Here is a 56532-nt window from a genome sequence, read left to right as displayed (position 1 = left end):
GCCGCCCGTCGCGAGCCGCTCGTGCGCGCGGACCGCCTGGTCCTGAGGATAGGCCCGGGCGTGGCGGTCGAGGTTCTCGGCCGCGACGACGTCGATGCCCACGCCGCCGAGCTTCGAGGTGGTTCCGGTGAAGTACTCGTCGATGAAGTCCTGCGAGAGGCCGACGGCTTCGAAGGCCTGGGCGCCGGCGTACGAGGCGATCGTCGAGACGCCCATCTTCGACATGATCTTGAGCACGCCCTTGCCGAGCGCCTTGATCACGTTGTGGACGGCCTGCTCGGGCGAGACCCCGGCGATGACGCCGGAGCGGACGAGGTCCTCGCAGGTCTCCATCGCGAGGTACGGGTTCACGGCGGAGGCGCCGTAGCCGACGAGCAGCGCCACGTGGTGCACCTCGCGCACGTCGCCGGCCTCGACCACGAGGCCCACCTTCATGCGGTTCTCCGACCGGATCAGGTGGTGGTGCACCGCCGACAGCATCAACAGCGACGGGATCGGTGCGAGGTCCTTGTTGGAGTCGCGGTCGGAGAGCACGATGAACTTCGCCCCCTCCTCGATCGCCTCGTCGACCTCGGCGCACATCGCCCGGAGCCGGTCGCGCATCGCGTCGGGACCCTCGTCGAACCGGTAGAGCCCGCGGATCGTGACGGTCGTGCGCCGACCCGGCATCGGGTCGATGTGCACGATCTTCGCGAGCTCGTCGTTGTCGATGACCGGGAAGTCGAGCGTGACCTGGCGGGCGTGCTCGGGCCCGGCGGCCAGCAGGTTGCGCTCGGGGCCGATCTGCGTGCCGAGCGACGTCACGACGGCTTCGCGGATCGAGTCGAGCGGCGGGTTCGTGACCTGTGCGAACTGCTGGGTGAAGTAGTCGAAGAGGAGCCGCGGGCGCTTCGAGAGCACGGCGATCGGGGTGTCCGACCCCATCGCGCCGAGCGGCTCCGCCCCGGTCTTCGCCATCGGCGTGAGCAGGATCTTCACTTCTTCTTCGGTGTAGCCGAAGGTGCGCTGACGACGGTTGACCGAGGCGGGCGGGTGCACGATGTGCTCCCGCTCGGGCAGTTCGGCGAGGCGGATGCGGCCGTCCTCGAGCCACTCGCCCCACGGCGCGGCCTTCTCGAGGTCGGACTTGATCTCGTCGTCCTCGATGAGGCGACCCCGCTCGGTGTCGACGAGGAACATCCGGCCCGGCTGCAGTCGCCCCTTGCGGACGATCCGCGACTGCTCGAGGTCGAGCACGCCGATCTCGCTCGCGAGCACGACGAGGCCGTCGTCGGTGACGACGTACCGGCCCGGGCGGAGGCCGTTGCGGTCGAGCGTGGCGCCGACGAGCGAGCCGTCGGTGAACACGATCGCCGCGGGGCCGTCCCACGGCTCCATCAGCATCGAGTGGTACTCGTAGAAGGCGCGCCGTTCGGGGCTGAGCTCGGCCTGGTTCTCCCAGGCCTCGGGCACCATCATCATGATCGCGTGCGGCAGGCTGCGCCCCGCGAGCGTGAGCAGCTCGACCACCTCGTCGAACGAGGCCGAGTCGCTCGCACCGGGCGTCACGATCGGCAGGATCGGGCCGAGGTCGCCGAGCACCTCGGATTCGAGCTGCGACTGCCGGGCGCGCATCCAGTTGCGGTTGCCCTGGATGGTGTTGATCTCGCCGTTGTGCGCGATCATGCGGAACGGCTGGGCGAGCGGCCACGACGGGAAGGTGTTCGTGGAGTACCGCGAGTGCACGAGCGCGAGCTTCGACGTGAACCGCTCGTCGGAGAGGTCGGGGTAGAACGGCTCGAGCTGCAGGGTCGTGACCATGCCCTTGTAGACCATCGTGCGGCAGGAGAGCGACGCGAAGTAGAGTTCGAGCTCGCGTTCGGCCCGCTTGCGGAAGCGGAACGCCAACCGGTCGAGCGCGATGCCCGCCAGTCGGGCGCCCGCCGAGGTGGTCGCCGCCGAGCGGACGAAGAGCTGCTGCACCGCGGGCATCGCAGCCCGCGCGAGGGTGCCGAGCTCGTCGGGCCGGACGGGGACCTCGCGCCAGCCGAGCACCTCGAGGCCCTCGGACGCGGCGAGCTCGGCGAGCTGCTGCTTCACGCGGCTGCGCGTGGTCGGGTCGACCGGCAGGAACGCGTTGCCGACCGCATAGGCGCCCGCCTCGGGCAGCGGGAACGGGCTGACCGCCCGCAGGAACTCGTCGGGGATCTGCGTGATGATGCCCGCACCGTCGCCGGTGCCGGCGTCGGAGCCGACCGCGCCGCGGTGTTCGAGGTGCCGCAGCGCGTCGAGCGCCGCGGTGATGATGTCGTGCCCCGCGGTACCGCGGAGCGTGGCGACCATCGCGAGGCCGCACGCGTCTTTCTCGGCGGCGGGGTCGTACATGCCCTGGGCGGGTGGAACAGTTCCGAACCGCGAGAAGGGAGGGGTGAGCGACACAGGGACCGTCCTCATCAACTAGGTGGAAGCGGGGACGTCATCGGCCCTACACGGGGATGCACGACGCATGGTGCGGCGTCGCTGAGGAGAACGGGGTGGGGCGGCCTGTCTACGAGGTGGTACGGCTCGGGCTTGTGGCCGCCGTCTCGCCCTTGGGGTCGTTCTCGCCCTCGACACCGTCGTCGAGAGAGTCTGAGTCGGACTCGATTTCGTCTGAGTCTACCTCAGCGTCAGGGCCCTTCCATTCACGTCCGGGAACGTACGGGCTGGGCTCGTCGCCGGTGTGGCGACGTCGCTGCACGAGGTACAGCACGACGCCGAGCACGATGGCGGCGAACGAGGTCCAGACGTTGACGCGGATGCCGAGGAACATCTCGCTCGGGTCGACGCGGATGGACTCGAAGAACGAACGGCCGAGGCCGTACCAGATGAGGTAGATCGCGAACGCCTTGCCCCAGCGCAGGTTGATCCGGCGTTCGAGCATGACGATCACGGCCGCACCGAGGAGGTTCCAGACGAGCTCGTAGAGGAACGTCGGGTGGAACAGCGTGCCCTCGGCGATGCCCTGCGGCCAGGCCGGGTTGTCGAACTCGATCTCGAGGCCCCACGGGAGGTCGGTCGGGGCGCCGTAGAGCTCGTGGTTGAACCAGTTGCCGAGACGGCCGACGGCCTGCGCGACGAGGAGCCCGGGTGCCAGCGCGTCGGCGAACGACCAGAAACGGAGCCCCGTGAATCGGCAGCCGATGATGACACCGATCGCCCCACCGATGAGGGCCCCGTAGATGGCGTTGCCGCCCTCCCAGATCGCGATGACCTTCCACGGCTCCTGACCGGCGAAGTAGTCGGCCGGATGCGTGAACACGTGGTACAGGCGAGCACCGATGATGCCGAGCGGCACGGCCCAGAGGGCGACGTCGAGCACGACGCCCGGCTCGGCCCCGCGCTTCGTGAGGCGACGCGACGTGATGATCACCGCGAGGATGATGCCGGCGAGGATGCACAGCGCGTACGTCTGGATCGCGATGACGCCCCACGGCATGGGGATCTCGATGGTGCGCCAGACGTAGTCGGGGCTCGGGATGCTGATCGGGGCGATCACTCGGGGTGCTGCCTTTCCTCGGAAGCGACGTCGGCCGGGTGGGCCTCAGTCAGCGTACTTCAACTCGCGACGGTGCCGCGTGCGAGCTCGGCCGCGAGGTCGCCGGCCCCCCGCACCCCGCCGTCGGCGAGGGCCTTCACGATCGCGGAGCCCACGATCGCCCCCTCCGCGTACTCGAGCACCTCGGCCACCTGCGCGGCCGTCGAGATGCCGACGCCGACGCAGCTCGCCGGCGCACCGGCCGCCTGCAGCCGCTCGACGACCCCGCGCGCCGCGCGGTCGACGTCGGCGCGGGCGCCGGTGATGCCCATGGTCGAGACCGCGTACACGAAGCCGCGGCTCGCCTCGACGACCTTCGCGATGCGCGCGTCGCTCGAGGTCGGCGCGGCGAGGAACACCCGGTCGAGCCCGGTCCGCTCTGATGCGGCGATCCAGTCGGCGCCCTCGTCGGGGATGAGATCGGGCGTGATGAGCCCCGCTCCCCCGGCGGCGGCGAGGTCGTCGGCGAACCGATCGACGCCGTACTGCACCACGGGATTCCAGTACGTCATGACGAGCACGGGAGCGTCGACGCGCTCGGTGATTCGCCGAACGGCCTCGAAGCCGTCCCCGAGGCGGAAACCGTTCGCGAGCGCCTGCTGGGTAGCCGCCTGGATCACCGGGCCGTCCATCACCGGGTCGGAGTACGGCAGGCCGAGTTCGAGCGCGTCGACCCCGTTCTCGACGAGGGCGACCGCCGCCTCGACGCTCTCGTCGAGCGTCGGGAATCCGACCGGCAGGTACCCGATCAGGGCGCCGGATGCCTCGGCGTTGCGCCGGGCGATGACCGGGCCGACCGTGTTGCGGGCGCTCATTCGGCGGCCTCCTCGTCGTACAGCTCGAAGTAGCGGGCCGCGGTGTCCATGTCCTTGTCGCCGCGACCGGAGAGGTTGACGAGGATGGTCGCGCCGTCGCCGAGTTCGCGACCGAGTTCGAGCGCGCCCGCGAGCGCGTGCGACGACTCGATCGCGGGGATGATGCCCTCGGTGCGCGTGAGCAGGCGGAGCGCCTGCATGGCGGCGTCATCGGTGACGGGACGGTACTCGGCACGCCCGATCGCGGCCAGCCAGGAGTGCTCGGGGCCGACGCCGGGGTAATCGAGACCCGCCGAGATCGAGTGCGACTCGATCGTCTGGCCGTCCTCGTCCTGCAGGAGGTAGCTGCGCGCACCGTGCAGCACGCCGGGCCGGCCCATCGTGATGGTCGCTGCGTGACGCTCGGTGTCGACGCCCTCGCCGCCGGCCTCGAATCCGTACAGCCCGACGCCCTCGTCGTCGAGGAACGCGTGGAAGATGCCGATCGCGTTCGAGCCGCCCCCGACGCACGCCGCGACCGCGGTCGGCAGCGAGCCGGTGAGGTCGATCACCTGCTGGCGCGCCTCTTCGCCGATGATCTTCTGGAAGTCACGCACCATCTCGGGGAAGGGGTGCGGGCCCGCGACCGTGCCGAAGATGTAGTTGGTCGTCTCGACGTTCGTGACCCAGTCGCGCATGGCCTCGTTGATCGCATCCTTCAGCGTGCGCGAACCGGCCTTCACCGCCACGACCTCGGCGCCGAGGAGGCGCATGCGCGCCACGTTCAGCGCCTGTCGCTCGGTGTCGACCTCGCCCATGTAGATGGTGCACTCGAGCCCGAAGAGCGCGGCCGCGGTCGCCGTCGCGACGCCGTGCTGGCCGGCACCGGTCTCGGCGATGACCCGCTGCTTGCCGATGCGCTTGGTGAGCAGCGCCTGACCGAGCACGTTGTTGATCTTGTGCGAGCCCGTGTGGTTGAGGTCCTCGCGCTTCAGGATGATTCGCGCACCGCCCGCGTGCTGCGCGAATCGCGGCACCTCGGTGATGATCGACGGGCGCCCCGTGTAGCTGCGCCCGAGCTCGGCGAGCTCGGCGCCGAACGCGGGATCGAGCTTGGCGAGGTCGTAGGCCTCGCCGAGCTCGTCGAGGGCGGCGACGAGGGACTCGGGCACGAAGCGCCCACCGAAGTCGCCGAAGTACGGACCGGTCTGCGCTCTGAGCGCCATGTCACACCGCCAGGAAAGCTGAGAGGTTGGCAATCGGGTCGCCCGTGACGAGCGCCTCGCCGACGAGCACGACGTCGGCGCCCGACGAGCGGTAGTGCGCGACGTCGGCGGGCGAGAGCACCGCCGACTCGGCGACGCGGATCGCGTCGGTCGGGAATCGGTCGGCGATCCGGCCGAACAGGTCTCGGTCGAGCTCGAACGTCGTGAGGTCGCGGGCGTTCACGCCGATGAGCCGGGCGCCGAGCGCGGCGGCCCGTTCGAGCTCGTCGGCCGAATGGGTCTCGACGAGGGGCGTCATGCCGAGCTCGACGATGAGGTCGAACAGCTCGCGCAGCGTCGCGTCGTCGAGCGCCGCGACGATGAGCAGCACGAGGTCTGCGCCGGCGGCGCGGGCCTCGAACACCTGGTACGGCGTGGCGATGAAGTCCTTGCGCAGCACCGGCAGCGCGACGGCGGCGCGCACGGCTTCGAGGTCGGCGAGCGAGCCGCCGAACTTGCGACCCTCGGTGAGCACGCTGATCGCGCTCGCGCCGCCGAGCTCGTAGCTCCGGGCGAGGGCGGCCGGGTCGGCGATCGCTGCGAGCGAGCCGCGCGACGGGCTCGACCGCTTGATCTCCGCGATGACCTTGACATGCGAGGCCGGACGCAACGCCTCGAGCGCGTCGAGGGCCGCGGGGCGCGCGAGCGCGACGGCCTCGACGTCCGCGAGCGGCCGCGTCTCGCGGCGCGCGAGTGCGTCGGCGACCGCGTTCGCCGTCAGCTCGGCGAGCACCTAGTGCGCCTTTTCAGCGACCTTCGAGCCGCCGACGCCGTAGCCGGCACGGGCGAGCGCCCAGCCGACGATGAGGCCGACGACCAGGAGCCCCGCCGAAGCCCAGACGAGCCACTGCGCGTCGAAGAAGAACGCGACCGTGCCGATCGTGAACGCGATGAGCATGATGGTGACGGCGGTCCATGCCGCGGGCGAGTGTCCGTGGCCGGGATCTGCGGTCTCAATGCTCATGATGCTCCTTCGTGCGGGGGGTTCGCCCGCCAGTCTAGCGGGTCGGTTCGGGGCCGGTCGCGCCATCGGCGCCGGTCGTGTCGTCGGTGGGGGCCGGGTCGTCGGTCGGATCGTCGCCTCGGCTGAGCTCGTCCCAGTCGTCGATGGCGCGCTCGGACGCAGCACGGCCGCCGTGCGCCGCATCGGCCGGCTCGAGGCCGCTGCGGTAGCGCCGCGACGACCCCGGCCAGCGCGTGCCGGTGGCGAGCACGAGCACGCCCGCGGCCACGACGAGCACGCCGCCGACGATCGCGACGGTCGGCCAGAGCGTCGCGACGGCGGCGCCCACGAGGTCGGCGGTCGGCCCGTCGCCGGCGACACCCGTCGCCTCCGTGACGGACGCCGAGACGGCGCCCACGGGGTCGGCCAGCGCGAGCGAGGCGGCGAGCACGAGGCATCCGCCCAGGACGACCTCGAGCACGCCGAGCACGACCCTGATCGCAGGACCCGCGAGGGCGAGCGCCGCGGCCAGGGCGAGACCGGCGAGGCCGAGCGCGGCGAGCGCCGGCGACGCGACGCTGCCGGGCACCGCGATGACCTCGGCGTCCACGTGCGCGCCGGCGCCGCTCGCGAGCACGAGGCCGAACCAGGTCTGGCTCCAGGCCAGCAGGGCGAGGCCCGAACCGACGATGGAGGCGATGATGGCGGGGAGCTTCATGCGGGCTCGGTTCACGGCTCGACCCTCCGCATCGCGTTGGCGACGGCGACGGCGCGCAGCGGGGCGGCCGCCTTGTTCCGCGACTCCTCGAACTCGCTCGCGGGATCGGAGTCGGCCACGAGGCCCGCGCCCGCCTGCACCCGGGCCACGCCGCCCGAGATGGTCGCCGTGCGGATGGCGATCGCCAGGTCGGCGTCGCCGCCGAACCCGAAGTACCCGACCACTCCCCCGTAGAGTCCGCGCTGCGCCGGCTCGAGCTCGTCGATGATCTCGAGCGCGCGCGGCTTCGGGGCGCCGGAGAGCGTACCCGCCGGGAACGTCGCCCGGAACACCTCGATCGCGTTGGTTCCGGGTTCGAGGTCGCCCTCGACCGACGACACGAGGTGCATGATGTGGCTGAACCGCTCGACGCGCATGAACTCGGTCACCTCGACCGTGCCCGCGGCGCAGACCTTCGCGAGGTCGTTGCGGGCGAGGTCGACGAGCATGAGGTGCTCGGCCTGCTCCTTCGGGTCGGCCACGAGCGCGGCCTCGAGGTCGGCGTCCTCTTCGGGCGTGGCGCCGCGCGGCTTCGAACCGGCGATCGGGTGGGTGAAGACGCGTCCGTGCTGCACCTTGACGAGCGCCTCGGGCGACGACCCGACGATCCAGTACGGCTCGCCGGCCCCGTCCTCGAGGTGGAGGAAGTACATGTACGGGCTCGGGTTGAGGCTGCGCAGCACCCGGTAGACGTCGAGGGCGGGCGCGGTCGCCTCGTGCTCGAACCGCTGCGAGATCACGACCTGGAAGACGTCGCCGTCGCGGATGAAGTCCTTCGAGCGGTCGACCGCGGCGAGGAAGTCGGCCTCCGCGGTGCGGTGCGTCGGCGTCGCGGCCCGTGCGAGGTCGATCTCGGCCAGCCACGCCTCGGCCGGCGCGGCGAGGCCGCGCTGCATGCGGTCGAGACGCTCCTGCGCGTCGCGCCAGAGCTCGTCGGCGCCGGCACCGGTGTCGTTCAGCGCCGAGGCGATGAGCTGCACCGTGCCGGTGCGGTGGTCGATCACGACGAGCTCGGCGACGAACGCGAACGCCTGCCCCGGGATGGACGACTCGGCGGGCGGGCGGTCGGGCAGGTGCTCGATCTGCCGCACGGCCTCCCAGCCGATGAACCCGACGAGGCCGCCGGTGAGCGGCGGCGCCCCCGGCACGTCCTCCGTGCGCCAGCGCTCGAACAGCGCCTCGAGCGCGGCGAGCGGCGGCAGGTCGGATGCCTCGCCGAGCGCCCGCTCGGCCGACAGGCCGTGGTCGTGCCACTCGACGCGGTCGTCGTGCTCGGTGATGACGCCGTACGACGAGACGCCGACGAACGAGTAGCGCGACCAGATGCCGCCCTGCTCGGCAGATTCGAGGAGGAACGTGCCGGGGCGGCCCTCGGCGAGCTTGCGATAGATGCCGACCGGGGTCTCGCCGTCGGCGAAGAGCTCGCGCACGACGGGCACGACACGGCGCCCGGTGAGCAGGCCGGTGAACTCCTCGAAGGTCGTCGTGGCGGTCATCGTATCTCCTCGTCGCAGGCGTCGGTCGGCGGTCCGGTTCGTCAGTCGACGGGCGCCGATGTGTCGGGCAGTCGACCCTGCACGACCTCGATCGGGTCCCCGTCGAAGCAGGTCCGGGTGCCGGTGTGGCATGCCGCGCCGACCTGCTCGACCTTCACGAGCAGGGTGTCGGCGTCGCAGTCGAGCGCGGCGGAGCGCACGTACTGCGCGTGGCCGGAGGTGTCGCCCTTGCGCCAGTACTCCTGGCGTGAGCGCGACCAGAAGGTGACGCGCCCCTCCGTCAGGGTGCGCCGGAGCGCCTCGCGGTCCATCCAGCCGAGCATGAGCATCTCGCCCGTGTCCCACTGCTGGATGACCGCAGGGAGGAGGCCCTGATCGTTGAAGACGGCGCGGTCGAGTGCCTGCGCTGCCGTGGACGGCGTTCCGCTCATCGCACGATCCTTCCGTCGGCCTCGAGCGCGGCCTTCACCTCGCCGATCGTGAGCTCGCCGTTGTGGAACACGGACGCCGCGAGCACGGCGTCGGCGCCCGCGCCGATCGCGGGCGGGAAGTCGGCGACACGGCCCGCGCCGCCGGAGGCGATGACCGGCACCGTCGACAGCTCGTGCATGGCCGCGGTGAGCTCGAGGTCGAAGCCCTGCTTCGTCCCGTCGGCGTCGATCGAGTTGACGAGGAGCTCGCCGGCCCCCAGCTCGATCGCGCGCCGGGCCCACTCGAGCGCGTCCAGGTCGGTCTCGGTGCGACCGCCGTGCGTGGTCACGACGAAGCCCGATTCGGTCCGGTCGGAGCGCTTGACGTCGAGCGAGAGCACGCACACCTGCGCGCCGAATCGGTCGGCGATCTCGGCGATGAGGGGCGGGCGCGCGATCGCGGCGCTGTTGACGCCGATCTTGTCGGCGCCGTGGCCGAGCAGCCGCGCGACGTCGTCGGTCGACCGCACGCCGCCGCCCACGGTCAGCGGGATGAACACCTGCTCGGCGACCCGCTGCACCATCTCGTACGTCGTCGACCGCTCGTCGACCGTCGCGGTGACATCGAGGAACGTGAGCTCGTCGGCCCCCTGCTCGGCGTAGCGGGCCGCGAGCTCGACGGGGTCGCCGGCATCGCGCAGGTTCTGGAAGTTGACGCCCTTGACGACGCGGCCGGCGGCCACGTCGAGGCACGGGATGACGCGGACGGCGAGGCTCATGCGCGCACCCTCACAACCGCGCCGCGTGGATGGCGCCCACGAGGATCGCGCGCGCGCCGAGCGCGTACAGCTCGTCCATGACGTGGTTCATGTCGACGCGCGGGATCATGACGCGCACGGCCACCCAGTCGGGGTCGTGCAGCGGCGAGACCGTCGGCGACTCGAAGCCGGGGGCGACGGCGGTCGCCTGCTCGAGGTGCTCCACCGGCACGTCGTAGTCGAGCAGCACGTACTGGCGGGCGACGAGCACGCCCTGGAGGCGCCGGAGCAGCGTCGCCGCTCCCGGCTTCTCGACGCCCGAGCCGATGAGCACGGCCTCGGATTCGAGGATGACGGGGCCGAAGATCTCGAGCCCGGCCTGACGCAGGGTGGCACCGGTCGACACGACGTCGGCGACGGCATCGGCCACGCCGAGCCGTACGGCCGACTCGACCGCGCCGTCGAGCTTCACGAGCTTCGACGGGGTGACCCCCTGCCCGGCGAGGAAGGCGCCCACGAGACCGGGGTAGCTCGTCGCGACGCGGACGCCCTCGAGGTCGGCGAGCTCCGAGAAGCGGCCGGCCGGGCCGGCGAAACGGAACGTCGAGTCGCCGAATCCGAGCGGGGCGATCTCCGAGGCATCCGACCCGGAATCGAGCAGGAGGTCGCGACCCGTGATGCCGACGTCGAGCGCACCCGAGCCGACGTAGGTCGCGATGTCGCGCGGGCGGAGGTAGAAGAACTCGACCCCGTTGCGCGGGTCGGCGGTGTGGAGGTCGCGCTGGTCGCGGCGACCGGTGTAGCCGGCCTCCCACAGCATCTGCGCGGCGGTGTCTGCGAGCGAACCCTTGTTGGGCACGGCGATTCTGAGCATGTCTGGGCTTTCGTGTCGACGGAACTGATCGGGCATCGGAGCGCGATCAGAGATGTCGGTACACGTCGGCCGGCGAGAGCCCCTTCGCGAGCATGAGCACCTGCAGGTGGTAGAGCAGCTGCGAGATCTCCTCAGCGGTCTCGGCGTCGCTCTGGTACTCGGCGGCCATCCAGACCTCGGCGGCCTCCTCGACGATCTTCTTGCCGATGGCGTGCACGCCGGCGTCGAGCTGGCGCACGGTGCCGGAACCCTCGGGGCGGGTGCGGGCCTTGTCGCTCAGCTCGACGAAGAGTTCGTCGAAGGTCTTCACGCCCCCAAGACTACCGGTGGCGGCGAGGGGTCAGTGCGCGTGCGTCGCCGCAGCGGCCCGGAGCGCCGCGATCTGCTCCTCGGGCACGCCCCTGAAGACGGCGGATCCCGCGACGAATGTGTCGGCGCCGGCCTCGGCCGCGATGCCGATCGTGTCGACCGTGACGCCGCCGTCGACCTGCAGCCACACGTCGAGCCCCCGCGCCCGCACCGCGTCCGCCACACGCCGCAGCTTCGGCATGGTCTCGGGCATGAACGACTGGCCGCCGAAGCCCGGCTCGACCGTCATGACGAGCACCTGGTCGAACTCGTGGAGCAGCTCGAGGAACGGCTCGGCATCGGTGCCGGGCTTCAGCGCGATGCCCGCACGAGCGCCGATCTCGCGGAGCCGACGCGCCGTGGCGACGGGGTCGGTCGCGGCTTCGACATGGAACGTCACACTCGCCGCGCCGAGCTCCGCGTAGCCGGGCGCCCAGCGGTCGGGGTCGTCGATCATGAGGTGCACGTCGAGCGGGATCGGGCTCGTCGCCTGGATGCGCTCGACCATCTGCGGCCCGAACGTGAGGTTCGGCACGAAGTGGTTGTCCATGACGTCGACGTGCACGAGGTCGGCCGTCGAGATGCGCCCGAGCTCGTGCTCGATGTTCGCGAAGTCGGCGGCGAGGATGCTCGGGTTGATGCGCGTCGTCATGCGCAGAAGCCTAGCCAGCGACGGGGATGCCTCGCGCCGCGGCCGGCCGATGGCACGGCCTCCGCGGTGCGACGTCGCTCAGGCGGGGCGGCGCACGAGCGCGATGAACATCGCGTCGGTCCCGTGGCGGTGCGGCCAGAGCTGCACGGTCTCGGGTTCGCCCGCGAGGTCGATCCGCTCGCGCGCGACCGACTGCACGACCGCGCGCGTGTCGAGCTGCTCGATCCCGGGGTGGCGTTGGAGGGCCGCGCGCAGGGTTCCGCGCGTCTCGGCCGTGTGCGGGGAGCACGTGACGTACGCGAGGATGCCGCCGGGCGCGAGCAGGTCGACCGCATGGTCCAGCAGCTCGCCCTGCAGCCTCGTGAGCTCGGGGACGTCGGCGGGCTGCTTGCGCCAACGGGCCTCCGGCCGGCGGCGGAGCGCGCCGAGACCGGTGCACGGTGCATCGAGGAGGATGCGGTCGAAGCCGCCGTCGGCACGCAGCGTCGCCGCGTCGGCCGCGCGACCGTCGCCGACGGCCACGTGCACGTCGAGGGGCACGCCCGCGATGGCCCGGCGCACGAGCTCGGCCCGAGCCGGCACGAGCTCGTTCGCCGCGAGCACCGCATCGGCGGCGAGCGCCTCGGCGGCGAGGATCGCGGTCTTGCCCCCGGGACCGGCGCAGAGGTCGAGCCAGCGCTCCCCCGGTCGCACCGGCAGTGCCCGGGTCAGGGCGAGTGCGGCGAGCTGCGAGCCTTCGTCCTGCACGCGCACGCGGCCCTCGTGGGCCGCCACGAGCGCGAGCGGTCGGTCGGCGGTGAACCCGATCGGCGAGAAGCGGTTCGGCGAGCCGAGATCCTCGGGCGCCTCGTCGCCGAGGCCCGGGAGCGCGACGAGGTTCACCCTGGGCGCCGCGTTGTCGGCGCCGAGCAGGGCCTCGAGCTCATCGGCGCGTCCCTCGGCGTCGAGCGCCGAGCGGAACGCGCGAACGACCCATTCGGGGTGCGAGGCGAGCACGGCCGTCCGCGTGTCGCCGTCGTATTCGGCCCCGACGGCCTCGCGCCATTCGTCGGCGCTCGTGCGGGAGATCGTGCGGAGCACGCCGTTGACGAACCCGCTCGCCGTCGGCGCGACCCGTTTCGCGATGACGACCTGCTCGTTGACGGCGGCGTGGGTGGGGACCCGGGTGGAGAGCAACTGGTGCACGCCGAGACGAAGGATGTCGAGCACGGGCGGATCGATGCGTTCGACCGGTCGGCCCGCGGCGATCTCGATCACCGCGTCGTAGAAGCCGCGCATGCGCAGGGTGCCGTACGTGAGCTCGGTCGCGAGTGCCGCATCGGCCTCGCCGAGCTTCGACCGTTCGATGCGATTCGGCAGCAGGAGGTTGGCGTACGCCTCGTCGTCGCGGACCGCCTCGAGCACCTCGAAGGCGACGATTCGCGGCGGCGAGACGCGGACCTGCTTCGCCGGGCGCGGCTCGCGGGGCCCGCGGGACCCGCCCTGTCGACGGCCGGGTCTGCGTGCGGGGCGTTCGTCGTTCACCCGTCAACTGTACGCGGCGGTCGCGTCGAGGCGGCCTCGATGCGCCCGCTACCCGAGTGCGCGGACCTCGGGTGCGAGCCCCCGGCCCCAGTCGGCGGCGGACATGGCGGCCTTGCCCGCCGGCTGCACGCGCACGAGCTCGACCGGGTCTCCGGCGGTGCCGACCAGCACCCGTCGCCGTTCGGGACGCAGTTCGCCCGGGGCGAGTGCGGCGTCCGTCGACGTGGCATCGGCCGGCCGCGCCTCGAGCACCTTGAGCCGCTCACCGCCGACGGTCGTCCAAGCGCCCGGCTCGGGCGTCACGCCCCGAAAGCGCGCGAGGACCTCATGGGCGTCGCACGACCAGTCGAGCCGCCCGTCGTCGATCGCGAGCTTCGGTGCGAAGCTCGGCTCCCCCACCTGCGGCGCCGCCACGGCCGTGCCGTCCGCGATCGCGTCAACGACGCCGGCCAGCAGTTCGGCGCCCTCCTCGGCGAGCAGGTCGAGCGCGGCGCCCGCGGTCAGGGTGTCGTCGGCCGGCCGACGGTGCGTCGCGAACACGTCGCCGGCGTCGAGCTCCGGGACGAGCTGGAAGACGGATGCCGCGAGCTCGCCGTCGCCCGCGATGATCGAGTGCTGCACGGGGGCCGCGCCGCGCCATGCGGGCAGGGCCGAGAAGTGGAGGTTGATCCAACCGAACCTCGGAGCCGAGAGGAGCGGCTCGCGCACGAGTCCGCCGTACGCGACGATCACGCCGAGGTCGGGCCGCAGCGCCTCGATCTCAGCGGTCGCCGCGTCGTCGAGCCGCGCGGCCTTCACGACCGGGAGCCCGAGTCGCTCGGCGACCGCCGCGACCGGCGACGGGGTGAGCACGCGCTTGCGCCCGAGTGGAGCGTCGGGCCGGGTGACGACCCCGACGAGCTCGTGCCGGCCCGCCGCGAGGCGTTCGAGGCTCGGTACGGCGGGGGCGGGCGTTCCGGCGAAGACGAGGCGCAGGGAGTTCACCAGCCCATTCTTCCGGATCGGCCGTGCTGCGCGCCGTCCACGGCACGTCGCGGCGTCGGTGACGGGTCGCGCCGACGTCGGTCCGGGCTGGACCGGAACGACCCGCATCGGGCCTACGGCACGTCGGGATCGTCGAACCGCACCCGCAGTACCCGCGGGCGGCGCGGCGGCCGGCCCCCGACCGGCCGGCGGCGCTCGGTGGCGACCGTGATCATCTCCGCGCGGAGCGCCTTCGCGACCGCGGAGCCGGTGCCGTAGTCGAATCGCAGGATCGCGCGCTCCAGCTCGTCGTCGACGGGCACCGGACCGAGCACGTCCGCACCGGGCGCGGACGCCTTCGCGGCGTCGATCGCGCGTGCGACCCCCGCGTGCGGCGCCGTCACGCTCGCGACGCGGACGGCGGGAGGGAACCGGAGCGCCCGCCGCGCGGCGAGCTCGGTTCCGGCCCACTCGAGCTGGCGCCACCCCGCGAGCGCCTGGGCGAGCGCCCCCGCGACGCCGACGAGGAAGACCGGCGCTCCAGGCGCCGCGAGTGCGGCGGCGTTCGACCACCAGCGCAGGCAATCCTCTGCGACCCGCAGGGACTCGCGCAGCAGCATCCGCTCGCCGTCGAGCAGGAGCACCGCGCGATAGCCGCCGTCGGCGATCGGCTCAGCACCCCGCGTGGCGACCACGAGCGCCGGTTCCGCGCCCACCCGCAGCACCGGGCGCTCTCCGTCGGAGAGCACGACCTTCGCGCGCGGGAAGGCGCGGCCGAGCTCATCCGCGGTGCGGCTCGCGCCGACCGTCGCGGCACGCAACTTCGTCGACTCGCAGACGGGGCATTGCCACGACGCGGCGCTCGTTCCGCAGAGCCCGCAGCGCGGGGCGCCGCCCGAACGCGGCACGGCGAGTCCGCCGCCGCAGGCGGCGCAGCGGGCCGGCTCCCGGCAGCGGTCGCACACGAGCATCGGCGTGTGCCCGGGACGCGCCACCTGCACGAGCACGGGTCCCTCGCGCACCGCCTCCTGCGCCTGGCGCCACGCGGTCGACGGGATTCGTGCCGACCCCGGCTCGGGACTCGACTGCTGCTCGGTCAGGATGACGCGGGGCCTCGCGTGCCGATGCGGAGCCACCTGCCGAACCCAGCCGATCTCCACGAGCCGCTCGACCTCCACGCTCCGGGTGTGTCCGGCGAAGACGAGCGCCGCGCCCGATTGCTCCTGGCGGATGAGTGCGGCGTCGCGCGGGTGAACCCCGGGCGAGAGGGGCTCGTGCTGCAGGGCATCGCCGTCGTCCCACATCGCGATGAGTCCGAGCCGTGCCGCCGGCGCGTACACGGTCGAGCGGTTGCCGATGACGATGCGTGCGGCGTCGCCGGTCGCGTCGAGAAACGCCCGGTAGCGCGCGCCGCCCGACTGCCTGGCGTCGGTACGGAGCACGCGCTTCGGGTCGACGACGGCCGCGAGGGCGGCCTCGAGCTGCTCCTGGTCGCGGTAGTCGGGCACGATGACGAGGCTCGATCGGTCGGCGGACAGCGTGAGGGCGGCCGCCTGCGCGAGCGTCACCGCCCACGCGCCGACCCACTCGCCCCCGGGCAGACGCACGGGCCTCGGGTCGGCCGCGAGCGACATGCGCTCCCCGGCCGCGATGCCCGCCTCCACGACGCCGGGCTCGAACCCGTCGACCGCGGCGGGGGCGGGCAGGTCGCCGGCGTCGGGCTCGGCGTCACGCCACGCGCGCTCGACCCGCACGTAGCGACTCGGGATCGCCAGGCGCAGGATGTCGCTCGCATTGCCGGCGGCACGATCGGCCGAGGCGCGGGCGAGCGCCCACACCTCGGGCGTCAGGAGCGGCACCTCCGACACGACGTCGTCGAGCTCCGCCAGGCGCCCCTCGTACTCGCTCGCCGCGACGCGTTCGACGAGCCATCCGTCGGCGATGCGCCCGCCGGACCGCAACGGCACCCGCACCCGCGTACCGGGACGTGCGGCTTCGTCGAGGCGGTCGGGCACGCGGTAGTCGAAGAGCTGGTCGAGCTGCGGCAGCGGCGAGTCGACGAGCACCCTGGCGACCGGGCCGCCCGTCACCTCAGAGTCCGGCGGCCGTGCGGAGGTCGGCGACGCGGTCGAGCCGCTCCCACGTGAAGTCGGGCAGCTCGCGGCCGAAGTGGCCGTAGGCGGCGGTCTGCGCGTAGATCGGACGGAGCAGGTCGAGGTCGCGGATGATCGCCGCGGGCCGCAGGTCGAACACCTCGCGGATGGCGGCGATGATCTGCTCGTCGGGCAGCACGCCCGTGCCGAACGTCTCGACGTACAGCCCGACGGGCGACGCCTTGCCGATCGCGTAGGCGACCTGCAGCTCGAGCCGCTCGGCCAGTCCGGCCGCGACGGCGTTCTTCGCGACCCAGCGCATGGCGTAGGCCGCCGAGCGGTCGACTTTCGACGGGTCCTTGCCGCTGAAGGCGCCGCCGCCGTGCCGGCTCGCGCCGCCGTAGGTGTCGATGATGATCTTGCGCCCCGTGAGGCCGGCGTCACCCTGGGGGCCGCCGATCTCGAAACGACCGGTCGGATTGATGAGCACCGCCAGTTCGGGGCGGGCCAGCTCGACGGTGTCGAGCACCGGTCGGATGACGAGCTCTTCGACCTCGGCCCGGAGCTGCTCGTTCGAGACCGCGGGCGAGTGCTGCGTGGAGAGCACCACCGTCTCGATCGTCTTCGGCGTCGGCCCGTCGTAGCCGACCGTCACCTGGGTCTTGCCGTCGGGGCGCAGGTAGTCGAGCTCGCCCGCCTTGCGCACGTGCGCGAGGCGCTCGGCGAGGCGGTGCGCGAGCCAGATCGGCACCGGCATGAGCTCGGGCGTCTCGCGCGTCGCGTAGCCGAACATGATGCCCTGGTCGCCCGCACCCTGCCGGTCGAGCAGGTCGTCGCTCGCGCGCTCGCGCGCCTCGAAGGCGTGGTCGACGCCCTGGGCGATGTCGGGCGACTGGCCGCCGATCGACACCGAGACGCCGCACGAGCGGCCGTCGAACCAGACGTCTGAGGAGTCGTAGCCGATCGAGGTCACCCGCTCGCGCACGATCGCGGGGATCTCGACGTAGCCCGACGTCGTGACCTCGCCGGCGACGTGGACGAGCCCGGTCGTGACGAGCGTCTCGACCGCGACCCGGCTGTGCGGGTCGACCGCGAGCAGGGCGTCGAGGATGGAGTCGGAGACCTGGTCGCAGATCTTGTCGGGATGCCCCTCGGTCACGGACTCTGAGGTGAACAGGCGGAGGGCGCTCATGCGGGGTCGGCTTCTTTCGTGCGTTCGGTGGTGCTCGTCAGCTTCGAGACAACCACGTCGAGGATGCCATCGGCCACCGACGCCTTCGTTCCGTGAAGCCGTGTGACGACCGCGTCGTCGCGGTCGAGGACCACGACCCGGTTCTCGTCGGCGGCGAAGCCCTCGCTCCAGCCGACCCGGTTGACGACCAGCAGGTCGGCGCCCTTGGCGCGGCGCTTCGCCCGCCCGAGCTCGAGCAGTCGCTCGTCGTCGGGCTCCGTCTCGGCGGCGAACCCGACGAGCAGCGTGCCGTCGTGCGGCGTCGCGCCGAGGCCGGCGAGGATGTCGGGGTTGCGGACGAGCTCGAGCGTCAGGCCGTCGTTCGAGGCATCCTTCTTGATCTTCGACTCGCTCACGTTCGCCGGACGGTAGTCGGCGACCGCGGCGGCCATCACGACCGCGTCGGCGCCCCGCGCCGCGTCGGTCACCGCCGCCTGCAGCTCGAGCGCGCTCGACACCTGGCGGATGTCGCAGCCGCCGGGTTCGGCGATCTCGAGGTTCGCGGCGACGAGCGTCACCTGCGCACCCCTCGCACGCGCCGCCTCCGCGATCGCGACGCCCTGCTTGCCGCTCGAGCGGTTGCCGAGGAAGCGGACGGGGTCGAGCGGTTCGCGCGTGCCGCCCGCGGTCACGACGATGCGCCGGCCCGCGAGGTCGCGGCTCGGTGAAGCAGCCGCGCGCTCGAGCGCCGCGGCCACGATCACGTCGGGCTCCTCCATGCGGCCGGGGCCGCTGTCGGCGCCCGTGAGCTGGCCGACGCCGGGGCCGACGACCGTGACGCCGCGCGCGACGAGCGTCGCGATGTTCGCCTGCGTCGCCGGGTGCCGCCACATCTCGGTGTGCATCGCCGGGGCGATGACGACGGGCGCCTCGCTCGCGAGGACCGTGTTGCCGAGCAGGTCGTCGGCGAGCCCGGTGGCGAGCTTCGCGATCGTGTTCGCCGTCGCCGGCGCGATCACGATGAGATCGGCGGCCTGGCCGATCGCCACGTGGCGCACCTCGGCGACCCCCTCGTAGAGGTCGGTGTGCACCGGGTTGCGGGAGATCGCCTCGAGCGTCGGACGACCCACGAAGCGGAGCGCTCCCTCGGTCGGCACGACGTGTACGTCGTGCCCGGCGAGCACGAGGGCCCGCACGACGCCGACGGCCTTGTAGGCCGCGATGCCGCCGGTGATGCCGACGACGATGTTGAGGGTCATGCGGCCCTCTGGATCACTCGCCGAGGGGGCGGAGCCGGAGCTTGTCCTCGTTGATCTCGTGCATGGCGACCGAGAGCGGCTTGTCGTCGATCGACGAGTCGACGAGCGGGCCGACGTTGTCGAACAGGCTGCCCTCGTGCAGGTCGGCGTAGTAGTCGTTGATCTGACGCGCGCGCTTCGACGCGAAGATCACCAGCTGGTACTTCGAGTCGACCTTCGACAGCAGGTCGTCGATGGGCGGGTCGATGATGCCGGACTGCTTCTCAGCCATGGAATGACTCCTTGATCGTGGGATGCGCTCGTGGCGCTCGAAAGCTCGAGGCGAGGGAGGCCGAACCGGAACGGCTCAGCGTCGGCCCTTGCGAGGTCGCATCAAGTCTACGACCTTCTGGGCGGCCTCGCCGACGTCGTGGTTCACGACCTGGTGGTCGAACTCGTCCACCGCGGCCAGCTCGACCTTCGCGGTCTCGAGCCGTCGCTGCTGCTCGGCGGCCGTCTCGGTGCCGCGTCCGACGAGCCGACGGACGAGTTCGTCCCAGCTCGGCGGCAGCAGGAACACGAGCGTGGCGTCGGGCATCGCACGACGCACCGAACGCGCACCCTGGATGTCGATCTCGAGCAGCACGCTCCGGCCGGCGGCGATCGCCTCCTCCACCGGGCGCCGCGGCGTGCCGTACCGGTACGCGTTGTGCACCGTCGCCCACTCGAGCAGTTCGCCCGCCTCGATCATGCGGTCGAACTCGGCGTCGTCGACGAAGTAGTAGCTCTCCCCCTCGACCTCACCGGGTCGCGGGTCGCGCGTGGTCGCCGACACCGAGAGCCGAACCTCGGGGTGGTGCTGGCGGATGTACCCGGCGACGGTGCCCTTGCCCACCGCGGTCGGGCCGGCGAGCACCACGAGCCGGTCGCCCGTGCCGCCGTGCGCGGCGACCCACTCGGCGATGAACTCGCGCAGCCGTCGGCGCTGGAGGCGGCCCAGGCCGCCGAGCCGCTTCGACGTCGAGATCTCGAGCTCCTGCATGATGCGGGCCGACTTCGTCGCGCCGATCGCCGGGATCGACGTCAGGAACTCGGTCACCCGGAGACGTCCCTCGACGCCCTCGGGGTCCTCGTACGCGACGCGGAGCACGTCGAGCGGGCTTCGCCGCGAAGCGGCGACGTCCGCCTTGACGCCCGCGCGCGCCCGGCGGGCCGCGACCGCGGCTCGCGAGGCGGCGACCCGGTCGACCTCGGGGGGGTTGGTCGCCGTCACGGGGCGATCAGACATCGATGGCTCCGATCTCGTCGATGCGGCGGGCGACGGCGTCGGCGAGGCCGTCGGGCCCGGCCGAGAGCAGCGATCGCGACTCGCTCACGATGACGCCCGCCGACAGCGAACCGAAGATCGCGCGCAGGTCGCGCACCTCCCCGCCCTGGTGGCCGAAACCGGGTGCGAGCACCGGAAGGCCGGGACGCGGGGCGTCGCCGTGCACGTCGATGCCCGACGCCGCCAGGTCGACGGTCGCGCCGAGCACCAGGCCGATCGAGGCGAACTCGCGGTCGGCGGCGTCGGGCCGGCCCTGGTTCCAGCTCGTCACCCCGGAGGCGATCGCCCCGGCGACGGTCGAGCCCTCGCGGCTCGACTGGGTCAGCACGGCCCGCTGGATGGCGGCGGCCTCGGGGTTCGACGTCGCGGCGAGCACGAAGAGGCCCTTGCCCCAGCGCTCGGCCGCCGTCATCACGGACTCGATCGAGCCGAGCCCCTGGTAGGCGCTGATCGTCATGGCGTCGGCCTCGAGCGAGGAACCGGGCCGCAGCCACGCCTCGCCGTACGCGTCGACGCTCGTGCCGATGTCGCCCCGCTTGACGTCGGCGATCACCACGAGGCCGGCGTCCCGCGCCTCCGCGAGCACGCGCTCGAGTGCGGCGTAGCCCGCGGCACCGTGCCGTTCGAAGAAGGCGACCTGGGGCTTCACGATGCCGGCGCGCCCGGCCGCGGCATCCACCGTGCGCAGCCCGAACTCGCGCACGCCCGCCGCGCTGTCGTCGTAACCCCACGCCGACAGCAGCGACGCGTGCGGGTCGATGCCCACGCAGAGCCGCCCGTAGGCGGCGAAGACGGCTCCGAGCCGCTCGCCGAACGGGATGACCACGTCGGTCACGCGGTCACCTCCCGCTTCCGGGCGTAGTCCTGCAGGCTCGTGACCTCGAAGCCGCCGTCCTTCGCATCGAGCGACGCGACGGCCGCCGACAGCTCGGCGATGGTCGTGAAGAGGGGGATGTCCGCGGCGACGGCCGCCGCACGGATCTCGTAGCCGTCGGCGCGCGAGCTGCGCCCGCTCGGCGTGTTCACGACGACGTCGACCTCACCGCGGTGGATGAGCTCGACCACGCTCATCGCGTCCGCGGCGGGCTTGTCGTGGAACTTCAGCACTTCGCGCGCGCGGATGCCGTTGCGCTGGAGCACCTCGGCGGTGCCCTCGGTCGCGGCGATCTCGTAACCGAGCTGCTGGAGGCGCAGCACCGGCAGGATGATGGCGCGCTTGTCGCGGTCGGAGACCGAGACGAAGACCGTGCCCGAGTCGGGCATGCCGCCGTACGCGGCGAGCTGGCTCTTCGCGAAGGCGCGGGGGAAGTCGCGGTCGATGCCCATGACCTCACCGGTCGAGCGCATCTCGGGGCCGAGCACCGAGTCGACCATGATCCCCTCGCGGGTGCGGAAGCGGTGGAACGGCAGCACCGCCTCCTTGACGGCCACTGGGGCGTCGAGCGGGATGCGCGAGCCGTCGGCGGCCGGCAGCAGCCCCTCGGCGACGAGCTCCGCGATCGTCGCACCGACCATGATGCGACTCGCCGCCTTCGCGAGCGGGATGCCGAGCGCCTTCGACACGAACGGCACCGTACGGCTCGCGCGCGGGTTCGCCTCGAGCACGTAGAGCACCCCTGCGCCGATCGCGAACTGCACGTTGAGCAGGCCCTTCACGCTGATGCCCTCGGCGATCGCGCGCGTCGCCTCGCGCACCCGGTCGACCTCGGCGCGGCCGAGGGTCACGGGCGGAAGGGTGCAGCTCGAGTCGCCCGAGTGGATGCCGGCCTCCTCGATGTGCTCCATGACGCCGCCGATGTAGAGGTCGGTGCCGTCGTAGAGCGCGTCGACGTCGATCTCGATCGCGTCGTCGAGGAAGCGGTCGACGAGGAGCGGGTGGCTCGGGCCCACGATGCCCTGGCCCTCGATGCGCGCGAAGTAGTCGGCGAGCGAGGCGGAGTCGTAGACGATCTCCATGCCGCGGCCGCCGAGCACGTAGCTCGGGCGGACGAGCACGGGGTAGCCGATGCCCTCCGCGACGTGCTGCGCGCCGGCGAGGTCGATGGCGGTGCCGTTGCGCGGGGCGAGGAGGCCGGCGCCCTCGAGGATGCCGGCGAAGAGCCCGCGCTCCTCCGCGAGGTCGATCGCCTCGGGGGTGGTTCCGAGGATCGGCACGCCGGCCGCTTCGAGGCCCTTCGCGAGGCCGAGCGCGGTCTGGCCGCCGAGCTGCACGACGACGCCGACCAGCTCGCCCGTCTGCGACTCGGCGTGGATGACCTCGAGCACGTCCTCGAGCGTGAGCGGCTCGAAGTAGAGCCGGTCGCTCGTGTCGTAGTCGGTCGAGACGGTCTCGGGGTTGCAGTTGATCATGATCGTCTCGAAGCCAGCGGCCGAGAGCGCGAACGAGGCGTGCACGCACGAGTAGTCGAACTCGACGCCCTGGCCGATGCGGTTCGGGCCCGAGCCGAGGATGACGACCTTGCGCCGGTCGCTCGGCTCGACCTCCGTCTCGACGTCGTAGCTCGAGTAGTGGTAGGGCGTGAGCGCCGGGAACTCCCCCGCGCAGGTGTCGACGGTCTTGTACACCGGGCGGATGCCGAGGATGTGGCGCACCTCGCGGGCGTCCGCCTCGCTGCCGAAGCCGCGGAGCTCGGCGATCTGCGCGTCGGAGAAGCCGTGGTCCTTCGCGAGCAGCAGGGTGTCGTGGTCGAGCGCCTCGGCGGCCGCGACGTGGGCCGCGACCTCGTTGACGAGCACGATCTGGTCCAGGAACCACGGGTCGATCTTCGTCGCCTCGAAGGCCTGCTCGATCGTGGCGCCCTTGCGGAGCGCCTGCTGGACGAGCACGATCCGGCCGTCGGTCGGCACCTTCGCCTGCTCGAGCAGCTCATCGACCGAGCGCTCCTCCTCGCCCCAGTGGAACGAGGAGCCGCGCTTCTCGAGCGAGCGCAGCGCCTTCTGCAGGGCGGTCGAGAAGTTGCGGCCGATCGCCATCGCCTCGCCGACCGACTTCATGGTCGTCGTGAGCGTCGGGTCGGCGGCGGGGAACTTCTCGAAGGCGAACCGCGGCACCTTGACGACGACGTAGTCGAGCGTCGGCTCGAAGCTCGCCGGGGTCACGCGAGTGATGTCGTTCGGGATCTCGTCGAGGCGGTAGCCGATCGCGAGCTTCGCCGCGATCTTCGCGATCGGGAAGCCCGTCGCCTTCGATGCGAGCGCGCTGGACCGCGAGACGCGCGGGTTCATCTCGATGACGATGACCCGGCCGTTGTCGGGGTCGACCGCGAACTGGATGTTGCAGCCGCCGGTGTCGACGCCCACGGCGCGGATGATGTCGATGCCGATGTCGCGGAGCTTCTGGTACTCGCGGTCGGTGAGCGTGAGCGCCGGCGCGACGGTGATCGAGTCGCCCGTGTGCACGCCGACGGGGTCGACGTTCTCGATCGAGCAGACCACGACCGTGTTGTCGTGGGTGTCGCGCATGAGCTCGAGCTCGTACTCCTTCCAGCCGAGGATCGACTCCTCGAGGAGCACCTCGGTGGTGGGCGAGTCGTGCAGGCCCTGCGTGACGATGCGCACGAGGTCGTCCTCGGTGTAGGCGAAGCCCGAGCCGAGTCCGCCCATCGTGAACGACGGGCGGACGACGAGCGGGTAGCCGAGGTCCTCGGCGAAGGCCTTGGCCTCGTCGAGCGTCTTCGCGACGTGCGAGCGGGCGACGTCGGCGCCCGCCTCGATCACGAGGTCCTTGAACAGCTGGCGGTCCTCGCCCTTGCGGATGGCGTCGACCTTCGCGCCGATGAGCTCGACACCGTGCTTCTCGAGGATGCCGGCGTCGTGCAGCGCGATCGCCGCGTTGAGGGCGGTCTGGCCGCCGAGGGTCGGAAGCACCGCGTCGGGGCGCTCCTTGATGATGATCTGCTCGATGATCTCGGGCGTGATCGGCTCGATGTACGTCGCGTCGGCGAAGTCGGGGTCGGTCATGATCGTCGCGGGGTTCGGGTTCACGAGGATGACCCGCACCCCCTCAGCGCGGAGCACGCGGCACGCCTGGGTGCCGGAGTAGTCGAACTCGGCGGCCTGGCCGATGACGATCGGCCCTGAGCCGATGACGAGGACGGAGTTGATGTCGACGCGCTTGGGCATTAGTTGCCGTTCTCCTTGCTCGCGATGACCATGTCGCGGAACCGGTCGAAGAGGTAGTTGGCGTCGTGCGGGCCGGCGGCCGACTCGGGGTGGTATTGCACGCTGAACGCGGGGATGTCGAGGCAGTTGAGCCCCTCGACCACGTTGTCGTTGAGGCCGACGTGGCTGACCTCGACGCGCCCGAAGCCCTCGGTCGACTGGCTCACCGCGTCGATCGGGGCGTCGACGGCGAAGCCGTGGTTGTGCGCGGTGATCTCGACGCGGCCCGTGGCGCGGTCGAGGACGGGCTGGTTGATGCCGCGGTGCCCGAACGTCAGCTTGTAGGTGCCGAAGCCCAGCGCGCGGCCGAGCAGCTGGTTGCCGAAGCAGATGCCGAAGTAGGGCACCCCGGCCCGCAGCACGGTGCGGAGGATTTCGACGTGCTGGTCGGACGCCGACGGGTCGCCGGGGCCGTTCGAGTAGAACAGCGCGTCGGGTCGCATCGCGAGGATCGCGTCGGCGGTCGTCGTCTGGGGCAGCACGTGAACGTCGAATCCCCGCTCCGCGAGGTAGTGGAGGGTCGACGTCTTCACGCCGAGGTCGAGGACGGCGACGGAGCCGGCGCGCTCGCCCTCGGCGGGCAGCGTGTACGGCTCGGAGGTCGAGACCGTGCCCGACAGGTTCTGGCCCGACATCTGCGCGCCCGACTGCACGACCGCGAGCTGCTCGCCCGCGCTGAGCGCGGCGTCGTCGCCCGAGAAGATCCCGGCGCGCATGGCGCCGGCCGAGCGCAGGTGGCGCGTGAGCGCTCGGGTGTCGATGCCCGAGATGCCGACGACGCCCGAGGAGACGAGGTCGTCGTCGAGGCTCCGCTGCGAGCGGAAGTTCGACACCACGCGGGAGGGGTCGCGCACGACGAATCCCGCGACCCAGATACGGTTCGACTCCTCGTCGTCGTCGTTCATGCCGGTGTTGCCGATGTGCGGCGCCGTCATCAGGACGATCTGGCCGGCGTAGGACGGGTCGGTCAGCGTCTCCTGGTAGCCCGTCATGCCGGTGGCGAAGACCGCCTCGCCGACCGTGCGCCCGCGGGCGCCGTAGGCACGGCCCTCGTAACGGGTGCCGTCCTCGAGGACGAGCACGGCGGGCTCGATCGTGCGGCCGTGCGTCGCCGGCTCGGCGGTCGTGGCAACGGATTCGGTCGCGTTGTCGGGGGTCTCAGTCTCAGTCATCCGAGGCCTCGCTCTCGTGTTCCGGCCGCGGCGCCTCGGGCGCGGCGGCGATGTCTTCGATGGCCCGGATGATCCGGGCCTGGTCGCCCGGGTACCGGGCGCGGAGGTAGCTGTCGACCCGAGGCGGCTCGGCCTCGGGGTCGTCGAGTGCGGCGATCCAGCTCACCGCGATGAGCCCCTCGGGTTCGACCCCGCGATCGATCGCGTACGTCGCCGTCGCCGCGCCGACCAGCCGATCGGCGGGGATGAAGCTCACCGGTTCGCCGGCGATGCGGAGGACCACGCCCTCGGGCACGATCTCGACCCGGCCGGAGCCCCGGAAGGCGAGACCGGGCACCGCGAGCCGCTCGAGCGGCTCTCCGGCGGGGGTCGTGGCCACGTACAGCACCTCGGCCTCGAGCACCGCGGCGCCGAGGGCGACGGGCAGCGCGTGCGCCGACAGGGCGGCGTCGCGCTGCGTCCGGCGGCGCCACGATCGCAGCACCAGCCAGGCGACGACCGCGATGACGGCGACGGCGACGATCGCGCCGATCGCCTTATCCATGCGCGCCCCCGGTCGCCTGCGCCGCGAGCCCGGCGATCTCTTCGGCCGGTCGCACGCGGCCGTCGAGATACGTGGCGTAACCCGCGTGGAACGTCGCCACCACCCGACCGGGCAGCGTGCGCCCGAGGTAGGGCGAGTTCACGCTGCGGCCGGCGAGCCGGTCGAGGTCGAACACGCCACTCGCCTGCGGGTCGTACAGCGTGAGCTCGGGGGCCGCGCCCGCGGCGATCGCCTCGCCGTGCCCGCGGAGCCTGCCGATACGGGCGGGCGCGTGCGACAGCACCCGCGCGACGTCGGCCCAGCCGATGAGCCCCGTCTCGACCATGGCCGCGTGCACGACCGGGAGCGCCGACTCGAGTCCGACCATGCCGTTCGCCGCGGCATCCCACTCGCTCTCCTTCGCCTCCGCTGGGTGCGGGGCGTGGTCGGTCGCGACGATGTCGATCGTGCCGTCGGCGAGGGCCTCGCGGAGCGCGAGCGTGTCCTCTGCGCGACGCAGCGGCGGGTTGACCTTGAACCGCGGGTCGTAGCCGGCGACGAGGTCGTCGGTGAGCAGCAGGTGGTGCGGCGTGACCTCGGCGGTGACGTCGATTCCGCGGGCCTTCGCCCAGCGGATGACCTCCACCGACCCCGCGGTCGACACGTGGCACACGTGCAGCCGGCTGCCCACGTGCTCGGCGAGCAGCACGTCGCGCGCGATGATCGACTCCTCGGCGACGGCGGGCCAGCCGGTGAGCCCGAGCTCGGCCGAGAGCGGGCCCTCGTTCATCTGGGCGCCCTCGGTGAGCCGCGGCTCCTGCGCGTGCTGCGCGATGACGCCGTCGAACGCCTTCACGTACTCGAGCGCCCGGCGCATGAGCAGCGGGTCGGAGACGCAGAAGCCGTCGTCGCTGAAGACGCGCACGTTCGCGCGCGACCGCGCCATCGCGCCGAGCTCGGCGAGCTCGGAGCCCTTGAGGCCGACGGTCACGGCGCCGATCGGCTGCACGGTCGCGTAGCCCGCCGCACGGCCGAGGCTCGCCTCCTGCTCGACGACGCCCGCGGTGTCGGCCACCGGGAACGTGTTCGCCATCGCGAAGACGGCGGTGAACCCGCCCGCGGCGGCGGCCTGGGTGCCGGTGAGCACCGTCTCGCTCTGCTCGTAGCCGGGCTCGCGCAGGTGCGTGTGAAGGTCGACGAGACCGGGCAGTGCCACGAGGCCGTCGGCGTCGTGGACCGTCGCGCCCGAGGCATCCGCGATCGTGCCGACCTCGGCGATGATGCCGTCGGCCAGGAGGATGTCGGCGCGTTCGCCGCTCGGCAGCGTCGCTCCGGTGATGAGGTGGCGCTCGCCCATCAGGCCTCACCCCGTTCGCCCGACAGCAGCAGATAGAGGGCGGCCATTCTCACTGATACTCCGTTCGCGACCTGTTCTCGCACCGTCGACCGCGGCGAGTCCGCCGCACGGGCCGAGATCTCGAGCCCGCGGTTCATGGGGCCGGGGTGCATCACCATCGTAGTCGGCGGCAGCGCGTCGAACCTGGCGTCGTCGAGACCCCAGGTGCGGGTGTACTCGCGACTGTTCGGGAAGAACGCCGCGTGCATGCGCTCGGCCTGGATGCGGAGCATCATGACGACGTCGGGCGAGTTCGCGAGCGCCGCGTCGAGGTCGTAGCCGACGGCGGCCGGCCACGACCCCGTCGCGACCGGCACGAGCGTCGGCGGGGCGACGAGCTCGACCTCGGCCCCGAGGGTGTCCAGCAGCCAGACGTTCGAGCGGGCGACGCGGGAGTGCAGGATGTCGCCGACGATGACGACGCGCACGCCGTCGAGCCCGCGTCCGCGGGAGGCTGCGCCGTGGATGCGCCGACGCATCGTGAACGCGTCGAGCAGCGCCTGGGTCGGGTGCTCGTGCGTGCCGTCGCCGGCGTTCACGACGCCCGCGTCGATCCAGCCGCTCGTCGCGAGCGTCTGCGGGGCGCCCGACGCGTGGTGCCGGATGACGACGCCGTCGGCGCCCATCGCCTGGAGGGTCTGCGCCGTGTCCTTGAGGCTCTCGCCCTTCGAGACGCTCGAGCCCTTCGCGCTGAAGTTGATGACGTCGGCGCTCAGCCGCTTCGCGGCGGCCTCGAACGAGATGCGGGTACGGGTCGAGTCCTCGAAGAAGAGGTTCACGACCGTCTTGCCGCGCAGGGTCGGGAGCTTCTTGACCTCGCGCTCCTGCACGGCGGCCATGTCCTCGGCGATGTCGAGGAGGGCGATCGCGTCGTCGCGCGTCAGGTCGCGCGTGCCGAGCAGGTGCTTCACTCGTCGCCTCCCTCGATCGTGACGGCGTCGTCGCCGTCGATCTCGACGAGGCGGACGTTGATGCGCTCGCGAGTCGAGCTCGGCAGGTTCTTGCCCACGAAGTCCGCGCGGATCGGGAACTCGCGGTGGCCGCGGTCGACGAGCACCGCGAGGCGCACGGCGCGCGCGCGGCCGAGATCGGCGAGCGCATCGAACGCGGCGCGGATGGTGCGCCCGGAGTAGAGCACGTCGTCCACGAGCACGACCGTCTTCCCGTCGATGCCGCCGGGCGGCAGCTCGGTCGGCGACGGCGTGCGCGTTCGCGTGCGGCCCAGGTCGTCGCGGTACATCGTGACGTCGAGCGAGCCCGAGAGCACCGACGGCGACGGCGAGTCGGGCTCGATGCGGGCGATGGTCTCGGCGATGCGACGGGCGAGGATCACGCCGCGCGTCGGGATGCCGAGGAGGACGAGATCGCCGCTTCCGCGATTGGATTCGAGGATCTCGTGCGAGATACGGGTCAACGCCCGCTGGATGTCAGCCTGACTGAGCACGGCACGTGCCATCAACCGACTCCCTTCTCCGCCTCTCAGGACGGCCTTAAAGGTTGCCAACTCGCGCCAGTCTACCGTGCCGTCCGTGGATGACCCGCATCGGCGGGGTGCCGTGGCGTCGTCGCGGGCGCTATGGTTCGGGCATGCGACGGCATCCCTCGAGACCCTGGTGCGTGGTCGCCGCCCTCGCGGCGGCGGCCTGGGCGTTCATCCTCCTCCCGCCCCAGCAGGCCGTGTGGTCGGGGGCGGACTCCCCCGACTGGCTGGCGGCGATCGACGCGCTGCCGGTGTACGACGGATTGCGGGGGTGGCTCACCGCGATCGGCGCCGGCGACTTCTACCTCGTGTTCGGGGCGGCTTCGGCGTTGTCGTTCCTGCTCGTCTGGCTCGCGACCGGCCCGACCCTCGCGGCGCTCGGCTGGACGGGCCGGGTGCTCGGCTGGCTCGTGCTGGCTGCGGCGCCGATCACGGCCATCTCGTACGCGAACCACCCTGCGGATGCCCCGTGGCATGCGCTGTGGGGAGCCGAGATCTTCGCGCTCCTCGCGATCGGGGTGTGGGGCATCGTCGTCGCCCTCGCGACCGGCGGCCGAGCCCCGCAGTGGGAGCGGTTGCTCCTCGCCGCGCTCCTGCCGATCATCATCGGCTCGACCGTGCTGTTCACCTACTGGCCGCACGGCAGCCTCGTCGGGCTCGGCCTCGCAGCCGCGGCCCTCGCGGCCTGGGGCGAACGGGCGGACGACGGAACGGCCCCCGCGCTGGGCAGGGGCCGTTCGGCGTCGGATGCGGGCGGACGGTAGCGCCGGGGCGGTCACCGGCGACGGATCGGGCGGGTGAGGGCGCCGGCCGCGACGACCATCGCGGCCGCGACGAGCACGACGTCCTTCAGGATGTACTGCGCCGTGAGCGTCGGTCCCGCGACGCTGAAGAGCTCGCCGCCGAAGAACACGAGCGGCGAGAAGATGCCGACGAAGGTCGCCGCCAGCGCGAGCAGGCCGATGCGCAGGAGCCACCCGGTGATGAACGTCAGCCCGACGAACACCTCGAGCGCGGCGGTGAGGGCCATCGCCGCGTAGCCGTCCACGATGCCGAACGACAGTGCGTTCCACGTTCGCACGACGAGGTCGTCAACGGGGCTCGCACCGGGGATGAACTTGAGTGCGCCGAACACCGCGAACACGACGCCGAGCGAGACGCGGAGGGCCGGGGCGCCGGTGCGGGCGAAGAACCGCTGCAGCACGGCCTGGGCCGCATCGGCACGGTCGAGCACGTGGTCGAGGCCGGCTGACGGAGCGGTGCGTCCGGTGCCGAGGGTGGTGGATGACATTTCGGGGCCTTTCGATTCGATGAGTGGAGTACGCCGAGGGGCGACGGTTCCCCATCGAATCGCGGCGAGCAGGGCGAGTCGCCCGGAGCACCGCTGAATCCGGTTCGGGGCGAACCCCGAGCCGTTCCTCGGGGCACCGTGCGCGCTCCCCCCGTTCACGGGCCACGGCTCCGGCGCCCACGGTGATCGAATCGGGCATGGTCGACGTGATGATCGCGGTGACGCCGTTCCACGGGCACGCCGCCCCGATGGCCGCGGTCGCGGGCGCGTTCGTCGAGGCCGGCCACCGGACCCGCGTGTACACCGGTGCCGCCTGCGTCGCCGGCCCGCTGCCGCACGCGGCGCTGCTGCCGCACTGCGACGCGATGATCACCAACGGCGGCTGGGGCGGCATCCTCGCCGCGCTCGCCGCCGACGTGCCGCTCGTCGTCGCGGGCGGCGACCTCGACAAACCCGGGGCTGCCGCCCGCGTCACGTGGGCGGGTGCCGGCATCGACGTGCGCACCGGGCGCCCGTCGTCACGAGTGGTCGGACGAGTGCTCCGCCGGCTGATGCAGGACCCGGCCTACCGTGCGAACGCGCGGGCCGTCGGACGTGCGCTCCGGGCGTACGACGGACGCCGAGAGGTCGTCGACCACGCGATGCGGATGCTTCGTGGCCGACGCGACGCTCCGGCGTGAGCCGGGATCAGGCCTTCGCGTGCGAGACCGCGGCGAGCAGGCCGTTGACGAACCCGGCCGAGTCGTCGGTCGAGAGCACCGTCGCCGCCTCGACGGCCTCGGCGATCGCGACCGGGTCGGGCACCTCGTCGTTGTACACGATCTCCCAGACGCCGATGCGGAGCAGGGCGCGGTCGACCGCAGGCATGCGCTCGAGCGTCCACCCGCGCGAGTGCGTCTCGATGAGCTCGTCGATCTCGGTGCGGTGGTCGACGATGCCGTCGACGATCTCACGGGCGTAGAGCCACGACGCCTGGCGCTCGGGCTCGTTCGCCGCCTTCTGCGCCTCGACGACGAGCATCTGCTCGACGGGCACCTGGCGCATGTCGGCCGAGTACAGCATGTCGAGCGCGCGCTTGCGCGCCTTCGTACGTGCGCTCACTAGTCGTTCACGCGGCCGAGGTAGTCGCCCGACCGGGTGTCGACCTTGACCTTGGTGCCCGTCTCGAGGAAGAGCGGAACCTGGATCTCGTAGCCGGTCTCGACCGTCGCGGGCTTGGTGCCGCCGGTCGAGCGGTCGCCCTGGAGGCCCGGCTCGGTGTAGGTGATCTCGAGCACGACGGAGGCGGGCAGGTCGACGTAGAGCGGGTTGCCGTTGTTCAGGGCGATCGTGACGGCCTGGTTCTCGAGCATGAAGTTCGCGGCGTCGCCGACGACCGTCGCCGGCACGGTGATCTGGTCGTAGTCGGTCGCGTCCATGAACACGAAGCCGTCGCCGTCGTTGTAGAGGTAGGTGAAGTCGCGGCGGTCGACGTTCTCGATGTCGATCTTGGCGCCCGCGTTGTAGGTGCGGTCGACGACCTTGCCGCTGACGACGTTCTTCAGCTTGGTGCGCACGAACGCACCGCCCTTGCCCGGCTTGACGTGCTGGAACTCGATGACGCTCCAGAGCTGCCCGTCGATCGAGAGGACGACGCCGTTCTTGATGTCAGCGGTGCTTGCCATGCGTATACGATCCGTTCGGTTGTTCGTGTGTTCGGTTGCGAAGAGGCTCGGCCGGACCCGGCCAGAGAAGTTCAGTCGATCGAGTTTAGTCGCTCGGCTCCGGCATCGCCAACGCGGGTGGGCGCGGCCGCCGGCTGCGCGGATGCCTCGGGGCGGAGCCGTTCGCGCAGGCCCTACGCTGGCGGGATGATCGACGCACCGCGCCCCGGCCCCCGACCGCTCGTCTCCACCGAGGGCCCGCAGCGCCAGCTCTCGCAGCAGGCCGCGCCCGAGATGTGGGGACGGCTCGTCGCGACCGTCTTCGCCCTCGACGGCGTCGTCGAGGGACACAGCCAGGTCTCGCCGAAGTCGTCGCGGGCGGTCTTCCTCGTCGACCTCGAGACGGCGCGCTCCCCCGAGACCTCGCTCTTCCCCGACGGGCGGCTGGAGCCCGTGCACCTGCACGGCGTCGCCGACACCTCGATCCACCTCGTCCTGCCCGCCGAGCGCGGCGCACGGCTGACCGCGCTCGGCTGGGCCGAGCCGCACCAGTACGAGGACTACGGCACGGAGTTCATGGTCTACGGCCCGCGAGACGAGCCCGAACTCGAGGTCGTCATGGCGATCGTCGCCGAGAGCCTCGACTACGCGCGAGGCGCCTGACCGGCGGCGATAGCCGCCGGTCAGCCGTCGGCCTGGCCCTCGATGGCGGCGATGAGCCGCCGCACCGCGGTCGCGTAGCCCGGAACGCCCTCGCCGACGACGTGCACGATCGCGACGTCGGCGACATACGAATGGTGCCGGAACGACTCGCGCTGCATGACGTCGGAGATGTGCACCTCGGCGACGGGCAGCGCAACACCCGACAGCGCGTCGCGCAGCACGACCGAGGTGTGCGTCAGCCCGCCCGGGTTGATGACGATGCCCGCGCAGTCGGACCGCGCGGCGTGGATCGCGTCGATCAGCACGCCCTCGTGATTGCTCTGCACGGCACGGACGTCGAAGCCGAGTCCGGCCGCGGCATCCTCGACCAGTCGTTCGACGTCGGCGAGCGTGTCGCTGCCGTAGATCTCGGGCTCGCGGGTGCCGAGCAGGTTGAGGTTCGGCCCGTTCACGAGCAGCAGGCGACGCTCCGTCATGCTGCGGGTCCGTTCGGGAGGCGAGTCATCGTCACCCGGGCAGCCTATCGCCGCCGGATCTGCCCCGACGTCACGCCGTCGGTGCCTGCTCCCCCTGGTCCTCCGCGTGGTACTGCGCGAGCAGCTCGCGCTCGCGCTTCGCGTTCGGGAACTTCCACATCACGAGCAGGGCACCGAGCACCACCGCGATGATGCCCGCGAGGTAGGCCCAGTCCTGCCCCTGCTCGAACGACTGCTTCGCCCCCTGGATGATCGCGTCGGAGTACTTGGGGTACTGCTGCGCGATGTCGGCGGCGCTCGCGAACGACTTCGTCAACTGGCTCTGCACGGAGCTCGTGATCTGGTCGGCGTCGGGCGAGCTCTGCATGAGAGCTGTCGCGGAGGCCGCGTAACCCGCGGTGAGCAGCGCACCGAGGATCGACTGCATGATCGCACCGCCCAGGTCGCGCTGGAGGTCGGCCGTGCCGGAGGCCATGCCCGCCCTGCGGACGGGTACGGCGCCCGTGAGCGATCGCGAGGCCGGGGTGCCGGCGAGCCCGACGCCCGCCCCCACGAATGCGTAGCCGAGGCCGACCACCCAGTACTGCGCGCCCTCGCGCCAGAGCAGCAGCATCGTGAGGAACCCGAGGAGGACGCCCGCATAGCCCAGCAGCAGCGTGAACTTCGCGCCTCTCGTCTCGACGAGCTTCGCCGAGCGCGGCGCCAGCAGCACCATGAAGATCGCGGCGGGCAGGATCGCGAAGCCGGACTCGAGCGTGGTGTACCCGAGGACGTTCTGCAGGTACTGCTGGCCGATGAACATGGCGCCCATGAGCGAGCCGAAGACGATGATGCCGGCGCAGGCTGCGACCCAGAAGATCGGTCGAGCCGCGATCGTGAGGTCGTACAGCGGGTTCTTCGCGAGCTTCTGCCGGATGACGAAGCCGATGAGCGCTGCCCCGCCGATGATCGAGAGGCCGAGCACGAGCGTGCCCGAGTCGGGAACCGCCGCGAAGTTGATCGCGAGGATGATGCCGCCGACCATGAGGGCCGACAGGAGGCCACCGAGGTTGTCGACGCGCTCCGTCGACTCGTTCACGTGCGCGGGGACCGTCTTCAGGATCATGGGCACGGCGACGACGATGAGCGGGAGCGTCACGAGGAAGACCGAGCCCCACGAGAACGACTCCAACAGGAAGCCTGCGATGAGCGGGCCGAGCGCCGAGATCGCGCCGCCGATCGCCGACCACAGCGCGATCGACTTCGTGCGCTGCGGGCCCGACCAGAACGCGGTGATGAGGGCGAGAGTCGTCGGATAGGCCATGCCCGCGGCGAGACCGCCGACGATCCGGGCGATGATGAGCACTTCGATCGTGGGCGCGAACGCCGCGACGAGGGACGCCGGCAGCGACAGCAGCACGCCGATGAGCAGCATCGACTTCCGGCCGTAGCGGTCGCCGACCGCGCCGAGCCAGAGCACGGAAGCGGCGAGGCCGAGCGAGTACCCGACGGCGACGAGGTTGAGCTCGGTCTGGGAGGCGTCGAACGCCTTGCCGATGTCGGGCAGGGCCACGTTCGCCACCGCCAGGGGCAGGTTCGCGACCGCCGCCACGAGGATGAGCGTGACGAGCGTCACACCCGTGGCCGTCTTCTTCGTCGTCGCGCTCATGCTTCCCCCTCGGTGCGCCACTGCGCGGCGACAGCCTCGCACCACGCGGCGGGGCCCCGCATCATGCGATCGACGTGAATCGCGACGGGGCGATCAGCTCGCGATCTCCTGGTACGCCGCGAAGAGCAGCGACTGGTCGGGGGCGAGCATGACGGTCGGCTTCGCGAGGTCGTCGAGCACGATGAACCGCAGCTGGCCGGCGCGCGCCTTCTTGTCTCGCTGCATCGTCGCGAGGAGGGTGTTCCAGCGGCCGGCCGGGTAGCTCGTCGGCAGGCTCAGGAGGTCGAGCACTCGCTTGTGGCGGTCGGCGACCTCGTCGGAGAGGCGGCCGCTCAGCCGGCCGAGCTCCGCGGCGAAGGCGAGGCCGACCGCGACCGCGGCACCGTGGCGCCACTGGTAGCGCTCGGCATGCTCGACCGCGTGCCCGAGGGTGTGGCCGTAGTTGAGGATCTCGCGCAGGCCCTGCTCGGTGAAGTCCTCGGAGACGACGTCGGCCTTCATGCGGATCGACAGCTCGATGACCCGCCGGAACTCGGGCGTCGCCGGGTCGGTCGCCCGCTCGGGGTCGGCCTCGATGGTGTCGAGGATCTCGGGGTACCGGATGAAGCCGGCCTTGACGATCTCGGCGAAGCCGGCGAGGATCTCGTTCTTCGGCAGGGTGTCGAGCAGGTCGAGGTCGCAGACGACCTCGGCGGGCGCGTGGAAGACGCCGACGAGGTTCTTGCCCTCGTTGGTGTTGATGCCGGTCTTGCCGCCGACGGCCGCGTCGACCATGCCGAGCACGGTCGTCGGCACCTGGACGACGCGCACGCCCCGCAGCCAGGTCGCGGCGACGAAGCCCGCGAGGTCGGTGATCGCGCCGCCGCCGAACCCGATGATCGCATCGCTGCGCGTGAAGTCGGCCTGGCCGAGCACCTGCCAGCAGAACGCCGCGACCTCGATGCGCTTGCCGGCCTCGGCGTCGGGCACCTCGGCGAGCAGGACCTCGAAGCGGTCGGAGAGCGACTCGCGCAGTTCGGCCGCGCGGGCGCCGAGCGTCGCCGGGTGCACGACGAGCACCTTCTTCACCGACGAGCCGAGCGCGTCGCCGATCCTGTCGAGCACGCCGCGGCCGACGATCACGTCGTAGCCCTCGTCGCCGCCCACCCGGATCGTCGTGCGCTCGTCCCGTGCCGTCATCGTGCTCCTCCGTGCTCGGTTGCGAAATGCTCGGTGATGTCGTCGACGATCCGGGCGACCGAGCGGCGCGAGGTGTCGATGGCGAGGTCGGCGACCGCCTCGTAGAGCGGCCGGCGTGCTTCGAGGATGGCGACCCAGGCGTCGATGCCCCCGGCCGCGATGAGCGGTCGGTTGCCGCCCGCGAGCCTCGGCGCGACCGCTTCGCGGGAGACCTGCAGCCACACGACGGGGAGCGTCGCGAGGTCGTCGCGGGTGTCGGCGTGGAGCACCGCGCCGCCGCCGAGCGAGATCACCGCCTCCTCGCGCAGCGCTTCGGCGACGACCTCCCGCTCGATGATGCGGAAGTATTCCTCGCCCTCGCGGCCGAAGATCTCGTCGATCGGACCGTACCGCTCCGTGATGCGGACGTCGGTGTCGACGAACGGCGCGCCCACGTCGTTCGCGAGGCGATGGCCGACGCGCGACTTGCCCGAGCCCATGGGCCCGACCAGCACGATCGGCAGCGCGAGGCGGGGGTGCTCAGACACGAGTGGCATCGGTCGCGGCCTCGGCACCCGTCGCGCCCGCGGTGCGGAGCGACTCGGGGATCGCGGCGAGGTACGACTCGAGGTTGCGGCGCGTCTCCGCGACGGAGTCGCCGCCGAACTTCTCGAGCACGGCGTTCGCGAGCACGAGTGCGACCATCGCCTCGGCGACGACGCCCGCCGCGGGCACGGCCACGACGTCGGACCGCTGGTGGTGGGCGGGGGCGGGTTCGCCCGTCGCGACGTCGATCGTGGGCAGCGCGTGCGGCACCGTCGCGATGGGCTTCATGCCCGCGCGGACCCGCAGGACCGTGCCGGTCGACATGCCGCCCTCGGTCCCACCCGCGCGATCGCTCGCCCGCTCGATGCGGCCGTCGGCGAGGTGCAGTTCGTCGTGCGCCGCCGAGCCCCGGCGGCGGGTCGTCTCGAAGCCGTCACCGACCTCGACGCCCTTGATGGCCTGGATGCCCATGAGCGCCGCCGCGAGCTGCGCGTCGAGCCTGCGGTCCCAGTGGACGTGCGAGCCGAGCCCCGGAGGCACGCCGTAGGCGAGCACTTCGACGACGCCGCCGAGCGTGTCGCCCGACTTGTGCGCGTCGTCGACTTCGGCGACCATGCGGGCGCTCGTGCCGGCGTCGAAGCAGCGCAGCGGATCGGCGTCGACCAGGGCGAGATCGGCCGGGAGCGGCAACGCCGCATCGTCCGGCACCCGTACGGGGCCGATCGAGAGCGTGTGCGCGATCGTCGTGATCCCGAGCTCGGCGAGGAACGACTTCGCGACTGCGCCGAGGGCGACGCGAGCTGCGGTCTCTCGCGCGCTCGCCCGCTCGAGCACGGGGCGCGCCTCGTCGAAGCCGTACTTCTGCATGCCGACCAGGTCGGCGTGGCCGGGCCGGGGGCGGGTCAGCGGTGCGCCGCGACCGCGGCCGAGCTTCGCCGGGTCGATGGGCTCGGGGCTCATGACCTCCTGCCACTTCGGCCACTCGGTGTTGCCGACGCGCAGTGCGATGGGGCTGCCGAGGCTGAGCCCGTGGCGCACGCCGCCCGAGATCGCCAGTTCGTCCTGCTCGAACTTCATGCGGGCGCCCCGGCCGTAGCCGAGCTTGCGGCGAGCGAGATCATCGCGGATCAGGTCGAGTGAGACGGGGGTGCCGGCGGGAAGACCCTCGAGGATCGCCACGAGCTCAGGGCCGTGCGATTCTCCGGCAGTGAGCCAACGGAGCATGCCTTCTATACTTCCACAGCGTCAGCGCACGGATTCGCGCATGACGGCGAGCACGTCACGCTCGTCGGCCAGCTCGGCGAACGGATCGCCGTGCACGAACACCCGCACCTGCAGCAGGGCCTGGTGCAGCAGCATGCCGAGGCCGTGCACCACGACGCCCGACCGGGCGAGCCAGGCCGCGCCGAGCGGGCTCGGCCACGGGTCGTAGGCGACGTCGAGCAGCGCGGCTCCCTCGACGAGTCCGGCCGACGGGACCGCTCCGAGGTCGGTCCCCCCCGGAACGGTCGAAACGACGAGTTCGGCGTCGGCCCCGCGGAGATCCGCGAGCGCGGCGAGCGGGAGCTCGTCGACGACGACGCCGGCACGTCGCCCGAGCTCGCCGAGGGTCGCGGCCGCGCCGGGCCGCCGTACGAGCACGCGCACCTCGCGGGCGCCGAGCTCGGCCATGGCGATGAGCGCCGATGCCGCGGTCGCGCCCGCGCCGATGAGCACGCCGGTGCGGATCGCGTGGACGCCCGACTCTCCGAGGGTGCGCACGATGCCGCCGACGTCGGTGTTGAACCCCCGACGACGGCCGCCGTCGAACACGACCGTGTTCGCGGCGCCGGTCAACTCGACGAGTTCGTCGACCTCGTCGAGCAGCGGCAGCACCTCCTGCTTGAGCGGCATCGTCAGCGAAAGCCCTCGCCACGAGGCATCCAGCCCGTCGATGAACGCCGGCAGCCCGTCGCCGGTCATCTCGACCGCCGAGTACGACCAGTCGAGCCCGAGGCGCGCGTACGCCGCCCGGTGCAGCGCGGGGCTCTTCGAGTGCGCGATCGGCGAGCCGAGCACCGCGAGGCGGGCGGCACCCGCGAGCTCGGACGACGGCTCAACCATACTCGGGGTGCTCCGCCATCCACTCGAGCCACTTCTCGACCGCCGCGTCGTGCTCGTCGACCGTCTCGGAGAAGATCGTCTCTCCGGTGTCGAGGTTCCACGTCACGAAGAACAGCCACGGCCCGTCGGCCGGGTGCACCGCGGCGTCGATCGCGAGGTCGCCCGGGTTCGAGATGGGGCCGACCGGCAGCCCGGGGTGCACGTACGTGTTGTACGGGTTCGAGGCGTCGGCGCGCTCCTCGTCGGTCGTCGTGACGAGGTGCGTGTTGCCCGTGCCGTAGGCGACGGTCGCATCGGACTGCAGCAGCCCGCTCTCCCACTTGGACGGGTCGAGCCGGTTGAGGAAGACGCGGGCGACCTTGTAGTAGTCGTCCTTGAGGCCCGCCTCGCGCTGCACGAGGGCGGCGAGCACGATGGTCTTCCATCGGTCCTCGGGAGCGACGCCGGCCTCGTCGAGCGCCTGGAACTGCCGGTCGACCAGGGTCTGCAGCACGGTGCGGGCGTCGGCGTCGGGGTCGAGAGTGTACGTCGCGGGGAAGAGGAAGCCCTCGAGGCTCTTCGCCTCGGCGGGCAGCCCGTACGACTGCGGCGACTCGGCCGCGGCGGCCTCGAGGTCCTCGATCGGGATGCCGGTGCCCTCCGCGATTCTCGGCAACGCGTCGACCGTTGCCGTGCCCTCGGGGATCACGAACGTGTTCTCGAGCTTGCTCGCCGGGTCTTCGAGCGCGTCGAGCGCGGCCTGCGCGCTCATCTGCTCGGCGAGCTTGTAGGCACCCGGGTAGAAGATCGGCGACGGGTCGGCCTCGGCCACCGCCTCGAGGAAGGCGTCCTCGCTCGCGACGACGCCCTCGGCGACGAGGTTCGTCGCGATCGACTCGCCCGTGTCGCCCTCGTGGATCATGAAGACGACCTCGCCCGTGCCCTGGCCCTCGTAGTCGGCGGCGGGCTGGAAGCGCTCGATGACGGCGTTGATCGGGCCCTGCAGGAAGAAGAAGGCGCCGACGCCGAGACCCGCGACCACGAGGAGGCCGATCAGGCAGCCCCAGCCTCCGCGGCGACGGGGCTTCTCGTGCTCGTCGGGTTCGTGATGGTCGAAGGATGCCGCGGCTCGCCGTTCGGCACGAGTGGGCTTGCGTCGCGGAGGTACCGGCACGTCGCCGGAGTCGGGAGCGCCCAGCAGGGCGGCGAACGCGGCGGCAGGCGCATCGGGGGCGAGTGCCTCGTCGGCGGTCGGTGCGGCGCTGACGGGGGCGATCGACGGGGCCGGTGCGGATGCCGCCGACGCGGCCGAGACCGGCGCGGGGTAGGGCGCCGCCGGACCGTCGGCGGCATCGAGTGCACCCGTCGAGGGAGCCGGAGGCGCCGCGGCCGGCGGCGCGCTCGGCGCCTGGGCCGACGGGACGATCGGTGCGGCGGCGGCCACGGCCTGCGCCGGCCCGGTCGCGGGCGCGACCGTTTCGAGCGCGCCCGTGCCCGCGATCTCGGCGGCCCGCCGCTGCTCCGCCTCACGGGCCTCGCGTCGGGTCATCGGACGCGACTCGGCGGGCGCGCCCACCTCCGTCCGATCCGGCATCGGCGCGGCGGGTGGGACCGCCGGAGCCGGCGACTCGGCCGACTGAGCCGGCTGTACCGGTGGCCGCGGCTGCACCGGCTGCGTCGGCTGCTGACCGGCCAGCAGGGCCTGCCAGTCGCGGGTGAGGGCGTCGGCCTCGGGGTGCTCTGGGGGGAGCTGGGTCACAGGGGTGAGGGCCCTTCGTCGGTTTCGAGGATGCGACCGGGGGCGCGCCCGGAGGCCCGCTCGGCGTCGATCGCGTGTTGCAGAATGATAACGGCTGCGACTTGGTCGACGATGGGACGCTGCTGCTTCGCCTTCTTGCCGCTCGCGCGCAGCGCGTGCTGCGCGCTCACGGTCGAGAGCCGTTCGTCGACCAGTCGAATCGGCCTGGCCGGGCTCGCGGCGGCGAGTCGGCGGGCGAACTCGACCGCGTCGTCGGTCGACGGCGTCGGCTGCCCGGAGAGCGAGAGCGGGTTGCCGACGACGAGCTCGATCGCCTCGAACTCCTCGGCGATGGCGAGGATCCGCCGTACGTCGGCGTCGTCACCCTCGGCCGCCCGGGCCACGGTCTCGACGGGCACCGCGAGCAGTCCCCCGCCGTCGCAGCGCGACACGCCAATCCGGGCGCGGCCCACGTCGATCCCGAGCCTCGCTCCGGTGCGCATCGCGCGACTACCCGCCGAGCCCGCGGCGCACGGCCTCGAGGGCCGCGGGGATCGCCGAGAGGTCGCTGCCGCCGCCCTGGGCGAGGTCGGGCTTGCCGCCGCCACCGCCGCCGAGAGCGGCTGCGGCCGCCTTCGCGAGGGCGCCCGCGTTCGCGCCGTGCTCGCGCGCACCCGGCGTCGTCGCGACGATCGTGAGCGGCTTGCCGCCCACCTCGCCCGCGAGGGCGACGACCGCGTCGACGTCGCCGAGCTGCGCACGCACCGAGAGCGCGAGCGACCGCAGCTCGTCGCCCGAGCCGAGCTCGCCGGCCGGCTCGGCCACGAGCAGCACGTCGCCGACCCGCGCGGCCTTGGCCGCGAGCGCCGGCACGCGGTCGCCCAGCGCCTTCGCCTCGAACGCCTGGATGCGCTTCTCGGCCGCCTTGAGGCTCGTCACGAGCTCGCCGACGCGGTCGACGAGCTGCTCGGGGCGGGTCTTCAGGGTCGAGGTGAGCTCGGTCACGAGCGCGCGCTCGGCCGCGAAGCGGCGGAACGCCTCGAGGCCGACGAGCGACTCGACGCGGCGGTTCGACGCGCCGACCGACGATTCGCCGACGATGTTGATCATGCCGATCTCGGCGCTCGTCGAGACGTGCGTGCCCGCGCAGAGTTCGCGCGACCACGGACCGCCGATGTCGACCACCCGGACCACGTCGCCGTACTTCTCGCCGAACAGGGCCATCGCGCCGAGCGCCTTCGCCTCGTCGAGGGGAAGCTCGCGCGTGACGACCTGCAGGTTGTCGCGGATCGCCGAGTTCGAGATCTCCTCGATCTCGCTCCGGGTCTCTGCCGACAACGCCGAGTTCCAGCCGTAGTCGAGACGCAGGTAGCCGGCCTTGTTGAACGAGCCCGACTGGTGCGCGTTCGGGCCGAGCACCTGACGCAGCGCGGCGTGCACGATGTGCGTGCCCGAGTGCGCCTGGGTCGCGCCGCGGCGGTAGTCCTCATCGACGAGGCTCGTCGCCCGCTCCCCCACGCCGACCTCGCCCGAGGTCACCTTGACGGTGTGGCTGATGAGCCCCTTGACCGGCTTCTGCACGTCGAGGACCTCGAGCTCGAAGCCGTCGCCGACGATGCGCCCCTGATCGGGCGCCTGGCCGCCGGACTCGGCGTAGAGCGCGGTCTCCGCGAGGATCACCTCGGCCGTCTGGCCCGCGACGGCGCGCTGGACGGGCCGGCCGTCGACGAGCAGGCCGAGCACGCTCGACTCGGTCGCGAGCTCGGTGTAGCCCGTGAAGACGGTCTCCCCCTTCGCCCGGAAGTCGGCGTAGACCGACAGGTCGGCGAGTACCTTCTTCTTCGACTTCGCATCGGCCTTCGCACGCGTGCGCTGCGCCGTCATGAGCTCGTCGAACGCGACGCGGTCGACCGCGAGGCCGGCCTCGTCGGCCATCTCGAGGGTGAGCTCGATGGGGAACCCGTAGGTGTCGTGCAGGAGGAAGGCGGTGTCGCCCGCGAGCTCATCGCGACCGGCATCCTTCGTCTTCTCGACCGCGAGGTCGAGGATCGACGTGCCCGCCGACAGGGTGCGGAGGAACGTCTCCTCCTCGCCGAGCGCGAGCTGCTCGATGTGGGCGTAGTCGCGGGCGACCTCGGGGTACGCCGACTTCATCGCGTCGCGGGATGCCGCGAAGAGCTCGCGGAAGGTCGGGCCCTCGACGCCGAGCAGGCGCATCGCCCGGATGCTGCGGCGCAGGAGGCGACGGAGGATGTAGCCGCGGCCCTCGTTCGACGGGCTCACGCCGTCGCTCATGAGCATGAGCGCCGAGCGGATGTGGTCGGCGATGACGCGCATGCGCACGTCGTCCTCGTGGTCGGCGCCGTATCGGCGGCCGGAGAGCTCGGAGGCCTTGTCGAGCACCGGCCGCACCTGGTCGATCTCGTACATGTTGTCGACGCCCTGCTTGATGAACGCCACGCGCTCGAGGCCCATGCCGGTGTCGATGTTCTTCTTCGGCAGCTCTTTGACGATGCGGAAGTCGGTCTTCGACACGACGTCGTCGATGAGGTACTGCATGAACACGAGGTTCCAGATCTCGACGTAGCGGTCGTCGTCGGTCGCCGGTCCCCCGTCCACGCCGTACGCGGGACCGCGGTCGAAGAAGATCTCGGAGCACGGCCCGGCCGGGCCGGGCTGGCCGGTGTGCCAGTAGTTCGTGTCCTTGCCGAGCCGCTGGATGCGCTCGTCGGGCAGCCCCGCGACGCGCTTCCAGATCTCGATCGCCTCGTCGTCGTCCTCGTAGACGGTGACCCAGAGATCGTTCGGGTCGAAGCCGTATCCGCCATCGGCCTCGGGCGTGGTCAGGAGCTCCCACGCCATCGAGATGGCGCCCTCCTTGAAGTAGTCGCCGAACGAGAAGTTGCCGTTCATCTGGAAGAACGTGCCGTGCCGCGGCGTCTTGCCGACCTCTTCGATGTCGTTCGTGCGGATGCACTTCTGCACGCTCGTGGCCCGCGGGTACGGCGCAGGCACGATCCCGGTCAGGTACGGCACGAACGGCACCATTCCGGCGACGGTGAAGAGCAGCGTCGGGTCGTCGGAGACGAGCGAGGCCGAGGGCACCACGGTGTGGCCGCGGTCGGCGAAGAAGTCCAGCCAGCGCTGGCGGATGTCGGCGGTCTGCATGGTTCCGTTCTGGGGGTCGTGCCCGGATCGTCCGGGCCGGAAGCGAATGGGGTGGTGGCTCAGCGCTCGGCGGCGGGACCGGCCTCGGCGCGGAGCTCGGCGTCGCGGGCGTGGTACCCCTCGGCGATCGCGTGGCCGAACGCCCGGGCCTTCGCGTCGATCGACTCGAAGAAGTCGCGGCCCTGCTTGGTCTGGTTGACCTGGTGCGCGACCACGAATCCGGCCGCGACGCCGACGGTGAACCACAGAATGCTCTTCACGGGTGCTCCCTGTTCGATCTCTCGCCGGCGCCATGGCGGTCGGCACGCCTCGGATCAGTCTAGTGGCGCAGCGGTCGACCTCGTCCGTGGCCGGACGGGCACGCCGCCGCCCGCAGACGGGAACAGGGGCCGCGGGAAACCCCGCGACCCCTGTTCGGTGCAGCCTGCGTCAGCGAGCCGCGTAGTACTCGACGACGAGCTGGACGTCACAGGTCACGGGGACCTCGGCGCGCTTCGGGCGACGGACGAGCTTGGCCTGGAGCTTGTCGAGCTCGACCTCGAGGTAGCCCGGGACCTTGGGGAGCACGTCGGCGTGACCGCCGGCCGCGGCGACCTGGAAGGGCTCGGTGCTCTCGCTGCGGGTCTTCACGTGGACGAGCTGGCCCGGCTTCACGCGGAACGACGGGCGGTCGACGAGCTGGCCGTCGACGAGGATGTGACGGTGCACGACGAACTGGCGGGCCTGCGAGATGGTGCGGGCGAAGCCGGCGCGGAGCACGAGGGCGTCGAGGCGCATCTCGAGCAGCTCGACCAGGTTCTCACCGGTCTGGCCGTCGATGCGCTTGGCCTCGTTGTAGGCGATGCGGAGCTGCTTCTCGCGGATGCCGTACTGGGCGCGCAGGCGCTGCTTCTCGCGCAGACGCACGGCGTAGTCGCTGTCGGCCTTGCGCTTGGTGCGGCCGTGCTCACCAGGAGCGTAGGGGCGCTTCTCCATGTAGCGGGCGGCCTTCGGGGTGAGGGCGACGCCGAGCGCACGGGAGAGGCGGGTCTTGCTGCGGGAACGGTTCGACACGAATGTCCTTTCGGAAGAATCTCAAGTGAAACCCGCGATGCGATCGTGCACCGCGGATCTGTGTCAGAGGGATTCGCCAGGGGCCGATCGGCTACAGATCGCACCCACTCGCCGGTGACCCTCTCGCAGCCGCGCTCGAGGATCTGGCTTCAGGCCAGCGACCATGCTATCACGACGGGCACGCACGACCTTCCGGCCATGATCGGGGCTCAGCGAGCGCCGCGAACGATCCGGCGGATCTTCGCGAGGCGCGCGGAGACCTCGCGCTCGTTGCCGTGCTCGGTCGGCTCGTAGTACACGGCTCCGCGCAGCGTGTCGGGCAGATACTCCTGGGCCACGACGCCGATCGCGTCGTCGTGCGGATAGCGGTAGCCCTTGCCGTGCCCGAGCCGCTTCGCGCCCGGGTAGTGGGCGTCGCGCAGGTGCTTCGGCACACGGCCGGCCTTGCCGGCGCGGACATCGGCGATCGCCTTGTCGATACCGAGATACGCCGCGTTCGACTTCGGCGCCGTCGCGAGGTGGACGACGGCCTGCGCGAGCGGGATGCGCCCCTCGGGCATGCCGATGTACTGGACCGCGTCGGCCGCCGCGACCGCGACCCCGAGCGCCTGAGGGTCGGCCAGCCCGATGTCTTCCGAGGCGAGCACGATGATGCGACGGGCGATGAACCGCGGGTCCTCACCGGCCTCGATCATGCGGGCGAGGTAGTGCAGTGCGGCGTCGACGTCGCTGCCGCGCACCGACTTGATGAAGGCGCTGATGACGTCGTAGTGCTCGTCGCCGTTGCGGTCGTAGCGCAGCAGGGCGCGATCGACGGCACGCGCCACGACATCGGCGGTGATGACCGGCGCGGATGCCTCGCCGCCACCGGCCTCCGATCCGGAATCCTCGTCGCCCTCCTCGCCGGACGCCTCCGCCGCAGGGGCGGGCTCGGCCGCCGCCGAGATCGCCGAGGCCTCGAGGGCGGTCAGCGCGCGTCGGGCGTCGCCGGATGCGAGGCGGACGATCGCCGATCGCGCCTCGGGGTCGAGCCGGACCTTCCCGGCGAGCCCCCGCGGGTCGGTGACGGCCCGGTCGACGAGCACGCCCAGGTCGTCGTCGCTCAGCAGCTCGAGCGTGAGGAGCAGCGAGCGCGAGAGCAACGGCGAGATGACCGAGAAGGAGGGGTTCTCGGTCGTGGCGGCGACGAGGATCACCCAGCCGTTCTCGACACCGGGCAGCAGCGCGTCTTGTTGCGCCTTCGTGAAGCGGTGGATCTCGTCGAGGAAGAGGACGGTGGAGATGCCGTACAGATCGCGGCTGGCCTGCGCCTCCTCCATGACCTGGCGGACGTCGCGCACCCCCGCGGTGACCGCGGAGAGCTCGACGAACTTGCGGCCCGATGACCGGGCGATCGCCTGGGCGAGGGTCGTCTTCCCGGTGCCGGGCGGCCCCCAGAGGATGACCGAGACCGACCCGCTCTCCCCGGTGCGATCACCCGCGAGGGCCACGAGCGGCGACCCCGGGGTCAGCAGATGGCGCTGCCCCGCCACCTCGTCGAGGCTCGTCGGGCGCATGCGCACCGCGAGCGGGGTCGCGCCGGCGCGCAGTCCCGGGCCGGATTCCACCATGCGGACCAGCGTAGCCGCGGCATCCGACACCGTTCTTCTGCCCCGACGCGCAGCGCGGCGATTGGTGCACGCCCGAGGGCTTGCGTAGAGTCGGCTCGCAGCAGCACCACACCCCAGGCGAACGGCCGAGAAGGAGCAGGCGTGGCATCGAACGACCGTCAGGCACGCGAGGAACGCGCACGCCTGCGCACGTACCAGGCGCGGCAGGAGGTCCACGCCGGCAAGCAGCGCCGACGTACGCGCGACAACGTCATCGCGGGCATCGTCCTCGTCGTGGTGCTCGCGCTCGCGGTCGGCGCGCAGCTCTTCTTCTTCAACGGCGGCCCCGGCAGCCCCGAGCCCCAGGCGTCGGCGACGCCGACCCCGTCGGCCGATGCCGGCGAGAACCAGGGCGACGTCCCGTCGCCCGACCTCGCCGAAGGCCGCACCTGGACGGGCACGCTGACGCTCAACGACATCCCGCTCGGGGTGGAGCTCGACGGCGCCGCCGCGCCGCAAGCGGTCTCGAGCGAGATCAGCCTCATCCAGGCCGGCTTCTACGACGGCCTCAGCTGCCATCGCCTCACGAAGGACTCGATCTGGGTGCTGCAGTGCGGCGACCCGAACGGCGACGGCTCGGGCGGCCCCGACTACAGCTACGGTCCGGTCGAGAACGCGCCGGCCGACGGGGTCTACCCCGCGGGCACGATCGCGATGGCGCGCCAGTCGGGCGACGCCTACAGCCAGGGCAGCCAGTTCTTCATCGTCTACGAGGATTCGACGATCCCGGCCGACGCCGCGGGCGGGTACACCGTCGTCGGCAAGGTGACGAGCGGGCTCGACGACCTGCGTGCCGGCATCACCGACGCGGGGCCCGCCGGCGGCACGTCCGACGGAGCACCCACCGTGCCCACGACGATCACCGCCTTCACGATCGAGTGATCGAGGTGCCGCCTCCGGGCGGTGCAATAGGCTTGACAGCACATCGCCGCCGATGGGCGGCATGGGTTGACCGCACATCGCCGCCGCCGGGCGGCGTCCGACCTACGACAGGGTGAGGCCGTGACCGAATCAGATCAGCAACCGTGGGGCCGCGTCGACGAGACGGGCACCGTCTTCGTCCGCACGAGCGACGGCGAACGCGAGGTCGGCCAGTACCCCGATGCCACGGCTGAAGAGGCGCTCGCCTACTTCGAGCGGAAGTACGCCGATCTCGCCGGCCAGGTGACCCTGCTCGAGCAGCGCGTGCGCCGCGGAGCGCCCGCCGCCGACGTCGCGAAGGCCGTGACCGCGCTCGGCGAGTCCGTCGCGAACGCGCACGCGGTCGGCGACCTCGACGCGCTCGCCCGCCGCCTCGAGGCGCTCTCGGGCACCACGAAGGAGCTCACCGAGCAGCAGCAGGCCGAGGCGAAGGCGGCGCTCGGCGAGGCGATCGCCGAACGCACCCGGATCGTGGAGCAGGCCGAGAAGCTCGCCGCGCAGGACCCGGCGAAGACCCAGTGGAAGCAGACGTCGGCCGAGCTCGACGCCCTCTTCGCGAGCTGGCAGCGCCACCAGCAGGAGGGGCCGCGCCTGCCCAAGGGCGAGGCGAACGACCTGTGGAAGCGGTTCCGGGCGGCCCGCTCGACGATCGAGCAGCACCGCAAGGCGTTCTTCGCCGAGCTCGACGCGACCCACCGCGACGTGCGCACGCGCAAGCAGCGGCTGATCGAGCGCGCCGAGGCCCTCGCACCGCGCGGCGCCGACGCCGTCGGCGACTATCGCAGCCTCCTCGACGAATGGAAGCAGGCGGGTCGCGCCGGAAAGAAGCTCGACGACCAGCTCTGGGCGCGCTTCAAGGCGGCCGGCGACGTGCTCTTCGACGCGAAGGCCGAGATCGACGCCAAGGAGGACGAGGCGTATCGCGCGAACCTCGACGAGAAGCTCGTGCTCCTCACCGAGGCGGAGACGCTGCTGAAGGAGACCGATCCGAAGCCCGCCCGCACGGCGCTCAACCGCATCCAGCGGCAGTGGGACGAGATCGGCCGGGTGCCCCGCGACCAGGTCCGTCCGATCGAGGACCGGCTCCGCAAGGTCGAGAACCACGTCCGCTCGCTCGAGGACGAGCGCTGGCAGCGCGAGGACCCCGAGAAGAAGGCCCGTTCCGAGGGCATGCTCGGGCAGCTCCAGGAGGCGATCGAGAAGCTCGAGTCCGAGCTCGCCGCCGCCGAGGCCGCCGGTGACGCGAAGGCCGCCGCCGACGCGCGCGAGGCGCTCGAGGCCCGCAAGGCGTGGCTGAAGGCCGTGGGCGGCTGAGTCGGCACGCCTCCGCGACATCCATCGACGAATCGGCCGTTCTCCACAGAACGGCCGATTCGCCGTTTCGGCGCCCCTGGATGTCGCAGCATGGGGTGATGGCGCGACTCCCCGCGGTGCTCGGCACCGATGACCTGCCGCTCGCCGAACTGTGCGCCGCCCGCATCGACGGCGAGCTGTTCCGCATCGACGACGCCTGGGCCCCCGTCGACGAGCCCGACCTTCCCGGCCTGCGCGCGGCCGCCGTCGCCCACCGGGCGCCCCGCGCCCTCATCGTCGAGCGATTCTCCGCCGCCTGGGTGCACGGCGCCCTGGACTCTGCGCCGCCGATCGCGCAGTTCTGCGTGCCGCACCGGGCCCGCGTCGCGGTCGTCACGGCCCGCGCCGCGACCGTGCGCGAGGTCGCGATCGACGACGACGAGATCACGGCCTTCGCGGGGGTCGCCTGCACGAACCTCGTGCGCACGGCCTACGACCTGCTGCGTGATCCGTCGAGCGCCGACGAGGCGGTCGAGGCCGTCCTCGCTCGCATGATCGCCGAACGAGCCGGATTCGCCGCGGCCGTGCGCGAACGGCTCACCGGAGCGAACCGGCTCCCGCACCGCCGACTCGCGCTCGAGCGCCTCGGTCGCGCCGAGACGGCGGTCCGCGTCGAGGCCGCGGTGCGCGCCCGCATCGAGCGCGCTCCGCGTCAGCCGTCGCTCACGCGGTAGACGTCGTAGACGGCGTCGATGCGTCGCACGGCATTCAGCACCCGGTCGAGATGCGTCGTGTCGCCCATCTCGAAGACGAAGCGGCTGAGGGCGAGTCGATCGGTCGAGGTCGAGACGTTCGCCGAGAGGATGTTGACGTGATGCTCCGAGAGCACGCGCGTGACGTCGGAGAGGAGGCCCGAGCGATCGAGCGCCTCGATCTGGATCTGGACGAGGAACACGCTCTTCGAGCTCGGGGCCCACTCGACGTCGATCATGCGCTCGGGCTCGCGCATGAGCGACTGGACGTTGTGGCAGTTCGCCTGGTGCACCGAGACCCCCGCACCGCGGGTGATGAAGCCGACGATCTCGTCGCCCGGCACGGGCGTGCAGCAGCGCGCGAGCTTGACGAGGATGTCGGGCGCTCCGCGCACGAGCACCCCCGAGTCGGAGTGCCGGGGCAGCGGCCTCGAGCGAGCGGGCAGCGGAAGGTCGGGCTCGTCCACGTCGTCGATGTCGCGCACGAGCGCGACGACCTTCTCGAGCACCGACTGCGTCGAGACGTGCCCCTCGCCGACGGCGGCGTAGAGGGAGGAGACGTCGTCGTAGTGCAGCTGCGCCGCCACTTCGGCGAACGACTCCTGGCTCATGAGCTTCTGCAAGGGCAGGTTCTGCTTGCGCATGGCCCGGGCGATCGCGTCACGCCCCTGCTCGATCGCCTCGTCGCGGCGCTCCTTCGTGAACCACTGGCGGATCTTGTTCCTGGCGCGGGGACTCTTGACGAAGCCGAGCCAGTCCTTGCTGGGGCCGGAGTCGGGGTTCTTCGAGGTGAAGACCTCGACGACGTCGCCGCTCGCGAGCTCGCTCTCGAGCGGGACGAGGCGGCCGTTGACCTTTGCGCCCATCGTGCGGTGGCCGACCTCGGTGTGCACCGCGTAGGCGAAGTCGACGGGCGTCGCGCCCGCGGGCAGCCCGATCACCCGGCCCTTCGGCGTGAAGACGTAGACCTCCTTCGCTCCGATCTCGAACCGGAGCGAGTCGAGGAACTCCCCCGGGTCGGCCGTCTCGGCCTGCCAGTCGGAGATGTGCGCGAGCCAGGCCATGTCGGCCTCGTTCGCGAGTGCGGGGCCGCCGGCGGACTTCCCGGTCGTCTGCTCCTTGTACTTCCAGTGGGCGGCGACACCGTACTCGGCGCGCTGGTGCATGTCGTGCGTGCGGATCTGGATCTCGACGGCGCGACCCTTCGGGCCGATCACGGTGGTGTGCAGCGACTGGTAGAGGTTGAACTTGGGCGTCGCGATGTAGTCCTTGAACCGGCCGGGCAGCGGGGTCCACCGCGCGTGGATCGCACCGAGCACGGCGTAGCAGTCGCGGACGGAGTTGACGAGCACCCGGATGCCGACGAGGTCGTAGATCTCGTCGAAGTCGCGACCGCGCACGATCATCTTCTGGTAGATCGAGTAGTACTGCTTCGGCCTACCGACGACCTTGCCGCGGATCTTCGCCGCCTTGAGGTCGTCGTTGATGAGGTCGATGACGTTCTGCACGAACTCCTCGCGCTGAGGCGTCCGCTGCTTCACGAGACTCTCGATCTCGGCGTACAGCTTGGGGTAGAGCACGGCGAACGAGAGGTCTTCGAGTTCCCACTTGATCGTCTGGATACCGAGCCGGTGCGCGAGCGGCGCGTAGATCTCCAGCGTCTCGGTCGCCTTGCGCGCCGCCTTCTCGGTGGGCACGAAGCCCCACGTGCGGGCGTTGTGCAGCCGGTCGGCGAGCTTGATGATGAGCACGCGGATGTCCTTCGACATCGCGACGATCATCTTCCGCACCGTCTCGGCCTGGGTCGAGTCGCCGTACTTGACCTTGTCGAGCTTGGTCACGCCGTCGACGAGCATCGCGATCTCGTCGCCGAAATCGGCCCGGACCTCGTCGAGCGTGTACGCCGTGTCTTCGACGGTGTCGTGCAGCAGCGCCGCGGCGACCGTCTTCGACCCGATGCCGAGGTCCGCGAGGATCTGCGCGACGGCGATCGGGTGCGTGATGTACGGCTCGCCGCTCTTGCGCTTCTGTCCTTCGTGCGCCCGGTCGGCGACCGTGAACGCGCGTTCGATGAGCGCGATGTCGGCCTTCGGGTGGTGCATGCGCACCGTGCGGATGAGCGTGTCGACCGCGCCCGAAGGCTGTGCCTTGGAGAAGATCCGAGGCACGAGCCGCCGCAGCGACGCCGTCGAATTGACCCCGGTCTCCGTCACCCGCGCACCTCCAGAACTCAATTATCACCGTTCCGGAGGGCGTGGCGTGCACGAGCGTGCACGCCGGGGGCGAACGTCATGCGCTGGGCAGTGCCTCGGCCACGGCCGCGGACGCCCCGGCGCGCTCGCGCTCCTTGAGCACCTTCTGGTCGTGGCGCTTGATCTCGGGCTCGCCCTCTCGCAGCAGCGAGTAGAGCGGTGCGGCGAGGAAGACCGTCGACCAGGTGCCCACGAGGATGCCGATGAGCAGCGCGAGCGAGATGTCGCGCAGGGTGTCGGCGCCGAGCACTCCGGCGCCGATGAACAGGATCGACGCGACCGGCAGGGCGGCCACGACGCTCGTGTTGATCGAGCGCACGAGGGTCTGGTTGACGGCGAGGTTCACCGACTCCGCGAACGTGCGACGCGACTCCTGCCCGTCTTCGGAGGTGTTCTCGCGGATCTTGTCGAACACGACGACCGTGTCGTACAGCGAGTAGCTGAGGATCGTGAGGATACCGATCATGGCCGCCGGGCTGATCTCGAAGCCCACCGCCGCGTAGAGGCCGGTCGTGATGACGAGGTCGGCCATGAGCGCGAGGATCGCGGCGAGCGACATCTTCCAGGTGCGGAAGTACAGCGCCATGACGAGCGCCGCGAGGAGCACGAAGGCGATGAGACCGACGATCGCCTGGCGGGTGACGTCGGCGCCCCAGCTCGGGCCGATGAACGACGAGGTCACCTCCGACTCGGGAACGTCGTACGCCTCCGCGAGTGCGGCGGTCACGTCGTGCGACTCCTCCTGCGAGAGCTGGTCGGTCTGCACGCGCACGCCGACGTCGCCGACGATCGTCACCTTGGTGGTCGTCTCGGGAACGACCGACTCGACCGCGTCGATCGCGGGTTGGGCCGTCGCGTTCTCGACGCCGGAGATCTGGAACTGGGAGCCGCCGCGGAACTCGATGCTGAAGTTCACGCCGGTCAGGAGCGGGAGGACGACCGAGATGAGGACGATGACGCCCGCGATCGCGAACCACTTCTTGCGTCCGCCGACGAAGTTGAACGAGCGCTTGCCGGTGTAGAGGTCGTTGCCGAAGGTCGTGAGACGGTTCGCCATCAGGACTCCTCCCCCTCGTTCTTGGTATCGCCGGCCCCGACGGCCGCCGCCTTGCGTTCGGCGATCGTCTGCCGACGCTGCGCCTCCTTGGCGCTCGACGCGGCCTTCTTGGCGGGTACGGCGGTGGGCTTGCGGAACTCGGCACGACCGCGGTACACGGCGCCGAGCGCGTTCGGGTCGAGGCCCGACCACGGGTTGCCGCTCGAGAAGAACTTCGTCTGCGCGAGCAGCTGCAGCATCGGGTGCGTGAACAGGATGACGATCACGACGTCGATGATGGTGGTGAGGCCGAGGGTGTAGGCGAAGCCCTTGACGCTGCCGACCGCGAGGATGAACAGCACGACCGCGGCGAGGAGGTTGACGCCCTTCGAAGCGAGGATCGTGCGGAAGGCGCGCTTCCACCCGGCCTCGACGGCGCCGACGAGCGGACGCCCGTCACGGAGTTCGTCGCGCACGCGTTCGAAGTAGACGATGAACGAGTCGGCCGTGAAGCCGATCGCGACGATGAGGCCCGCGATGCCGGCGAGCGAAAGGCGGTAGCCCTCGCGCCAGGACAGGATCGTGATCATCAGGTAGGTGATGAGCGCCGCGATCATGAGCGACGCGATCGTCACCGTGCCGAGCGCCCGGTACTGGAACAGCGTGTAGATCACGACGAGGATGAGGCCGATGAGGCCGGCCACCAGCCCCGACTCGAGCTGCGACGAACCGAGCGTCGCCGAGATCGTGTCGGACGACTGGACCGTGAAGCTGATCGGCAGGGCGCCGAACTTGAGCTGGTCGGCCAGCGCCTTCGACGACTCCTGCGTGAAGCTGCCGGTGATCTGCGGACGACCGTCCGTGATCGCTCCGTTCATCGCGGGCGCGGTGAGCACGGCTCCGTCGAGCACGAACGCGAACTGGTCGCGCGGCGTCTGCCCCGAGAGGGCGAAGAGCCGGGTGCTGACGTCGGCGAACTCCTCGGTGCCCTTGTCGTCGAAGACGATGTTCACGGCCCACTGGCCGGTCGAGGCGCCGGTCTGCGTCGTCACCATGCCGTTGGTGGCGTCGACGATGTTCTCGCCGCTCGCCTCCACCGGCCCGAGCAGGTACTTGGCGGTGCGCGTCACGTCGCAGGTGACGAGGGGCTGGTCGGCGGGGGCGACGCTGGCGTCGGTCTCGTCCATCTGCGAGCAGTCGAACGAGTCGAACTCGGCCTGCAGTGCTGGCGTGATCCACGCGGGGTCGCTGCCGTCGGTCGGCACCGCGGTCGGCGTCGACTCGAGCTCCTCGGCGGGCTCATCGGTCGGCGACGGACTCTCGGTCGGGTTGATCGCCTGGTTCGTCGCGGCGTCGGCGAGCAGCACCGCGCGGAGCTCGAGCTTCGCGGACTGCTCGATGCGGGCACGCGTCTGGTCGTCGAGCTCGCCGGGGATGCGAACGACGATGTTCTGGCCCTCGGTGTTGATCTCGGCCTCGGCGACGCCGGACGCGTCGACGCGCTGGCGGATGATCGAAACGGCCTGGTCGAGCTGCTCCTGCGAAGCGGTGTCACCCGTCTCGAGCTTGGGCGCGAGGATGATCTGCGTACCGCCCTCGAGGTCGAGCGCGAGCTTCGGCGTCCAGGAGCCGCCGCCCCACATCACTCCGGCCGCGTTGATGCCGAACAGGAGCGCGATGATGACGCCCAGCCAGATGAGGGACCGCCAGGCCTTGCGGACGGGCGTCGGCCGGGATGACCGCTTCGATGGTGCAGCCACGTGTTCTGCTTTCTCTGCAGGAGCCCGCGCGACATCGCGCGGGCCGAGCCTCGGGGTGAGTCTGAGTCGCTCGACTACTTGTTGTCGGGGGTCTCGTCGGTGTTCGGCTGGTCGGTGCCCGACGAGTCGGCCGGCTTCTCATCGGCCGGCGCCTCCGTCACGCGCTCGCCGAACTCGGGCTCGCCCTCGTCGGCCGCCGGTGTCGCGTCGGAGCCGGTGGTCGGCTCGACGACCCGGGCGATCGTCTGGCGGTGCACGGTGAGGATCGTGCCGGGCGAGGTCTCGAGCAGCACCTGGTTCTCGTCATCATCGATCGAGAGGATCGTGCCGAACACGCCGAAGTTCGTCATCACCTGCGCACCGGGCTGGACCTTCGACTGCATCTCCCTCGCGTCGGCCTGGCGCTTGCGCGAGTTGCGGAACATGAAGAAGATCAGGACCGCCAGGACGGCGAGCATGATGATGGTGATCGGATCGAACGTCATGAGGGTGAGATACCTTCCGGGGTGCGCATTGCGCACGAAGTCGAGGGGCGTTGAGGGTGACGCCTCAATGGATTATAGGTCATCGATCGGAAGGACCGCTGCCGCTCCCCCGGCCGCCTCGACGAGCCCGAAATGGCGCCAGGCCGCCGGGGTCGCCACCCGGCCCCGGGGGGTGCGCGTGATGAGCCCGATGCGCACGAGGAACGGCTCGACGACGGCTTCGATCGTCTCGGCCTCCTCCCCGACCGACACGGCGAGCGTGTTCAGTCCGACCGGCCCTCCGCCGAAACGCGTGAGGATCGTCTGCATCACCGCACGGTCGAGCCGGTCGAGGCCGAGGGCGTCGACGTCGTAGAGCTCGAGCGCCGCCCGCACCGCGTCGACGTCGGCGCGTCCGGAGTGGACGAGCGCGTAGTCGCGCACCCGTCGGAGCAGTCGGTTCGCGATTCGCGGCGTGCCGCGGCAGCGACCGGCGATCTCGGCCAGCGCCTCGCGATCGATGTCGAGCCCGAGCATCGACGCCGCGCGGGCGAGCACCTGTTCGAGCTCGGCTTCGTCGTAGAACTCGAGGTGCGCGGTGAACCCGAACCGGTCGCGCAGCGGATTCGGAAGGAGGCCGGCGCGGGTCGTCGCGCCGACGAGGGTGAACGGTGCGAGGTCGAGCGGCACCGAGGTCGCACCCGCCCCCTTGCCGACCATGATGTCGATGCGGAAGTCCTCCATCGCGAGGTACAGCATCTCTTCGGCCGAGCGCGCCATGCGATGGATCTCGTCGATGAACAGCACCTCGCCGGGAACGAGCGAGCTCAGGATCGCCGCGAGGTCGCCCGCGTGCTGGATCGCCGGACCGCTCGACATGCGCAGCGGTCGCCCGCCTTCATGGGCGACGATCATCGCGAGCGTCGTCTTGCCGAGCCCGGGAGGGCCGGCCAGGAGGATGTGGTCGGGCGTTCGCTGCTGCAGTGCGGCCGCCGTGAGCAGGAGCTGCAACTGGCCGCGGACGCGGGTCTGCCCGACGAACTCCTGGAGGCTGCGCGGCCGCAGCGCACCCTCGAACGCGAGCTCGGCCTCCGAGGCGAGCTCGGGGTCGGTGAGGTCGTCGGCAGGACGACTCATCGGGCCCTCCCGGCCTGCTGGGCGGGACCGAGCCGGGCGAGGGTGAGCCGGAGGAGCGTGGGCACCGAGGCCGCCTCGACCTCGTTCGCCTCCGCAAGCGTCTCGTCGAGCGCTTCGGCGGCGACCCGTTCGGACCAACCGAGCCCCGTGAGCGCCGCGAGGACGCTGTCGGCGATGCCGCCGGCGGCGACGGGCGCCGAGGCGGGGCGAGCCGCAGGCGCCGCGAGCTTGCCCGCGAGCGACACCGTGATGAGCTTCGCCGTCTTCGGACCGATGCCGCTCACCTTGCGGAACACCGCGTCGTCCTCGCGATGCACGGCCTCGGCGACCTGCTCGGGCGAGAGCGACGAGAGCACGCCGAGCGCCGACTTCGGCCCGACGCCGGTCACGCCGATGAGCAGCTCGAACACGTCGAGCTCGTCGCGCGTGCCGAAGCCGAACAGCGTCAGCGAGTCTTCGCGGACGATGAGGGAGGTGTGCACCGAGAGCTCGTGGCCCTCGCGGCTGGCGAGGACGAGCGCCGGAGTGGTGTTGACCTGGAAGCCGACGCCGCCCACGTCGATGACGACCGAGCTGCCGGCTGCGGCGAGCACTCGTCCGCGGAGAGAGGAGATCACTCCTTCACCCTACGGGCCGCCCCCGACACGGCCGCGGAGCGCTCCGCGGCGAGCCATGCGCGCTGCGCCGGCGTCAGCGCCGAGCCATCCCCCGTCGCCGCGCCGCCGCGCGCGGCCTCGCGGACCGCCTCGCCGGCGACCCCGCCCGTGCGCCACGCATGGCAGATCGCGAGCGCGAGCGCATCGGCCGCGTCCGCCGGCTTCGGCACCGCCTCGAGCCCGAGGATGCGAGCGACCATCGCGCCGACCTGCTTCTTGTCGGCGCGGCCGTAGCCGGTGATCGC

General features: G+C 71.7%; 55 protein-coding genes (1 of these 55 cut by a window edge). 6 read left to right on the top strand and 49 right to left on the bottom strand.

Annotated elements, in window-relative coordinates:
- The 27 genes from gltB to pyrR form a co-directional block, all read right to left on the bottom strand.
- Window positions 1-2433, bottom strand: partial view of a glutamate synthase large subunit gene (gene gltB / locus AC3RJ7_RS07285; protein ID WP_491455119.1) — the 5' portion only. 2160 nt of this gene lie to the left of the window's left edge; only the first 2433 of its 4593 coding nucleotides appear in the window; it begins with the start codon at window positions 2431-2433; its stop codon lies beyond the left edge, outside the window.
- 94 nt (window positions 2434-2527) lie between these two features.
- Window positions 2528-3457: a prolipoprotein diacylglyceryl transferase gene (gene lgt / locus AC3RJ7_RS07280; RefSeq protein WP_491455248.1), complete on the bottom strand. Its 930-nt coding sequence runs from the start codon at window positions 3455-3457 to the stop codon at window positions 2528-2530.
- A gap of 119 nt (window positions 3458-3576) precedes the next feature.
- Window positions 3577-4371 carry a tryptophan synthase subunit alpha gene (gene trpA, locus AC3RJ7_RS07275; protein WP_491455118.1) on the bottom strand — a complete coding sequence of 265 codons (795 nt, stop codon included), beginning with the start codon at window positions 4369-4371 and terminating at the stop codon, window positions 3577-3579.
- Window positions 4368-5576 (bottom strand): tryptophan synthase subunit beta, encoded by a 1209-nt coding sequence (gene trpB / locus AC3RJ7_RS07270; protein ID WP_491455117.1) that lies wholly within the window; start codon window positions 5574-5576, stop codon window positions 4368-4370. The genes trpA and trpB overlap by 4 nt, the downstream gene beginning before the upstream one ends.
- 1 nt (window position 5577) lies before the next feature.
- Window positions 5578-6348, bottom strand: coding sequence for an indole-3-glycerol phosphate synthase TrpC (gene trpC, locus AC3RJ7_RS07265; protein WP_491455116.1), 771 nt, complete (start codon window positions 6346-6348; stop codon window positions 5578-5580).
- The gene (locus tag AC3RJ7_RS07260) at window positions 6349-6579 is read right to left on the bottom strand and encodes a DUF6704 family protein (RefSeq protein WP_491455115.1); all 231 of its coding nucleotides are present in this window, start codon (window positions 6577-6579) and stop codon (window positions 6349-6351) included. It abuts the gene before it with no gap.
- A gap of 34 nt (window positions 6580-6613) precedes the next feature.
- Entirely contained in the window at window positions 6614-7291 is a 678-nt protein-coding gene (locus tag AC3RJ7_RS07255) for a Trp biosynthesis-associated membrane protein (RefSeq protein ID WP_491455114.1), read from the bottom strand.
- Window positions 7288-8811 carry an anthranilate synthase component I gene (locus AC3RJ7_RS07250; RefSeq protein ID WP_491455113.1) on the bottom strand — a complete coding sequence of 508 codons (1524 nt, stop codon included), beginning with the start codon at window positions 8809-8811 and terminating at the stop codon, window positions 7288-7290. Before AC3RJ7_RS07250 ends, AC3RJ7_RS07255 begins: the two co-directional genes overlap by 4 nt.
- A gap of 41 nt (window positions 8812-8852) precedes the next feature.
- Window positions 8853-9242, bottom strand: a complete 390-nt coding sequence (gene hisI, locus AC3RJ7_RS07245) for a phosphoribosyl-AMP cyclohydrolase (RefSeq protein ID WP_491455112.1) — start codon at window positions 9240-9242, stop codon at window positions 8853-8855.
- Entirely contained in the window at window positions 9239-10000 is a 762-nt protein-coding gene (gene hisF, locus AC3RJ7_RS07240) for an imidazole glycerol phosphate synthase subunit HisF (RefSeq protein ID WP_491455111.1), read from the bottom strand. The genes hisI and hisF overlap by 4 nt, the downstream gene beginning before the upstream one ends.
- A gap of 10 nt (window positions 10001-10010) precedes the next feature.
- Window positions 10011-10853, bottom strand: coding sequence for an ATP phosphoribosyltransferase (hisG, locus tag AC3RJ7_RS07235; protein ID WP_491455110.1), 843 nt, complete (start codon window positions 10851-10853; stop codon window positions 10011-10013).
- Between the two features lie 46 nt (window positions 10854-10899).
- Window positions 10900-11163, bottom strand: coding sequence for a phosphoribosyl-ATP diphosphatase (locus AC3RJ7_RS07230; protein WP_491455109.1), 264 nt, complete (start codon window positions 11161-11163; stop codon window positions 10900-10902).
- 30 nt (window positions 11164-11193) lie between these two features.
- Window positions 11194-11853, bottom strand: coding sequence for a ribulose-phosphate 3-epimerase (gene rpe / locus AC3RJ7_RS07225; RefSeq protein WP_491455108.1), 660 nt, complete (start codon window positions 11851-11853; stop codon window positions 11194-11196).
- A gap of 78 nt (window positions 11854-11931) precedes the next feature.
- Window positions 11932-13377, bottom strand: a complete 1446-nt coding sequence (locus AC3RJ7_RS07220; RefSeq protein WP_491455107.1) for an RsmB/NOP family class I SAM-dependent RNA methyltransferase — start codon at window positions 13375-13377, stop codon at window positions 11932-11934.
- Between the two features lie 48 nt (window positions 13378-13425).
- Entirely contained in the window at window positions 13426-14352 is a 927-nt protein-coding gene (gene fmt / locus AC3RJ7_RS07215) for a methionyl-tRNA formyltransferase (RefSeq protein ID WP_491455247.1), read from the bottom strand.
- Window positions 14353-14474: 122 nt separating this feature from the next.
- Entirely contained in the window at window positions 14475-16430 is a 1956-nt protein-coding gene (locus AC3RJ7_RS07210) for a primosomal protein N' family DNA-binding protein (protein ID WP_491455106.1), read from the bottom strand.
- A gap of 1 nt (window position 16431) precedes the next feature.
- Complete coding sequence (gene metK / locus AC3RJ7_RS07205; RefSeq protein ID WP_491455105.1) at window positions 16432-17625, bottom strand: methionine adenosyltransferase; 1194 nt, start codon at window positions 17623-17625, stop codon at window positions 16432-16434.
- Window positions 17622-18863 (bottom strand): bifunctional phosphopantothenoylcysteine decarboxylase/phosphopantothenate--cysteine ligase CoaBC, encoded by a 1242-nt coding sequence (gene coaBC / locus AC3RJ7_RS07200; protein WP_491455104.1) that lies wholly within the window; start codon window positions 18861-18863, stop codon window positions 17622-17624. The genes metK and coaBC overlap by 4 nt, the downstream gene beginning before the upstream one ends.
- A gap of 13 nt (window positions 18864-18876) precedes the next feature.
- Window positions 18877-19134, bottom strand: a complete 258-nt coding sequence (gene rpoZ, locus AC3RJ7_RS07195) for a DNA-directed RNA polymerase subunit omega (RefSeq protein ID WP_231430904.1) — start codon at window positions 19132-19134, stop codon at window positions 18877-18879.
- A gap of 75 nt (window positions 19135-19209) precedes the next feature.
- The gene (gmk, locus tag AC3RJ7_RS07190) at window positions 19210-20130 is read right to left on the bottom strand and encodes a guanylate kinase (RefSeq protein WP_491455103.1); all 921 of its coding nucleotides are present in this window, start codon (window positions 20128-20130) and stop codon (window positions 19210-19212) included.
- A complete protein-coding gene (gene pyrF / locus AC3RJ7_RS07185) occupies window positions 20123-21004 on the bottom strand; it encodes an orotidine-5'-phosphate decarboxylase (RefSeq protein ID WP_491455102.1) in 882 nt (293 codons plus the stop codon). The genes gmk and pyrF overlap by 8 nt, the downstream gene beginning before the upstream one ends.
- Window positions 21001-24291, bottom strand: a complete 3291-nt coding sequence (gene carB, locus AC3RJ7_RS07180; RefSeq protein WP_491455101.1) for a carbamoyl-phosphate synthase large subunit — start codon at window positions 24289-24291, stop codon at window positions 21001-21003. The genes pyrF and carB overlap by 4 nt, the downstream gene beginning before the upstream one ends.
- On the bottom strand, window positions 24291-25502 hold the full coding sequence (gene carA, locus AC3RJ7_RS07175; protein ID WP_491455100.1) for a glutamine-hydrolyzing carbamoyl-phosphate synthase small subunit: 1212 nt from the start codon (window positions 25500-25502) through the stop codon (window positions 24291-24293). The genes carB and carA overlap by 1 nt, the downstream gene beginning before the upstream one ends.
- Entirely contained in the window at window positions 25495-26046 is a 552-nt protein-coding gene (locus tag AC3RJ7_RS07170) for a PH-like domain-containing protein (RefSeq protein ID WP_491455099.1), read from the bottom strand. The genes carA and AC3RJ7_RS07170 overlap by 8 nt, the downstream gene beginning before the upstream one ends.
- Entirely contained in the window at window positions 26039-27382 is a 1344-nt protein-coding gene (locus AC3RJ7_RS07165) for a dihydroorotase (protein WP_491455098.1), read from the bottom strand. Before AC3RJ7_RS07165 ends, AC3RJ7_RS07170 begins: the two co-directional genes overlap by 8 nt.
- Window positions 27382-28332 carry an aspartate carbamoyltransferase catalytic subunit gene (locus AC3RJ7_RS07160; protein ID WP_491455097.1) on the bottom strand — a complete coding sequence of 317 codons (951 nt, stop codon included), beginning with the start codon at window positions 28330-28332 and terminating at the stop codon, window positions 27382-27384. Before AC3RJ7_RS07160 ends, AC3RJ7_RS07165 begins: the two co-directional genes overlap by 1 nt.
- Window positions 28329-28880 carry a bifunctional pyr operon transcriptional regulator/uracil phosphoribosyltransferase PyrR gene (gene pyrR / locus AC3RJ7_RS07155; RefSeq protein ID WP_491455096.1) on the bottom strand — a complete coding sequence of 184 codons (552 nt, stop codon included), beginning with the start codon at window positions 28878-28880 and terminating at the stop codon, window positions 28329-28331. Before pyrR ends, AC3RJ7_RS07160 begins: the two co-directional genes overlap by 4 nt.
- A 158-nt stretch (window positions 28881-29038) precedes the next feature.
- On the opposite strand from pyrR, the gene AC3RJ7_RS07150 reads away from it, so the two are divergent.
- Entirely contained in the window at window positions 29039-29665 is a 627-nt protein-coding gene (locus tag AC3RJ7_RS07150; protein WP_491455095.1) for a hypothetical protein, read from the top strand.
- Between the two features lie 11 nt (window positions 29666-29676).
- On the opposite strand, the gene AC3RJ7_RS07145 is transcribed toward AC3RJ7_RS07150, so the two are convergent.
- Entirely contained in the window at window positions 29677-30192 is a 516-nt protein-coding gene (locus AC3RJ7_RS07145) for a DoxX family protein (RefSeq protein ID WP_491455094.1), read from the bottom strand.
- A 197-nt stretch (window positions 30193-30389) separates the two neighbouring features.
- Here AC3RJ7_RS07145 and AC3RJ7_RS07140 point away from each other — a divergent pair, with 197 nt between their 5' ends.
- A complete protein-coding gene (locus AC3RJ7_RS07140) occupies window positions 30390-30872 on the top strand; it encodes a glycosyltransferase (protein WP_491455093.1) in 483 nt (160 codons plus the stop codon).
- Between the two features lie 7 nt (window positions 30873-30879).
- On the opposite strand, the gene nusB is transcribed toward AC3RJ7_RS07140, so the two are convergent.
- Both nusB and efp read right to left on the bottom strand, forming a co-directional pair.
- Window positions 30880-31293, bottom strand: coding sequence for a transcription antitermination factor NusB (nusB, locus tag AC3RJ7_RS07135; protein WP_244853870.1), 414 nt, complete (start codon window positions 31291-31293; stop codon window positions 30880-30882).
- The gene (gene efp / locus AC3RJ7_RS07130; RefSeq protein ID WP_491455092.1) at window positions 31293-31856 is read right to left on the bottom strand and encodes an elongation factor P; all 564 of its coding nucleotides are present in this window, start codon (window positions 31854-31856) and stop codon (window positions 31293-31295) included. Before efp ends, nusB begins: the two co-directional genes overlap by 1 nt.
- 186 nt (window positions 31857-32042) lie before the next feature.
- On the opposite strand from efp, the gene AC3RJ7_RS07125 reads away from it, so the two are divergent.
- Complete coding sequence (locus tag AC3RJ7_RS07125) at window positions 32043-32498, top strand: luciferase domain-containing protein (RefSeq protein WP_491455091.1); 456 nt, start codon at window positions 32043-32045, stop codon at window positions 32496-32498.
- Between the two features lie 20 nt (window positions 32499-32518).
- Here AC3RJ7_RS07125 and aroQ read toward each other — a convergent pair whose 3' ends face one another.
- The 12 genes from aroQ to AC3RJ7_RS07065 form a co-directional block, all read right to left on the bottom strand.
- Window positions 32519-32974: a type II 3-dehydroquinate dehydratase gene (aroQ, locus tag AC3RJ7_RS07120; RefSeq protein ID WP_491455090.1), complete on the bottom strand. Its 456-nt coding sequence runs from the start codon at window positions 32972-32974 to the stop codon at window positions 32519-32521.
- A 70-nt stretch (window positions 32975-33044) separates the two neighbouring features.
- On the bottom strand, window positions 33045-34622 hold the full coding sequence (locus AC3RJ7_RS07115) for an MFS transporter (protein WP_491455089.1): 1578 nt from the start codon (window positions 34620-34622) through the stop codon (window positions 33045-33047).
- A 93-nt stretch (window positions 34623-34715) separates the two neighbouring features.
- Window positions 34716-35801 (bottom strand): 3-dehydroquinate synthase, encoded by a 1086-nt coding sequence (gene aroB, locus AC3RJ7_RS07110; protein ID WP_491455088.1) that lies wholly within the window; start codon window positions 35799-35801, stop codon window positions 34716-34718.
- A complete protein-coding gene (locus AC3RJ7_RS07105) occupies window positions 35798-36328 on the bottom strand; it encodes a shikimate kinase (RefSeq protein ID WP_491455087.1) in 531 nt (176 codons plus the stop codon). Before AC3RJ7_RS07105 ends, aroB begins: the two co-directional genes overlap by 4 nt.
- Window positions 36321-37550, bottom strand: a complete 1230-nt coding sequence (gene aroC / locus AC3RJ7_RS07100) for a chorismate synthase (RefSeq protein WP_491455086.1) — start codon at window positions 37548-37550, stop codon at window positions 36321-36323. The genes AC3RJ7_RS07105 and aroC overlap by 8 nt, the downstream gene beginning before the upstream one ends.
- 21 nt (window positions 37551-37571) lie before the next feature.
- A complete protein-coding gene (locus AC3RJ7_RS07095; protein ID WP_491455085.1) occupies window positions 37572-38429 on the bottom strand; it encodes a shikimate dehydrogenase in 858 nt (285 codons plus the stop codon).
- Window positions 38422-39957: an endolytic transglycosylase MltG gene (mltG, locus tag AC3RJ7_RS07090; protein ID WP_491455084.1), complete on the bottom strand. Its 1536-nt coding sequence runs from the start codon at window positions 39955-39957 to the stop codon at window positions 38422-38424. Before mltG ends, AC3RJ7_RS07095 begins: the two co-directional genes overlap by 8 nt.
- Before the next feature lie 206 nt (window positions 39958-40163).
- The gene (ruvX, locus tag AC3RJ7_RS07085; RefSeq protein ID WP_491455083.1) at window positions 40164-40649 is read right to left on the bottom strand and encodes a Holliday junction resolvase RuvX; all 486 of its coding nucleotides are present in this window, start codon (window positions 40647-40649) and stop codon (window positions 40164-40166) included.
- 7 nt (window positions 40650-40656) lie between these two features.
- Window positions 40657-43314, bottom strand: a complete 2658-nt coding sequence (gene alaS / locus AC3RJ7_RS07080; RefSeq protein WP_491455082.1) for an alanine--tRNA ligase — start codon at window positions 43312-43314, stop codon at window positions 40657-40659.
- A 59-nt stretch (window positions 43315-43373) separates the two neighbouring features.
- Entirely contained in the window at window positions 43374-43574 is a 201-nt protein-coding gene (locus AC3RJ7_RS07075) for a hypothetical protein (RefSeq protein WP_231430880.1), read from the bottom strand.
- Between the two features lie 169 nt (window positions 43575-43743).
- On the bottom strand, window positions 43744-44367 hold the full coding sequence (rpsD, locus tag AC3RJ7_RS07070) for a 30S ribosomal protein S4 (protein ID WP_491455081.1): 624 nt from the start codon (window positions 44365-44367) through the stop codon (window positions 43744-43746).
- 209 nt (window positions 44368-44576) lie between these two features.
- On the bottom strand, window positions 44577-45977 hold the full coding sequence (locus AC3RJ7_RS07065) for a replication-associated recombination protein A (RefSeq protein WP_491455080.1): 1401 nt from the start codon (window positions 45975-45977) through the stop codon (window positions 44577-44579).
- Between the two features lie 141 nt (window positions 45978-46118).
- On the opposite strand from AC3RJ7_RS07065, the gene AC3RJ7_RS07060 reads away from it, so the two are divergent.
- The 3 genes from AC3RJ7_RS07060 to AC3RJ7_RS07050 all read left to right on the top strand — a co-directional run bounded on the left by AC3RJ7_RS07060 (window position 46119) and on the right by AC3RJ7_RS07050 (window position 48964).
- Window positions 46119-46898, top strand: coding sequence for a peptidylprolyl isomerase (locus AC3RJ7_RS07060; protein ID WP_491455079.1), 780 nt, complete (start codon window positions 46119-46121; stop codon window positions 46896-46898).
- Between the two features lie 120 nt (window positions 46899-47018).
- Window positions 47019-48251, top strand: coding sequence for a DUF349 domain-containing protein (locus AC3RJ7_RS07055; RefSeq protein WP_491455078.1), 1233 nt, complete (start codon window positions 47019-47021; stop codon window positions 48249-48251).
- 98 nt (window positions 48252-48349) lie between these two features.
- Window positions 48350-48964 (top strand): type IV toxin-antitoxin system AbiEi family antitoxin, encoded by a 615-nt coding sequence (locus AC3RJ7_RS07050; protein ID WP_491455077.1) that lies wholly within the window; start codon window positions 48350-48352, stop codon window positions 48962-48964.
- Here AC3RJ7_RS07050 and AC3RJ7_RS07045 read toward each other — a convergent pair.
- The 7 genes from AC3RJ7_RS07045 to AC3RJ7_RS07015 form a co-directional block, all read right to left on the bottom strand.
- Window positions 48943-51195: a RelA/SpoT family protein gene (locus AC3RJ7_RS07045; protein WP_491455076.1), complete on the bottom strand. Its 2253-nt coding sequence runs from the start codon at window positions 51193-51195 to the stop codon at window positions 48943-48945. The genes AC3RJ7_RS07050 and AC3RJ7_RS07045 overlap by 22 nt on opposite strands.
- A gap of 76 nt (window positions 51196-51271) precedes the next feature.
- Window positions 51272-52291, bottom strand: coding sequence for a protein translocase subunit SecF (gene secF / locus AC3RJ7_RS07040; RefSeq protein ID WP_491455075.1), 1020 nt, complete (start codon window positions 52289-52291; stop codon window positions 51272-51274).
- Window positions 52291-53913: a protein translocase subunit SecD gene (secD, locus tag AC3RJ7_RS07035; protein ID WP_491455246.1), complete on the bottom strand. Its 1623-nt coding sequence runs from the start codon at window positions 53911-53913 to the stop codon at window positions 52291-52293. Before secD ends, secF begins: the two co-directional genes overlap by 1 nt.
- 191 nt (window positions 53914-54104) lie before the next feature.
- On the bottom strand, window positions 54105-54515 hold the full coding sequence (yajC, locus tag AC3RJ7_RS07030; protein WP_491455074.1) for a preprotein translocase subunit YajC: 411 nt from the start codon (window positions 54513-54515) through the stop codon (window positions 54105-54107).
- A gap of 72 nt (window positions 54516-54587) precedes the next feature.
- The gene (ruvB, locus tag AC3RJ7_RS07025) at window positions 54588-55631 is read right to left on the bottom strand and encodes a Holliday junction branch migration DNA helicase RuvB (protein ID WP_491455073.1); all 1044 of its coding nucleotides are present in this window, start codon (window positions 55629-55631) and stop codon (window positions 54588-54590) included.
- Entirely contained in the window at window positions 55628-56248 is a 621-nt protein-coding gene (gene ruvA, locus AC3RJ7_RS07020; protein WP_491455072.1) for a Holliday junction branch migration protein RuvA, read from the bottom strand. Before ruvA ends, ruvB begins: the two co-directional genes overlap by 4 nt.
- Window positions 56245-56532, bottom strand: a 288-nt coding sequence (locus AC3RJ7_RS07015; RefSeq protein ID WP_491455071.1) for a crossover junction endodeoxyribonuclease RuvC, incomplete at its 5' end; no start/stop codon positions are given. The genes AC3RJ7_RS07015 and ruvA, both read right to left, overlap by 4 nt.

The organism is Agromyces solani (genome assembly GCF_058349925.1).
This window is presented reverse-complemented; position numbering and strand designations above follow the sequence as displayed.

Bases quoted from the DNA above. Each gene is read 5' to 3' on its own strand.
- aroC (WP_491455086.1), bottom strand. From the start codon at position 37,550: ATGCTCCGTTGGCTCACTGCCGGAGAATCGCACGGCCCTGAGCTCGTG.
- ruvB (WP_491455073.1), bottom strand. From the start codon at position 55,631: ATGAGTCGTCCTGCCGACGACCTCACCGACCCCGAGCTCGCCTCGGAG.
- AC3RJ7_RS07065 (WP_491455080.1), bottom strand. From the start codon at position 45,977: ATGGTGGAATCCGGCCCGGGACTGCGCGCCGGCGCGACCCCGCTCGCG.
- gmk (WP_491455103.1), bottom strand. From the start codon at position 20,130: ATGTCTGATCGCCCCGTGACGGCGACCAACCCCCCCGAGGTCGACCGG.
- metK (WP_491455105.1), bottom strand. From the start codon at position 17,625: ATGAGCGCCCTCCGCCTGTTCACCTCAGAGTCCGTGACCGAGGGGCAT.
- AC3RJ7_RS07170 (WP_491455099.1), bottom strand. From the start codon at position 26,046: ATGGATAAGGCGATCGGCGCGATCGTCGCCGTCGCCGTCATCGCGGTC.
- AC3RJ7_RS07125 (WP_491455091.1), top strand. From the start codon at position 32,043: ATGATCGACGCACCGCGCCCCGGCCCCCGACCGCTCGTCTCCACCGAG.
- efp (WP_491455092.1), bottom strand. From the start codon at position 31,856: ATGGCAAGCACCGCTGACATCAAGAACGGCGTCGTCCTCTCGATCGAC.
- hisI (WP_491455112.1), bottom strand. From the start codon at position 9,242: ATGAGCGGAACGCCGTCCACGGCAGCGCAGGCACTCGACCGCGCCGTC.
- mltG (WP_491455084.1), bottom strand. From the start codon at position 39,957: ATGACCCGACGCGAGGCCCGTGAGGCGGAGCAGCGGCGGGCCGCCGAG.
- hisG (WP_491455110.1), bottom strand. From the start codon at position 10,853: ATGCTCAGAATCGCCGTGCCCAACAAGGGTTCGCTCGCAGACACCGCC.
- secF (WP_491455075.1), bottom strand. From the start codon at position 52,291: ATGGCGAACCGTCTCACGACCTTCGGCAACGACCTCTACACCGGCAAG.
- trpA (WP_491455118.1), bottom strand. From the start codon at position 4,371: ATGAGCGCCCGCAACACGGTCGGCCCGGTCATCGCCCGGCGCAACGCC.
- secD (WP_491455246.1), bottom strand. From the start codon at position 53,913: ATGTGGGGCGGCGGCTCCTGGACGCCGAAGCTCGCGCTCGACCTCGAG.
- AC3RJ7_RS07145 (WP_491455094.1), bottom strand. From the start codon at position 30,192: ATGTCATCCACCACCCTCGGCACCGGACGCACCGCTCCGTCAGCCGGC.
- AC3RJ7_RS07250 (WP_491455113.1), bottom strand. From the start codon at position 8,811: ATGACCGCCACGACGACCTTCGAGGAGTTCACCGGCCTGCTCACCGGG.
- lgt (WP_491455248.1), bottom strand. From the start codon at position 3,457: ATGCCGTGGGGCGTCATCGCGATCCAGACGTACGCGCTGTGCATCCTC.
- trpB (WP_491455117.1), bottom strand. From the start codon at position 5,576: ATGGCGCTCAGAGCGCAGACCGGTCCGTACTTCGGCGACTTCGGTGGG.
- AC3RJ7_RS07115 (WP_491455089.1), bottom strand. From the start codon at position 34,622: ATGAGCGCGACGACGAAGAAGACGGCCACGGGTGTGACGCTCGTCACG.
- carA (WP_491455100.1), bottom strand. From the start codon at position 25,502: ATGACTGAGACTGAGACCCCCGACAACGCGACCGAATCCGTTGCCACG.
- rpe (WP_491455108.1), bottom strand. From the start codon at position 11,853: ATGACGACGCGCATCAACCCGAGCATCCTCGCCGCCGACTTCGCGAAC.
- AC3RJ7_RS07140 (WP_491455093.1), top strand. From the start codon at position 30,390: ATGGTCGACGTGATGATCGCGGTGACGCCGTTCCACGGGCACGCCGCC.
- aroQ (WP_491455090.1), bottom strand. From the start codon at position 32,974: ATGACGGAGCGTCGCCTGCTGCTCGTGAACGGGCCGAACCTCAACCTG.
- AC3RJ7_RS07050 (WP_491455077.1), top strand. From the start codon at position 48,350: ATGGCGCGACTCCCCGCGGTGCTCGGCACCGATGACCTGCCGCTCGCC.
- rpoZ (WP_231430904.1), bottom strand. From the start codon at position 19,134: ATGGCTGAGAAGCAGTCCGGCATCATCGACCCGCCCATCGACGACCTG.
- carB (WP_491455101.1), bottom strand. From the start codon at position 24,291: ATGCCCAAGCGCGTCGACATCAACTCCGTCCTCGTCATCGGCTCAGGG.
- ruvX (WP_491455083.1), bottom strand. From the start codon at position 40,649: ATGCGCACCGGAGCGAGGCTCGGGATCGACGTGGGCCGCGCCCGGATT.
- alaS (WP_491455082.1), bottom strand. From the start codon at position 43,314: ATGCAGACCGCCGACATCCGCCAGCGCTGGCTGGACTTCTTCGCCGAC.
- AC3RJ7_RS07260 (WP_491455115.1), bottom strand. From the start codon at position 6,579: ATGAGCATTGAGACCGCAGATCCCGGCCACGGACACTCGCCCGCGGCA.
- aroB (WP_491455088.1), bottom strand. From the start codon at position 35,801: ATGACGGCACGGGACGAGCGCACGACGATCCGGGTGGGCGGCGACGAG.
- AC3RJ7_RS07165 (WP_491455098.1), bottom strand. From the start codon at position 27,382: ATGGGCGAGCGCCACCTCATCACCGGAGCGACGCTGCCGAGCGGCGAA.
- yajC (WP_491455074.1), bottom strand. From the start codon at position 54,515: ATGACGTTCGATCCGATCACCATCATCATGCTCGCCGTCCTGGCGGTC.
- coaBC (WP_491455104.1), bottom strand. From the start codon at position 18,863: ATGACCCTCAACATCGTCGTCGGCATCACCGGCGGCATCGCGGCCTAC.
- hisF (WP_491455111.1), bottom strand. From the start codon at position 10,000: ATGAGCCTCGCCGTCCGCGTCATCCCGTGCCTCGACGTGGCCGCCGGC.
- AC3RJ7_RS07095 (WP_491455085.1), bottom strand. From the start codon at position 38,429: ATGGTTGAGCCGTCGTCCGAGCTCGCGGGTGCCGCCCGCCTCGCGGTG.